The 57,671-nt window shown below is 69.7% G+C and carries 48 protein-coding genes (2 of these 48 cut by a window edge); 16 read left to right on the top strand and 32 right to left on the bottom strand.

All coding sequences use genetic code 11. The annotated features are described in order from the left end of the window. Nucleotides 1–1,225, bottom strand: the 5' portion of a protein-coding gene (locus F8O03_RS15305; protein ID WP_151424623.1) for a DEAD/DEAH box helicase. It extends 314 nt beyond the left edge of the window; 1,225 of the gene's 1,539 nt are visible here — the first part of the coding sequence; its start codon is at nucleotides 1,223–1,225; its stop codon lies off the left edge, out of view. Between the two features lie 354 nt (nucleotides 1,226–1,579). Between F8O03_RS15305 and F8O03_RS15300 the strand changes: the two genes are divergently transcribed. After that, nucleotides 1,580–2,806 carry a galactokinase gene (locus F8O03_RS15300; RefSeq protein WP_151424622.1) on the top strand — a complete coding sequence of 409 codons (1,227 nt, stop codon included), beginning with the start codon at nucleotides 1,580–1,582 and terminating at the stop codon, nucleotides 2,804–2,806. Nucleotides 2,807–2,812: 6 nt separating this feature from the next. On the opposite strand, the gene F8O03_RS15295 is transcribed toward F8O03_RS15300, so the two are convergent. Continuing rightward, complete coding sequence (locus F8O03_RS15295; protein WP_151424621.1) at nucleotides 2,813–3,844, bottom strand: LacI family DNA-binding transcriptional regulator; 1,032 nt, start codon at nucleotides 3,842–3,844, stop codon at nucleotides 2,813–2,815. Between the two features lie 129 nt (nucleotides 3,845–3,973). Between F8O03_RS15295 and F8O03_RS15290 the strand changes: the two genes are divergently transcribed. The 3 genes from F8O03_RS15290 (at nucleotide 3,974) to F8O03_RS15280 (ending at nucleotide 6,735) form a co-directional block, all read left to right on the top strand. Next, nucleotides 3,974–5,182 (top strand): Gfo/Idh/MocA family protein, encoded by a 1,209-nt coding sequence (locus F8O03_RS15290; protein ID WP_151424620.1) that lies wholly within the window; start codon nucleotides 3,974–3,976, stop codon nucleotides 5,180–5,182. 1 nt (nucleotide 5,183) lies between these two features. Then, complete coding sequence (locus F8O03_RS15285; protein ID WP_151424619.1) at nucleotides 5,184–6,188, top strand: sugar phosphate isomerase/epimerase family protein; 1,005 nt, start codon at nucleotides 5,184–5,186, stop codon at nucleotides 6,186–6,188. A 139-nt stretch (nucleotides 6,189–6,327) separates the two neighbouring features. Further along, the gene (locus F8O03_RS15280; RefSeq protein ID WP_151424618.1) at nucleotides 6,328–6,735 is read left to right on the top strand and encodes a tautomerase family protein; all 408 of its coding nucleotides are present in this window, start codon (nucleotides 6,328–6,330) and stop codon (nucleotides 6,733–6,735) included. A gap of 202 nt (nucleotides 6,736–6,937) precedes the next feature. Here F8O03_RS15280 and F8O03_RS15275 read toward each other — a convergent pair whose 3' ends face one another. Next, a complete protein-coding gene (locus tag F8O03_RS15275; protein WP_104252487.1) occupies nucleotides 6,938–7,714 on the bottom strand; it encodes a GntR family transcriptional regulator in 777 nt (258 codons plus the stop codon). Nucleotides 7,715–7,933: 219 nt separating this feature from the next. Here F8O03_RS15275 and F8O03_RS18155 point away from each other — a divergent pair, with 219 nt between their 5' ends. Beyond that, entirely contained in the window at nucleotides 7,934–9,280 is a 1,347-nt protein-coding gene (locus F8O03_RS18155) for a choice-of-anchor L domain-containing protein (RefSeq protein ID WP_167516607.1), read from the top strand. Between the two features lie 169 nt (nucleotides 9,281–9,449). Here the strand turns inward: F8O03_RS18155 and ffh are convergent, their stop codons facing one another. Continuing rightward, nucleotides 9,450–11,021, bottom strand: coding sequence for a signal recognition particle protein (gene ffh, locus F8O03_RS15265; RefSeq protein ID WP_151424617.1), 1,572 nt, complete (start codon nucleotides 11,019–11,021; stop codon nucleotides 9,450–9,452). A 79-nt stretch (nucleotides 11,022–11,100) separates the two neighbouring features. Here ffh and F8O03_RS15260 point away from each other — a divergent pair, with 79 nt between their 5' ends. The 3 genes from F8O03_RS15260 (at nucleotide 11,101) to F8O03_RS15250 (ending at nucleotide 13,205) form a co-directional block, all read left to right on the top strand. Beyond that, entirely contained in the window at nucleotides 11,101–11,667 is a 567-nt protein-coding gene (locus F8O03_RS15260; protein WP_151424616.1) for a gamma carbonic anhydrase family protein, read from the top strand. Nucleotides 11,668–11,676: 9 nt separating this feature from the next. Beyond that, complete coding sequence (locus tag F8O03_RS15255) at nucleotides 11,677–11,892, top strand: SCO4848 family membrane protein (protein WP_104311286.1); 216 nt, start codon at nucleotides 11,677–11,679, stop codon at nucleotides 11,890–11,892. 134 nt (nucleotides 11,893–12,026) lie between these two features. Then, the gene (locus tag F8O03_RS15250; protein WP_151424615.1) at nucleotides 12,027–13,205 is read left to right on the top strand and encodes a PQQ-dependent sugar dehydrogenase; all 1,179 of its coding nucleotides are present in this window, start codon (nucleotides 12,027–12,029) and stop codon (nucleotides 13,203–13,205) included. A gap of 40 nt (nucleotides 13,206–13,245) precedes the next feature. On the opposite strand, the gene F8O03_RS15245 is transcribed toward F8O03_RS15250, so the two are convergent. The 3 genes from F8O03_RS15245 to ftsY form a co-directional block, all read right to left on the bottom strand. Next, nucleotides 13,246–14,613, bottom strand: coding sequence for an MFS transporter (locus F8O03_RS15245; RefSeq protein WP_151424614.1), 1,368 nt, complete (start codon nucleotides 14,611–14,613; stop codon nucleotides 13,246–13,248). Between the two features lie 129 nt (nucleotides 14,614–14,742). Next, nucleotides 14,743–15,135, bottom strand: a complete 393-nt coding sequence (locus F8O03_RS15240; protein ID WP_151424613.1) for a hypothetical protein — start codon at nucleotides 15,133–15,135, stop codon at nucleotides 14,743–14,745. A 60-nt stretch (nucleotides 15,136–15,195) separates the two neighbouring features. Beyond that, entirely contained in the window at nucleotides 15,196–16,071 is an 876-nt protein-coding gene (ftsY, locus tag F8O03_RS15235) for a signal recognition particle-docking protein FtsY (protein ID WP_104252480.1), read from the bottom strand. 97 nt (nucleotides 16,072–16,168) lie between these two features. Between ftsY and F8O03_RS15230 the strand changes: the two genes are divergently transcribed. Together F8O03_RS15230 and F8O03_RS15225 are read left to right on the top strand one after the other, a co-directional pair. After that, nucleotides 16,169–16,735, top strand: a complete 567-nt coding sequence (locus tag F8O03_RS15230; protein WP_151424612.1) for a histidine phosphatase family protein — start codon at nucleotides 16,169–16,171, stop codon at nucleotides 16,733–16,735. Nucleotides 16,736–16,967: 232 nt separating this feature from the next. Next, the gene (locus F8O03_RS15225; RefSeq protein WP_104252478.1) at nucleotides 16,968–18,071 is read left to right on the top strand and encodes a TerC family protein; all 1,104 of its coding nucleotides are present in this window, start codon (nucleotides 16,968–16,970) and stop codon (nucleotides 18,069–18,071) included. A 275-nt stretch (nucleotides 18,072–18,346) separates the two neighbouring features. On the opposite strand, the gene F8O03_RS15220 is transcribed toward F8O03_RS15225, so the two are convergent. Further along, a complete protein-coding gene (locus F8O03_RS15220; RefSeq protein ID WP_151424611.1) occupies nucleotides 18,347–20,968 on the bottom strand; it encodes a DEAD/DEAH box helicase in 2,622 nt (873 codons plus the stop codon). A 213-nt stretch (nucleotides 20,969–21,181) separates the two neighbouring features. Next, entirely contained in the window at nucleotides 21,182–24,964 is a 3,783-nt protein-coding gene (locus F8O03_RS15215) for an AAA family ATPase (protein ID WP_151424610.1), read from the bottom strand. Between the two features lie 140 nt (nucleotides 24,965–25,104). Between F8O03_RS15215 and F8O03_RS15210 the strand changes: the two genes are divergently transcribed. The 3 genes from F8O03_RS15210 to rnhA all read left to right on the top strand — a co-directional run bounded on the left by F8O03_RS15210 (nucleotide 25,105) and on the right by rnhA (nucleotide 27,588). Next, nucleotides 25,105–26,208, top strand: coding sequence for a GNAT family N-acetyltransferase (locus tag F8O03_RS15210; RefSeq protein ID WP_151424609.1), 1,104 nt, complete (start codon nucleotides 25,105–25,107; stop codon nucleotides 26,206–26,208). A 154-nt stretch (nucleotides 26,209–26,362) separates the two neighbouring features. Then, entirely contained in the window at nucleotides 26,363–27,064 is a 702-nt protein-coding gene (locus tag F8O03_RS15205) for a class I SAM-dependent methyltransferase (protein WP_151424608.1), read from the top strand. Between the two features lie 74 nt (nucleotides 27,065–27,138). Continuing rightward, nucleotides 27,139–27,588, top strand: a complete 450-nt coding sequence (rnhA, locus tag F8O03_RS15200) for a ribonuclease HI (protein WP_151424607.1) — start codon at nucleotides 27,139–27,141, stop codon at nucleotides 27,586–27,588. Nucleotides 27,589–27,801: 213 nt separating this feature from the next. Here the strand turns inward: rnhA and F8O03_RS15195 are convergent, their stop codons facing one another. Further along, nucleotides 27,802–28,341, bottom strand: coding sequence for a TetR/AcrR family transcriptional regulator (locus F8O03_RS15195; protein ID WP_151424606.1), 540 nt, complete (start codon nucleotides 28,339–28,341; stop codon nucleotides 27,802–27,804). Between the two features lie 53 nt (nucleotides 28,342–28,394). Between F8O03_RS15195 and F8O03_RS15190 the strand changes: the two genes are divergently transcribed. Further along, entirely contained in the window at nucleotides 28,395–29,117 is a 723-nt protein-coding gene (locus F8O03_RS15190) for an MBL fold metallo-hydrolase (protein WP_151424605.1), read from the top strand. Between the two features lie 44 nt (nucleotides 29,118–29,161). On the opposite strand, the gene mutM is transcribed toward F8O03_RS15190, so the two are convergent. From mutM to F8O03_RS15140, 10 genes are all read right to left on the bottom strand, one after another. Continuing rightward, on the bottom strand, nucleotides 29,162–30,031 hold the full coding sequence (mutM, locus tag F8O03_RS15185; RefSeq protein WP_151424604.1) for a bifunctional DNA-formamidopyrimidine glycosylase/DNA-(apurinic or apyrimidinic site) lyase: 870 nt from the start codon (nucleotides 30,029–30,031) through the stop codon (nucleotides 29,162–29,164). Between the two features lie 2 nt (nucleotides 30,032–30,033). Beyond that, nucleotides 30,034–30,780: a ribonuclease III gene (rnc, locus tag F8O03_RS15180; protein WP_151424603.1), complete on the bottom strand. Its 747-nt coding sequence runs from the start codon at nucleotides 30,778–30,780 to the stop codon at nucleotides 30,034–30,036. A gap of 10 nt (nucleotides 30,781–30,790) precedes the next feature. Next, a complete protein-coding gene (gene rpmF / locus F8O03_RS15175) occupies nucleotides 30,791–30,994 on the bottom strand; it encodes a 50S ribosomal protein L32 (RefSeq protein WP_068484295.1) in 204 nt (67 codons plus the stop codon). A gap of 41 nt (nucleotides 30,995–31,035) precedes the next feature. Beyond that, the gene (locus tag F8O03_RS15170; RefSeq protein ID WP_244296316.1) at nucleotides 31,036–31,656 is read right to left on the bottom strand and encodes a YceD family protein; all 621 of its coding nucleotides are present in this window, start codon (nucleotides 31,654–31,656) and stop codon (nucleotides 31,036–31,038) included. Between the two features lie 43 nt (nucleotides 31,657–31,699). Then, nucleotides 31,700–32,200 (bottom strand): pantetheine-phosphate adenylyltransferase, encoded by a 501-nt coding sequence (coaD, locus tag F8O03_RS15165; RefSeq protein WP_104252466.1) that lies wholly within the window; start codon nucleotides 32,198–32,200, stop codon nucleotides 31,700–31,702. Nucleotides 32,201–32,308: 108 nt separating this feature from the next. Then, complete coding sequence (locus tag F8O03_RS15160; RefSeq protein ID WP_151424601.1) at nucleotides 32,309–33,055, bottom strand: copper resistance CopC family protein; 747 nt, start codon at nucleotides 33,053–33,055, stop codon at nucleotides 32,309–32,311. Between the two features lie 91 nt (nucleotides 33,056–33,146). After that, complete coding sequence (locus F8O03_RS15155; protein WP_151424600.1) at nucleotides 33,147–35,297, bottom strand: ATP-dependent DNA helicase RecG; 2,151 nt, start codon at nucleotides 35,295–35,297, stop codon at nucleotides 33,147–33,149. Beyond that, a complete protein-coding gene (locus tag F8O03_RS15150) occupies nucleotides 35,297–37,735 on the bottom strand; it encodes a transglutaminase TgpA family protein (RefSeq protein WP_151424599.1) in 2,439 nt (812 codons plus the stop codon). Before F8O03_RS15150 ends, F8O03_RS15155 begins: the two co-directional genes overlap by 1 nt. Next, nucleotides 37,732–39,045 carry a DUF58 domain-containing protein gene (locus F8O03_RS15145; RefSeq protein WP_151424598.1) on the bottom strand — a complete coding sequence of 438 codons (1,314 nt, stop codon included), beginning with the start codon at nucleotides 39,043–39,045 and terminating at the stop codon, nucleotides 37,732–37,734. The genes F8O03_RS15150 and F8O03_RS15145 overlap by 4 nt, the downstream gene beginning before the upstream one ends. Before the next feature lie 3 nt (nucleotides 39,046–39,048). After that, nucleotides 39,049–40,092 (bottom strand): AAA family ATPase, encoded by a 1,044-nt coding sequence (locus F8O03_RS15140; RefSeq protein ID WP_151424597.1) that lies wholly within the window; start codon nucleotides 40,090–40,092, stop codon nucleotides 39,049–39,051. Between the two features lie 106 nt (nucleotides 40,093–40,198). Between F8O03_RS15140 and rsmD the strand changes: the two genes are divergently transcribed. Beyond that, a complete protein-coding gene (gene rsmD, locus F8O03_RS15135) occupies nucleotides 40,199–40,810 on the top strand; it encodes a 16S rRNA (guanine(966)-N(2))-methyltransferase RsmD (protein WP_151424596.1) in 612 nt (203 codons plus the stop codon). On the opposite strand, the gene thiL is transcribed toward rsmD, so the two are convergent. Continuing rightward, on the bottom strand, nucleotides 40,759–41,892 hold the full coding sequence (gene thiL, locus F8O03_RS15130; RefSeq protein ID WP_151424595.1) for a thiamine-phosphate kinase: 1,134 nt from the start codon (nucleotides 41,890–41,892) through the stop codon (nucleotides 40,759–40,761). The genes rsmD and thiL overlap by 52 nt on opposite strands. Nucleotides 41,893–41,916: 24 nt before the next feature. On the opposite strand from thiL, the gene F8O03_RS15125 reads away from it, so the two are divergent. Continuing rightward, nucleotides 41,917–42,414 carry a DUF3515 family protein gene (locus F8O03_RS15125; protein ID WP_151424594.1) on the top strand — a complete coding sequence of 166 codons (498 nt, stop codon included), beginning with the start codon at nucleotides 41,917–41,919 and terminating at the stop codon, nucleotides 42,412–42,414. Between the two features lie 63 nt (nucleotides 42,415–42,477). Here F8O03_RS15125 and F8O03_RS15120 read toward each other — a convergent pair whose 3' ends face one another. The 11 genes from F8O03_RS15120 to F8O03_RS15070 all read right to left on the bottom strand — a co-directional run. After that, complete coding sequence (locus F8O03_RS15120; RefSeq protein WP_151424659.1) at nucleotides 42,478–43,668, bottom strand: D-alanine--D-alanine ligase family protein; 1,191 nt, start codon at nucleotides 43,666–43,668, stop codon at nucleotides 42,478–42,480. Between the two features lie 72 nt (nucleotides 43,669–43,740). Then, nucleotides 43,741–44,748, bottom strand: a complete 1,008-nt coding sequence (locus F8O03_RS15115) for an NAD(P)H-dependent glycerol-3-phosphate dehydrogenase (RefSeq protein WP_244296315.1) — start codon at nucleotides 44,746–44,748, stop codon at nucleotides 43,741–43,743. Next, nucleotides 44,745–45,554, bottom strand: coding sequence for a lysophospholipid acyltransferase family protein (locus tag F8O03_RS15110; protein ID WP_244296314.1), 810 nt, complete (start codon nucleotides 45,552–45,554; stop codon nucleotides 44,745–44,747). The genes F8O03_RS15115 and F8O03_RS15110 overlap by 4 nt, the downstream gene beginning before the upstream one ends. A gap of 2 nt (nucleotides 45,555–45,556) precedes the next feature. Continuing rightward, nucleotides 45,557–46,927, bottom strand: a complete 1,371-nt coding sequence (gene murA / locus F8O03_RS15105) for a UDP-N-acetylglucosamine 1-carboxyvinyltransferase (RefSeq protein ID WP_104252457.1) — start codon at nucleotides 46,925–46,927, stop codon at nucleotides 45,557–45,559. Beyond that, nucleotides 46,924–47,553, bottom strand: a complete 630-nt coding sequence (gene leuD / locus F8O03_RS15100; RefSeq protein ID WP_151424593.1) for a 3-isopropylmalate dehydratase small subunit — start codon at nucleotides 47,551–47,553, stop codon at nucleotides 46,924–46,926. The genes murA and leuD overlap by 4 nt, the downstream gene beginning before the upstream one ends. After that, nucleotides 47,553–49,055: a 3-isopropylmalate dehydratase large subunit gene (gene leuC, locus F8O03_RS15095; protein ID WP_151424592.1), complete on the bottom strand. Its 1,503-nt coding sequence runs from the start codon at nucleotides 49,053–49,055 to the stop codon at nucleotides 47,553–47,555. Before leuC ends, leuD begins: the two co-directional genes overlap by 1 nt. Nucleotides 49,056–49,285: 230 nt before the next feature. Then, complete coding sequence (locus F8O03_RS15090) at nucleotides 49,286–50,089, bottom strand: FHA domain-containing protein (protein ID WP_167516606.1); 804 nt, start codon at nucleotides 50,087–50,089, stop codon at nucleotides 49,286–49,288. After that, entirely contained in the window at nucleotides 50,082–52,403 is a 2,322-nt protein-coding gene (locus F8O03_RS15085; protein ID WP_151424590.1) for a transglutaminase-like domain-containing protein, read from the bottom strand. Before F8O03_RS15085 ends, F8O03_RS15090 begins: the two co-directional genes overlap by 8 nt. A gap of 104 nt (nucleotides 52,404–52,507) precedes the next feature. Further along, nucleotides 52,508–53,731 carry a DUF58 domain-containing protein gene (locus F8O03_RS15080; protein ID WP_151424589.1) on the bottom strand — a complete coding sequence of 408 codons (1,224 nt, stop codon included), beginning with the start codon at nucleotides 53,729–53,731 and terminating at the stop codon, nucleotides 52,508–52,510. Next, nucleotides 53,728–54,699, bottom strand: coding sequence for an AAA family ATPase (locus F8O03_RS15075; RefSeq protein ID WP_151424588.1), 972 nt, complete (start codon nucleotides 54,697–54,699; stop codon nucleotides 53,728–53,730). Before F8O03_RS15075 ends, F8O03_RS15080 begins: the two co-directional genes overlap by 4 nt. 73 nt (nucleotides 54,700–54,772) lie before the next feature. Further along, nucleotides 54,773–57,671: the 3' portion of an Ig-like domain-containing protein gene (locus tag F8O03_RS15070; RefSeq protein WP_151424587.1), read on the bottom strand. Its footprint extends 2,456 nt past the window's final position; only the last 2,899 of its 5,355 coding nucleotides appear in the window; the start codon falls outside the window, past its right edge; its stop codon occupies nucleotides 54,773–54,775.

Genomic DNA, 57,671 nt, shown 5'->3' with positions numbered 1-57,671 from the left:
CGACGTTGCCGGATCCCGGTCCGCCCGGAACGGGCCGCACGGTCGGGGCGACTTCGCCGACGAGCTCGGCAACGAACGGCGAGTTGACGTTCGCGCGCTGCGGGGTCACGCCGATCTTCGCGCGACGCAGCAGCATCTCCGTGTCCTTGCGCTGGCTCGGGAGCATGAGGGTGACGACGTCACCCTCGGAGCCCGCGCGTGCCGTGCGGCCGGAGCGGTGCAGGTACGCCTTGTGCTCGGCGGGCGGGTCGACGTGCACGACGAGCTCGATGGCATCGACGTGCACGCCACGCGCGGCGACGTCGGTCGCGACGAGCACGTTGACCTCGCCACCGGAGAACGCCGCGAGGTTGCGGTCGCGGGCGTTCTGCGAGAGGTTGCCGTGCAGGTCGACGGCCGGGATGCCGGACGCGGTGAGCTGCTTCGCGAGCTTCTTCGCCTGGTGCTTGGTGCGCATGAACATGATGCGGCGGCCCTTGCCGCTCGCGAGAGCGTGCACGAGCGCCGTCTTCGCCTCGGGCGTCTCCGCCTCGTAGACGTGGTGCGTCATGGCCGCGACGTGCGAGTTGGACTCGTCGACCGAGTGCAGGATCGGGTCGTTCAGGAACTTCTTGACGAGCTTGTCCACGCCGTTGTCGAGCGTGGCGGAGAAGAGGAGGCGCTGGCCGGACTGCGGCGTGGCGTTCATGATGCGCGTGACGACGGGCAGGAAGCCCAGGTCGGCCATGTGGTCGGCCTCGTCGAGCACGGTGACCTCGACGGCGTCGAGGTTCACGATGCGCTGCTTCATGAGGTCGTCGAGGCGGCCGGGGCAGGCCACGACGATGTCGACGCCGTTGCGGAACGCGGTCTCCTGCGGGCGCTGCGAGACGCCGCCGAAGACGGTCGTCACGGTGAGGCCTGCGGCCTTGGCGAGCGGCTCGATGACCGCGGCGACCTGAGTTGCGAGCTCGCGGGTCGGGAGCAGCACGAGGCCGAGCGGACGGCCCGGGCGGCGCTTGCCACCGGACACGGCGCCAGCGAGGCGGGCGACGAGTGGGATCGCGAACGCGAGCGTCTTGCCCGAGCCGGTCTTGCCACGACCGAGGACGTCGCGGCCTGCGAGGGTGCTCGGGAGGGTGGACTGCTGGATGGGGAATGCTTCGTGCTTGCCTGCTGCATCGAGCACGCTGACGAGGGACTTGGGGACGCCGAGCTCGGCGAAAGTTGAGGTTGTTTCCGTCATATGGAGGTCTTGCCTTTCAATCAGCACGCAGAGAACGCACAACACTCGAGTGCTGCGCTCTTGCGGCGATGATGCGGGCGAATGTGCCCGTTCGCCGCAACTCGTGAAATCGTGCCGAGGCAGGAAAGGTGCCCTCGAACAACAAACGGTACGACGATTGTGGGAAATAGGACCCACGAATCCCTGACTCTAGCACGCAAGACCAGTCCCGACCAGGTGGACGGCCCGATCTGTTCGCCTGAACGGCGCGCCCGCCCGAGTTTCGGCACTCGTTCAGGACGCAGTTATTAGAATCGGCCTGCGCATGCACAGGGGCGGACGCCCATTCGCCCATGCCTGAGAAACGGTGACGAGATGAGCAGAGACCTGACGACGATCGTCTGCGAGGGCTTCCTGGCCGCATTCGAGCGCGAGCCCCTCGGGGTCTGGTCCGCGCCGGGTCGCGTCAGCATCATGGGCGATCACACCGACCTGCAGGACGGCGTCGGCTACGGGTGCGCCATCCCCCTCCGCTCGAGCGCGGCGATCGCGCCGCGCGATGACGGCCGCATCCGCATCGTCACCGACCTCTCCACCGAGGAGGCCGTGACCGATCTGCGGTCGATCTCCTCGGAGATCCCCACCAAGGATTGGCGTGCGTACCCGCTCGGAGCGGTCTCGAGCATGCTGCGCTTCGCTCGCGAGAACCCGCCGGAAGGCACTCGCGGCGATGACGACGAGACGGACCCCGGCGTGCCCTTCTTCCTGGGCACCGGCCTCGACATCTTCCTCACGACGGACGTGCCCATCGGGGCCGGCCTGGCGTCCTCCGCCTCCGTGTGCGCCACCATCAGCACAGCTCTCAACGACTTCTGGGGGCTCGGCATGAACGTCGAGGAGCTCGCCGAGATCGGTCGACAGACCGAGGCCGACATCGTCGGCGCGCCTGGCGGGCTCAGCGATCACATCACCGTGCACGCGGCGCGAAGCAATGAGGACGTCTTCTTCGACGCGCGCGGGTCCGATGTCTCCATCCTGCCTGCGCCGAGACCCGCCGAGTCCGGCCTGGTCCGCGTGCTCATCGACACGCGAGAATCGCACCGCAACTGGTCGGCCGAGTTCGCATCGAGGGCGGACGACTGCGCCAGGGCTGCAGAGGCGCTCGGCTGCCAGACGCTGCGCGAGGTGCGGCCCGCTGAACTCGACGCAGCGGCGGACAGGCTCGACGAGGTCGTCTTCAGGCGAGCCCGCCACGTCGTCTCCGAGATCGCCCGCACGCTGGAGTTCACGAAGCTCATGCGCACGGGCGAGACGCCGGAGGAGCGCAACCACCTGCTCGCCGCGTCGCAGGCGTCACTGCGGGACGATTTCGAGGTCTCGACGGCGCGCATCGACTTCACCGTGGAGCTGGCCACCTACCTCGGCGCGGCAAGCGCCCGCATGACCGGCACCGGCCTCGGCGGCTCCGTGTTCGTGATGCACCCGGCAGAGAAGGTCGACGAGCTGCGCGAGAGCGTGCTGAGCGCCTACGCGGAGCAGGGCTGGGAGGCACCCCTCGTGCTCGCCTTCGAACCTGAGGCAGGGGCCCGACGCGACCGCTGAGCCGCGTCAGTCGCCCCGCACTGCCGCGGTCGAGCCGCGCACCGTCAGCACCGGCTGGATGAGTCTGCGCGTTCCCCCACCGCGCTCTCCGACCTCCGGATGCGGCCCCTCGATGCGCGCGAGCAGGAGCTCGGCCGCGACACGACCCACGTCGGCGCTTCGGTCGTCGACCGAGGTGAGCGACAGGTACTCGGCCCCTGCAAGGTGCGAGTCGTCATAGCCGACGATGGAGATGTCGCCTGGCACACGCATCCCGATCCTCTCGAGCGTTCCGAGCACACCGAGCGCCATGACGTCGTTCGCGGCGAAGACGGCCGTGGTCTCCGGCCAGTCCTCGAGCAGCTGGCGTGAGGCTCGTCGCCCTTCGTCCTGGTCGGTGGGCCCAGAGCCGCCCACGACGCGCGGCTGGAGCCCCGCCTCGACCATGGCTCGCTCGTAGGCCGTGCGTCTGAGTTCGGCTGCTCGGCCACTTCCCGTGACGTGGCCGATCCTCGTGTGGCCGAGTGAGCGCAGATGCTCGACGGCGAGGCGCGCGCCAGCTTCGTCGTCGTTGGCCACGAGGTCGGCGCCAGCCGGCACCGTCGCTCGGTTGCCCGCGACGACGGTCGGCACGGGGAAGCCCTCCCCAGGCACCGCATCCACGTCGCCGCCGATGACAAGACCCTCGACGCCGGCGGCCAGGAAACCGCTGATCGGGGACTGCTCGAGGTGCGCGTTCAGGTTCGCGTCAGCCACCGTGACGTGGAAACCGGGCCCGTTCAGCACCTCCTGCAAGCCCCCGAGGAGGTCGACGAACCAGGGGTTCCTGAAGTCGTCGATCATCACGCCGATCGCGCGCGTGCGGTTCCCCGCGAGCGCCGTGGCCGCCCGGCTCGGCAGGTAGCCGAGCTCCTGGATCGCGGTTCGCACGGCCGCGCGCTTCTCATCGCTGACTCGTGTCGAGTTCTGCAGCACGAGCGACACCAGCGACTTGGAGACTCCGGCGCGCTCAGCGACGTCGTAGATCGTCGGTCGCTTTCGGCGGGACGTTGGTGGCACTCGACACTCCGAACTTGGATCGTTTGACAGGACATTATTTCATGTCCTACCTTCCAGTGTAGCGCTCCAACGCCGTCGTCGGTCGCCTGCGCTCACCACCTCAGCCAACGCAGAACCACAGGAGAACCAATGTCCACCTCACTGGGCGTCGCCGTCATCGGCGCAGGCATGGCCGGGCGCGCACACGCCGCGGCGTACCGCGTCGCATCCACGCTCTACAGCCCCACGCTGCCCGAGATCCGCCTCGTCTCCATCGCAGACATCAACCCGGAGTTCGGCGCCCTCGCCGCCAAGCGCTTCGGCTACGAGCGCACCGACTCGTCCTGGCAGGCCATCGCCGCAGCGGACGACATCGACGTCGTGAGCGTCGTCATCGCGAACTCCCTGCACCGAGAGGCCGTCGAGGGCCTCCTCGCAGCAGGCAAGCATGTGCTCTGCGAGAAGCCGCTCAGCGACTCCATCGAAGACGCCTCCGCCATGGCGGCAGCCGCCGAGCGCGCCGACTCCATCGCACGCGTGGGCTTCACCTACCGCCGCTCCCCCGGCATCGCCTACATCCGCCAGCTCATCCAGGACGGCACCCTCGGCAGACTGCTCCACTTCAGCGGGCGCTACTGGACGGACTACGCCTGCGACCCACAGGGCCCGATGAGCTGGCGCTTCAAGGGCGCAGCCGGCAGCGGCGCATTGGCCGACGTCGGGAGCCACATGGCGTACATCGCAGAGTTCCTCGGCGGTGAGATCCAGGAGGTCAGCGGCGGAACGCTCACCACCGTCATCCACGAGCGCCCCCTCCCGCTCGGAGCCGTCCTCGGCCACGACCACGCGGCGGTGAGCGACACGTTCGAGGCCGTCGAGAACGACGACTACGCCGCGTTCTCACTGAAGTTCGCGGACGGCGCTGGCGCCATCGAGGTCTCCCGCGTCGCTCGGGGCCATGCCAACAGCCTCACCTTTGAGGTCTTCTGCGAGAACGGCGCCGCCAGGTACGACCAGCGTCGCCCCTCCGAGATCGAGCTCTTCCTGAACGATGTCCCCTCAGCCCAGAACGGGTACCGGCAGGTGATCCTCGGACCGGAACACCCCTACGTCGCCGGCGGGCTCGCGATGGACGCCCCGAGTGTCGGCTTCGGGCAGAACGACGCGTTCGCCTACCAGGCGCGCTCCTTCCTCGAGGAGGTCGCCGGCGTTCCCGAGAGTAAATCGCTCCCGCGCTGCGCCGGCTTCGAAGATGGCATCCACAACATGGAGCTGCTCAACGCCGTCGCCGCATCAGCAGCCGCACACGGCTCGGCCGTGCGCGTCAACCCCACCACCACGCACAAGATCGGAGCCTGACATGCGTCTCGGCGTCTACAACGCGATCCTCCACGACCGGCCGCTGCCGGAGGCGATCAAGGTCATCGCCGACCTCGGCCTCACGGGGATCGAGCTCAACTCGGGCGGCTTCCTCCCGGCAACGCACATCCCGAACTTCGACGAGATCCTTGAGAGCGATGATGCACGGGATGCGTTCCTGGCACAGTTCGAGGGCACCGGCGTCTCGATCGCCGGTCTCAACTGCAACGGCAACCCGCTGCACCCCGACCGCGCGATCGCCGCGAAGCACGCCGAGGACATCCGCCGGTCGATCCGCCTCGCGGCCCGCCTCGGGCAGGACCGCGTCGTCACGATGTCCGGCCTCCCCGGTGGCGAGCCGGGAGCGACGACCGTGAACTGGGTGGTCAACGCCTGGAACTCGGCGGCACTCGACGTCATCGACTACCAGCTGGACGTCGCCGCGACGTTCTGGGCGGAGATCGACGAGCTCGCCCGCGAGCACGGCGTGAAGGTTGCGCTCGAGCTGCACCCGCAGAACGTCGCCTTCAACCCGGCGAACTTCCGCGAGCTCATCGAGCGGGCCGGCACGACGAACATCGGCGTCGAGCTCGACGCCTCGCACCTCTTCTGGCAGCAGATGGACCCGGTTGCCGTCGTGCGAGACCTGGGCAAGTGGGTGTTCCACGCCGCCGCGAAGGATGTTCGCGTGAACCCGGCAGCCGCCATCTACGGCGTGCTGGACAACCGGTTCCGTCGACTGTCCGCCGACGAGCCGCGCACCAACCTCGGCGGCGACGAGTGGGCGAACGAGTGGCCGACGACCTCGGCGTGGGACTTCGTCGCTCTCGGACGCGGCCACGACACCGCGTTCTGGACCGAGTTCCTCCGCGCTCTGCAAGAGGTCGACCCGGAGATGTGGGTCAACATCGAGCACGAGGACACGTCGCTCGGCCGCATCGAGGGGCTCGAGGTCGCGGCGAAGGTGCTCCGAGACGCCGACGCGGCACTGGAGGCGTCGCTCTGATCTCCGTCGTGGGCGCGACTCTCCTGCCAGGACTCCGCGTCTGACCACTGGGGGCATTTGTTAGGACATTAGGTCTTTTGGCGCTAGACTTCGTCATCAGACAACGAACGTCACCCCTCGACCTCAAGGACACCGCACCATGCCTCTCGTACGCATCGACGTCAACGCCGGCCGCACGCCCGAGCAGATCTCGTCCATCGCCGACGCCATCCACGACGCCATCGTCGCCGAGTACGGGATCCCCGCTCGCGACCGGTTCCAGATCATCACGGAGCACCAGGGCGGCCAGATCATCGCCCAGGATGCCGGGCTGGGCTTCGACCGCTCGAACGGCGTCGTCATGATCCAGATCTTCACGCAGCGCGGCCGCACCACTGAGGCCAAGCAGTCGCTCTACGCTCGCATCGCCGAAGCGCTCGGCGAGCAGGGCGTCGACGGCAACGACGTCTTCATCGGCTACGTCGAGAACGGCCCGGAGGACTGGACGTTCGGCTTCGGCCGCGCCCAGTACCTCACGGGCGAGCTCGCGGTTCCCAACCGCGCCTAGCCTCGACCCCGAGTCGGCCAGACGCCGCCAGCCGATGCGCCCGACCGCACCCCCTGCGGAGGGCACATCGGCTGGCAGCGTCTTCTCGCGCATCCGGAGAACTCGCGCTGCCGGCGGTGGTCATCGACCCGCGGACGACGACCAAATCGCCACGTCGCGCGGGTCAGCGCTACCAGCGCCGGTCAGCACCGGTCAGCACCGGTCAGCGCTCGACGAGCGTGATCTCGAACGTGTAGAGGTCCGGCCGGTAGCAGTGTCGGCCGTATTCGACGGCGCGCCCCGTCGCGTCGAACGCGACGCGAGACATCGTGAGCACTGCGGCGCCGCCGGAGAGATCCAGGAGGCGCTCCTCCTCGCGAGACGCAGTTCTGGCACCGATACGCTGCTTGGCGATGCGCATCGTGACGCCGCGGGCGCGCAGCAGCTGGTAGAGCCCGTGCTGGATGAGCTCGTCCTCGGTGAGCTCCACGAACGGCTCCGGGAGCACGTTGTCGAGAACCGCGAGGGGGACCCCATCGGCGCTCCGGAGGCGCGAGATGTGCAGCGTGGGGCTCCCGACCTCGATGCCGAGCGTCTCGGCGAGCTCGGGCGTCGCAGCCTCCACACGGCGGGAGAGCAGCGTCGTCGTCGGCTTCTGCGCGGACCGCTCGAGGTCCTCGTAGAGGCTCGTGAGCTCGACGTTGCGGGTGACGGGCCCGTGCACGACCTGCGTGCCCACGCCGCGGCGCCGGACGAGGAGTCCCTTGTCGACCAGTTCCTGGATAGCGCGGCGCACCGTCGGGCGCGAGAGCCCGAGCCGGTGTCCGAGGGAGATCTCGTTCTCGAGCTTCGACCCCGCCGGCAGCGTGTCGTCTCGAATCGCCTTCTCGATGCGCTCCGACACCTGGTGGTACAGCGGGACGGGGCTCGAACGGTCGATGCCGACGAACAGCCCGAGCGGGAGTCGGGCCTCGCCTGTAGTCGCAGCTTCATTGCTCAATGGCGCACTCCTCGGACGACTTGATGACCGGACAAGCGTACCTGTCGCCGAGCCCTCACCATCGGCGACTCATCGGGGTGGCGCGCATTCACACGAGTCACATGCGCCCCACCATCTCGTCACGGGGCGCAACGGCGCATCCTGTTTCCCAAGATTCTCTTGATTTTCAGGCAACTGGCGGCTTAGCATCACCAAACCCTCAGATCCTCAGGAGAACACATGCGACTCCGCACCGCCCTCGCCGCAGGGGCAACGTCCGTCCTTCTTCTCGGAGTCGGAGTCGGCACCGCCGCCGCTTCGCCCGGGCAGACCGTCACCGACCTCACCAGCCAGACACCGGAAGAGCTGGTCGCCACGCTCGTGGGCGACGAGACCGCGGTCTCCAACGTCGTCTACACGGGCGCCCCCGAAGCCTCCGGCAGCTACTCGGGATTCACGGATCTCGGCGTCGAGAGCGGCCTCACCCTGACAACCGGTTCGGCCGGTGAAGGGGGCGCGCTGCTCGGTCCGAACGAATCCGGGTCGACCAGCACCTCCCACGGCCTCCCAGGCGACACCGACCTCGACGACATCGTCGAGGGCTCGACTCGCGACGCGGCCGTGCTCGAGTTCGACTTCGTCCCCACCGAGGACAGCATCGCGTTCTCCTACGTCTTCGGATCGGAGGAGTACCAGGAGTACGTCGATACCAACTACAACGACGTCTTCGCGTTCTTCGTCAACGGCACGAACTACGCGACCTTCGACGCGGACGGCACGGACACCGCCGTCGCGATCAACAACATCAACCACCTGCGCAACACGGGCCTCTACCGCGACAACCCCGTCAGCTCGGGTGCCTTCGACACCGGACTCGACGGACTCACGACGGTCCTCGGCCTATCCGCCCCCGTCCAGCAGGGAGCGACGAACCACATCAAGCTCGTCATCGCAGACAGAGGCGACTCTAGCCTCGACTCGGCGGTCCTCATCCAGGCCGGCAGCTTCCGCTCGAACACCCCGCCGACGGCGGCCTCGCAGAACCTGACGACCGACATCGACACACCCCTCGACATCACGCTCACGGGCGACGACGCTGAGGGCGACCCGCTGACCTACACGGTCCTCACGCAGCCAGAGAACGGAACGCTCAGCGGCGAAGGCGCAGACCTCACCTTCACCCCGGCCGACGGCTTCGAGGGAGAGACCAGCTTCACGTTCACGACCAACGACGGCTCCGTCGACAGCGAGGCGGCGACCGTCACCATCACGGTCAGCCCCGTCGTCGTGACGCCGACGCCGACCGAGACGACGACGCCAACGCCGACGCCCACCGAGACGACCACGCCGACGCCTACCAGCACGGCCACGCCGACCGCGACCGTCGTCCCCCCTGTCCCGACGACCACCACGCCGACCTGGACCCCGACGCCGACCTCGACCCACACGACCCCGCCAGCCGCTGGGGGTGGACTCGCGACAACCGGTGCTGACGGCTTCGCCCCCGCTCTGGCGATCGGCGCAGGGCTCCTGCTGGCAGCCGGCGCCGTGCTGCTCCTCACACGCCGCATGAGGAAGTCCGACTAACGGCAGCGCACGAACGCACGAGGGGCGCATCCGTCAGCGGATGCGCCCCTCCTGCGTTCTGCCGGGCACGGGGCGATGCGCGACGCGAACACGCTTAACGACTCAGGGGCGCATCCACCGAGATGGATGCGCCCCTCCGTCAGCTCCCGCCCCGCGAGAACGTGCCGAGCTACCCGCGGCCCAGGTACTTCTGGAGCTGCTCGAGCTCCGCCGCACTCGGCTGCCCGTCGGCAGCCGCGGGCCGTCCGAGACCCGCGCCGCCGAACGCGCCACCCGGGCGCTTGGGAGCCGAGGCCTCCTCGACGGCCTGCTGCGCGCGCTTGGCTGGATTGCCGCTTCGCTTGCCCTGCTGCTTCTTCTTGCCGCCCTTGGCCGCAGCCTTGCGACCGCCGTGCTGGCCCGGCATCGGCCCCATCCCGGGGATCTGCGGGGTACCGCCACGGGCGACGGTCTTCATCATCTTCGCCGCCTGCTCGAAGCGCTTCACGAGCTCGTTGACGTCGGTGACGGTCCGACCGGAACCGCGGGCGATGCGCGAGCGGCGCGAGCCGTTGAGCAGCTTCGGATTCTGCCGCTCAGCCTTGGTCATCGACTGGATGATCGCCTCGGTGCGGACCAGCTCGCGCTCGTCGAAGTTCTCGAGCGCCTCCTTCATCTGGCCCATGCCCGGGAGCATGCCCATCATCTTCTTGAAGTTGCCGGCCTTGCGCAGCTGCTGCATCTGCTTGAGGAAGTCGTCGAGGGTGAAGTTCTCGGTCGCGAGCTTGCCCGCGATCTCCATCGCCTCGTCCTCGTCGAAGGCCTTCTGGGCCTGCTCGATGAGGCTGAGGATGTCACCCATGTCGAGGATGCGCTTCGCCATGCGGTCGGGGTGGAAGACCTCGAAGTCGTCGAGCCCCTCACCGGTCGACGCGTACATGATGGGGCGGCCGGTGAGCTGCGCCACCGAGAGGGCGGCACCACCCCGGGCGTCTCCGTCGAGCTTCGAGAGCACGACACCGGTGAAGTCGACGCCCTCCTGGAAGGCATTGGCCGTGGCGACGGCGTCCTGGCCGATCATGGCGTCGATCACGAAGAGGACTTCGTCGGGATTCGTGGCGCGGCGGATGTCCGCCGCCTGCTTCATGAGCTCCTGGTCGACGCCGAGGCGGCCGGCCGTGTCGATGATGACGACGTCGTGCAGCTTGTCCTTCGCGAAGCGCACCGCATCCGTCGCGACGCGCACCGGGTCGCCGACACCGTTGCCCGGCTCGGGCGCGTAGACCTGCACGCCTGCCTGCTGGCCGACGACCTGCAGCTGGGTGACGGCGTTCGGACGCTGGAGGTCGGCCGCGACGAGCAGCGGCGTGTGTTTCTCCCCGGCGAGCCGCTTCGCGAGCTTGCCGGCGAGCGTCGTCTTTCCGGCACCCTGGAGGCCGGCGAGCATGATGATCGTCGGCGGCTGCTTGGCGAACTCGATCTGGCGGGTGTCGCCGCCGAGGATGCGCACGAGCTCCTCGTTGACGATCTGCACGACCTGCTGAGCCGGGTTGAGGGCGCGGTTGACCTCGTCGCCGAGGGCCCGCTCGCGCACGTGCGCGGCGAAGTCCTTGACCACGGGAAGCGCGACGTCGGCTTCGAGGAGGGCGCGACGGATCTCGCGCACGGTGCCGTCGACGTCGGCGGGCGTGAGCTTGCCCTTGGAGCGGAGGCCGGCGAGCGTCTGCGTCAGCCGGTCAGAGAGGTTCCCGAAAATGGCCATAGTCCGCCCATTTTAGCCGAGGTGGCGGACTCCGGCGTGCGGGGTCGCGAAGGAGAGGCGCAACTGCGAGTATCGGAGCATGACCAGTGCCGCTCCCCTGATTCTGCCGTTCGAGGGCAAGACGCCCCGCATCCACGAGAGCGCCTGGATCGCGCCGGGTGCCGTCATCGTCGGCGACGTCGAGATCGGCCCGGAATCGTCCGTCTGGTACGGGTGCGTGCTGCGAGCGGATGTGGGTGGCCGCATCGTCATCGGCGCCAGGTCGAACCTGCAGGACGGCACGGTGGTGCACGTCGAGCGTGAGGTCGACACGATCATCGGCGACGACGTCACCGCCGGCCACCAGGCGCTTCTGCACGGCACGACCATCGCGAACGGCACGCTCATCGGCATGAAGGCCGCGTGCCTCTCGAGGTCCATCATCGGCACGGGCTCGCTCGTCGCCGCGGGCGCCGTGGTGCTCGAGGGCGCGAGCATCCCCGACGGCGTCCTCGTCGCCGGGGTACCCGCCAAGGTCCGGCGCGAGCTGACAGCAGAGGAGAGCGCTGCGTTCATTCCGCACGCGGGCGGCTACGTCTCCCTCGCGAAGCGGCAGAGCCACGCGGGCTCCGCCATCTCGATCGAGGACGCCACCGCCCGCCCATAGGCTTGGGGCATGGTCTTCCTCGCAAGCATCGCCCTGCTCGTCGGTGCCGTCTTCAACGTGCTCGTCTGGCCCTCCTTCTACCGTCGGGTCTCCAACGACCCGCGCGCTCGGGACGAGAACGGTCGCCCCACTCGCTTCCTCACCGTGCACGCCGTGCTCGTGCTCACGGCGCTCGTCATCGGCATCGCTCAGGCGCTGCTCGGCATCCTCCTGCTGACGAACTGAGCCGCGTCGCGGCCGCCCTCGCGCTGATGGCACGGGCGGGCGGCAGCCGGGCAGGCGGCAGCCCGGCACGGAGCGTCAGCACAGACTGCTCGGCTTGACTGGTCGCATCCGTCGTCGAACGATTGGCCGCCACCATGACCAAGCGCACCGCTCCGCTCATCGCCCTCGCCGCCGTCGCAGCGCTGGCCCTCGCCGGATGCGCGCCGACCGCACCCCAGACGGGGGCGACGGCCACGGCGTCGACGACGGCGAGCCCGTCGCCCGCTTCCACGAGCCAGGCTCCCGCCACGCCGGAGGACGGGGCCGAAGAGCCGGGCCCCGTCGCCCCGAGCGGCGACCCGCGAGTGGTCACGACTGGCCTTCGGGCCCCGTGGTCCGTCGTCGAGCTGGAGACGGGTGACTTCCTCGTGAGCGAGCGCGACTCCGGCCAGATCGTCGAGGTGTCCGCCGACGGCTCGAACCCCAATCGCGTCGTGACGACCATCGATGACGTCGCCCCGGGCGGCGAGGGCGGCCTCCTCGGCCTCGCCCTCGCGGGGACGAGCGACGACGCCGAGCGGTGGCTGTACGCCTTCTACACGGCCGACGCCGACAACCGCATCGTGCGCTTCCCCGTGACCTGGGAGGGTGGCCTCGGCGTCGGGGCCCCCGAAGTGATCGTGGACGGCATCGCGAAGGCCGGCAACCACAACGGCGGGCGACTCGCGATCGGCCCGGACGGCTACCTCTACGCCTCGACCGGAGACGCATCCCAGACCGATCTCGCCCAGGATCAGAACTCGCTCAACGGCAAGATCCTCCGCATGGAGCTCGACGGATCCCCCGTCGCCGACAACCCGTTCGGCAACCGCGTCTACTCGATGGGACACCGCAACCCGCAGGGCCTCGCGTTCGACGGAACCGGTGCGCTGTGGGCGAGCGAGTTCGGACAGAACACGTGGGATGAGCTCAACAGGATCGAGCCGGGCGGCAACTACGGCTGGCCGAACGTCGAAGGCCAGGGCGGTGACCCCGCGTTCCTCGACCCCATCCTGCAGTGGTCGACCGACGAGGCCAGCCCGAGCGGGCTCGCGTACGCTCGCGACACGCTCTTCATGGCCGGCCTCGGCGGGGAGCGCCTCTGGAAGATCAACATCCCGGAGGCTTCAGAAGCCAGCGACGAGGCGCTCTACGTCGACGAGTTCGGACGCCTCCGCGACGCCGTCGTGACCTCATCCGGCACCCTGCTCGTGCTGACGAACAACACCGACGGGCGCGGCTCGCCGAGGGAGGGCGACGACACCCTGCTCGAGTTCACGCTCAGCGCGACCTGACGCTTCCCCGGCCTGCGCATCCACCCGCGTCCGGTCGATGTCAGGTCGCCGCGGCGACAGCCTCCGGCTTCGGGTTCCGCACGCCGAGCCATGAGCTGAGCGCCCCGGCGAAGAGGAGGCCAGCCGTCACGAACATGAGCGGCTGGAAGCTGTCCACGTCGATCGTGCCGCCGGCGATGACGCCGATCATCGCGATCGCCACGAGGCCGGCGACCCGCGAGATGGCGTTGTTGGTGGCCGAGCCGATGCCGGACTGCGTCGTCGGCACGGAGCCGAGGATGGCGGACGTGAGCGGAGCGACGGTCATCGAGAGGCCGAGCGAGAAGACGACGACGCCCGGAAGCACCTGGGTCCAGTAGTTCACCTCTGCCCCGAGCCCCGAGTACATCAGGGTGCCGACGCCCGCGAGGATCGGTCCCAGCGTCATGAAGAGGCGCGGCCCGAAGCGTCCGCTGAGCGAACCGAACCACGAGGACAGCGCCACGTTGGCGATCGACGTGGGCAGCGTCGCGAGCGCGGCGAACGTGGCAGTGAACCCGGCCACCTGCTGCAGGTAGATGGCCAGCACGAAGCCGCCAAGCGAGAGCGCGGCGTAGATGAAGACCGTCGCGATGTTGCCAGCCCAGAAGTTGCGGATGCGGAAGAGCCCAAGCGGCAGCATCGGCTGCGGCGCGCGAGCCTGCCAGAACAGGAATCCCGCGAAGCTGAGCAGGCCGAGCACAAGAGGCAGGAGGACGACGGGGCTTCCCCACCCGTAGTTGCCCTGCTCGATGAGCGCGAACACGGGCCCGCCGAGGCCGAGGAAGCCGAGCACCGCGCCCAGCACGTCGATGCGCCCACCGGACTTGCTGTCGACGCCCTTGTCGAGTCGGGTGAGCATCCAGAGCGTGACGAGGATCGGAATGACGTTGATGCCGAACACGAGACGCCAGGTGACGTAGTCAGCTGCGAGGCCCCCGAGGAAGGGGCCGGCGAGGAACGCGGCGCCGGTCCAGGCTGTCCAGATGCCGATCGCCTTCGCCTGCGCGGCATCGCGGAACGCGGAGATGATGAGCGCGAGCGAGCTCGGAACGAGCAGCGCGCCCGCCACCCCCTGCAGCGCCCGCGCGACGATGACGAACTCCGGGGTCGGCGACAGCGCGATCGCGACACTCGTGATGCCGAACCCGATGAGCCCGAATCGCAGCACCGAGATGCGACCGAACACGTCAGACAGGGAGCCCGCGAGCAGGATGAGCGAGCCGAGCGTGATGAGGTACGCATCCACGATCCACTGCTGAGTGCCGAGTCCACCGCCGAGCTCCGCGACCATGGCGGGGAGCGCGACGTTCGTCACCGAGCCGTCGAGGAAGGCCACGAACGAGGCGAGGATCGCGATGACGAGGATCTGGCGTTGCTGGCGGGTCACGAGGCAGACAACCGCCGCGGGCGACGTTTCCTTCCGCCGTCCCACGAATTGCCCGGTTCGTCTCGCGCCACGGGAAAACCGAGTGCCCTCTCCGGACTCAGGAGATGCGCGGCCGCGTCCGACGAACGCTCAGCCACGTCCGTGCTCGCGGCGACGCCGGTCCGCCTCCAGCTGGGCTGCGTCAGCGGCCATCCGCCGGAGGATGTCCGGACGCAGGAGCACCAGTCGCAACAGCTCAGGCAGCGGCGCCCCGGCCAGCTGCGGGAGCAGCCTCCACCGCAGCGCGCTCGTGACCGCGTTCGCGACGACGGCAACGAGCACGAAGACCACGAAGAGCCACGGCCGCGACCCGAACGCCGTCCAGATCAGGAGCGCCGCGCCGAGCAGGCTCACGATCGCGAAGGTGACCATGCGCCAGGATCGCCGCGGCACGGAGCCGAACGCCATGAGAACCCCGCCCGCACCCGCGAGCACCACCGCGAGCGCGTAGGACAGGAACACGAACAGCGCGTCAGCTTCCATCAGAGACCTCTTCCACGGATGCGAGGCACACTACTCCCCCGCACTGGGCGACGGCGGGCCTCAGCCGACGAGCTTCTCCGCGAAGACGTGCGGCGTGAAGCCTGCCAGGTCGTTGATGCCCTCGCCCTGCCCGATGAGCTTGATCGGCAGGCCAGTTCGCTCCTGCACGGCCAGCACGAAGCCGCCCTTGGCCGAGCCGTCGAGCTTCGTGACCACGAGGCCCGTGACCCCGGCGTGCTGGATGAACGCCTCGGCCTGCGCGACACCGTTCTGGCCGGTCGTCGCGTCGAGCACCAGCAGCACCTCGGAGACGGGCGCCAGCTTCTCGACGACCCGGCGGATCTTCGACAGCTCGTCCATGAGCCCGCTCTTCGTCTGCAGACGGCCGGCCGTGTCGATGACGACCATCTCGAGCCCCTCGCGCATCGCGATCTCGACCGCCTGATACGCAACCGATGCGGGGTCCTGCCCGTGCTGCTGCGGACGCACGATACCGGCGCCTGCACGCTGCGCCCACGTCGAGAGCTGCTCGACCGCGGCCGCACGGAACGTATCGGCCGCCGCGACGACCACGGTGCGTCCGTTGATGCGCAGGAAGTTCGCGAACTTGCCGATCGTGGTGGTCTTGCCGACGCCGTTCACGCCGACCACGAGCGTCACCGCGGGGCGCTCGCGCAGGTTCAGGGTCGTGTCGAACTTCGAGAGCCGCTCCTCGATGAGCTCGCGCAGCATCCGCTTCAGGTCCTTCGGATCCTCCGTGTGGAACCTGGCGACCTGCTCGCGCAGCTGCTCGACGATCTCGTCGGTGATGTCGGGCCCGAAGTCGGCCGTGATCAGCGCCTCCTCGAGGTCGTCCCACGTCGTCTCGTCGATCTTCTGCCTGCCGAACATGCCGCGCAGAGCGCCGGACAGTGACCAGGGAGTGCGTTCAGCCATGTGCCAAGCGTAGTCAGCGCTCTGACACCATGGGTGCTGACCCCTCAGCCAGCGGCGAAACTTCGCCAGCGAGGGTGGAAACCTCGAACGGAGCACTATGCGCATCGGCCTCATCCGCCACGGCGAAACCGAGTGGAACGCGACCGGCCTCCTCCAGGGCGCCACCGACATCCCATTGAACTCGCGAGGCCTCGACCAGGCGGGAGATGCAGCCGCGCTCCTCGTGGGTCAGGGCTGGAGCAACCTCTACAGCTCCCCGCTCTCCCGCGCGAGGGTCACGGCCGAGATCATCGGCGAGGGAACGGGCCTCGGTGCCCCGATCCTGCTGCCCGGCATCATCGAGCGCAGCTTCGGGGCCCTCGAAGGTGAGAAGTACTGGATGCCAGACGGCACCCGCCGCCCACTCGACCACCCCACCGTGGAACCACGAGCCGCGGTCGTCGAGCGATCGCTGGCCGCCATCGGCGAGGTCGCGGCCGCCCACCCGGACGAGGACTCGCTCATCGTGTGCCACGGCAGCGTCATCCGGCTCGTCCTCACCGCGATCCTCGGCGCCCAGGCGCCGCACATCGGCAACCTCGGACTCAGCATCCTGCGGCCGGGCGCCGAAGGCGGCTTCGTCGTCACGCTGCTCAACGGGTACCCCCTCGTCCCCACGCCGTAGCAGGCACCGGGAACGCAGGCACGCGAACCCCGGATTCGAGCGACGGATTCACCGCCGCCCCTGGCGTCGCCCCATCCACGGTGTACGATGAGCTTCGTTGAAGGGGAGTATTCCTCCTGCGACGCGCTCGTCATCACGGTGACTGTCATCAGCCACCCGGGCGCGTCGGTCGGTTTCTGCCGACGGAAGAGACCTTCGGCCGCTTCGCCGAACACACCCCTCCGGAGGACCCGTGGACGTTCCCATTTGGATCTGGGCGGTGACCATTGCCGTGGTCATCGGCTTCTTTGTTTTCGACTTCTTCACCCACGTGAAGACGCCACACGAGCCGAGCCTCAAGGAAGCCGGCTGGTGGTCGATCTTCTACATCGCGCTCGCCGTCGTCTTCATGGTGGCGCTCGGCTTCGTCTGGGACTGGCAGCACGCGGGCGAGTTCATCGCCGGCTACACCACCGAGAAGGCGCTGTCGGTCGACAACCTCTTCATCTTCCTCATCATCATGACGAGCTTCAAGGTGCCGAAGATCGCGCAGCAGAAGGCGCTGCTCATCGGCATCGCCATCGCCCTCGTCATGCGCTTCGCATTCATCATCGCGGGCGCCGCGATCCTCGAGGCCTGGGTCTCCGTCTTCTACATCTTCGCCGCCTGGCTGCTCTACATGGCCGTCAAGCAGGCCATCGACTCCTTCAAGGACGAAGAGCCGGAGATGCCCAAGTGGGTCGGCCTCGTCCGCAAGATCATCCCCGCCAGCGAGCACTACGACGGCGACAAATGGAAGATCCTCGAGAACGGCAAGAAGGTCTGGACGCCGCTCATCCTCGTCATCGTGGCCCTCGGCTTCACCGACCTGCTCTTCGCGCTCGACTCCATCCCCGCCATCTTCGGCATCACGCAGGAGCCGTACCTCGTCTTCATGGCGAACGCATTCGCGCTCATGGGCCTCCGCCAGCTGTACTTCCTCATCGGCGGGCTCCTCGAGCGCCTCGTGTTCCTCGACCTCGGCCTCGCGTTCATCCTCGGCTTCATCGGCGTGAAGCTCATGTTCCATGCGCTCCACGAGAACGAGCTGCCGTTCATCAACGGTGGCGAGCCGCTCCTCTGGATCCCCGAGATCCCGATCTGGCTGTCGCTCACATTCATCTTCGGCGTCCTCATCGTCGCGACGATCGCGAGCATCATCTACACCCGCGCCAAGGGCGACGACGCACCCAGCACCGTCGGCTCGGCCGCCGGTGGCCCTGAGGCCGCGGTTGCCGGCGTCGAGGGCACCACGCCCGAGGCCGCGGAGGACACGGACGCCGCTCCGGTCGCGAGCCACGAGCCCGACCACCGGTAGGCACCCGCCGCCAGTACGACGAAACCGGATGCACGCGCCAGTCGCGAGCATCCGGTTTCTCGTCGTTCCGGCCCGGGAGAGTCCTCTGCGAGCCACACGTCCTCCGGTGCCGGCCCGCACACACTTGGGGTCTGCGCATCCGAATGCCTCGTTGCGGATGCGCGCGGCCCAGGTCTGCAGCTGGCGCCAGCACAGACCTGTGGCAGCCGCACCCGGGCCCTGCCAGAGGCATGCACAAGCCCCAGGTCTGCTGGCGGCCCCGCGGGGCGCGGGGGCTACAGGCGCGTCACCTCGGTGACGCGGAGGACCGCTTCCCCGGCCTCGTGCGACTCGGCGAGGTCGACGTCCGCGCGGATGCGCCAGTCGTGATCGCCCGCCGGGTCGTCGATGATCTGCTCCACATGCCACATGCCGCTCCAGAGGCCGCCAGACTGGCGCCCCTCGGAGTCGTCGATCGTGAGCAGCTTCGGCGAACGAGCCGCAGCATCCACCCCCATCGTGTCGTGGTCGTCGAAGTAGTCGTCGAGGGCCTTCGACCAGTCCACGTCCGGGTCGAGCTCGGCGAGCGCCTCGTCGCGCTGGAGGGCGGCGAGCTGAACGCGGCGGAACATCTCGTTGCGCACGAGCACCGTGAACGCGCGGCGGTTGCCGACGACGCTCGGCGGGGCCGGCGGCACCACGGGCTCGTCGCTCGCGGCCTGCTGCTCCGGGTCGACCAGCGACGCCCACTCGTCGATGAGGCTCGAGTCGACCTGGCGGACCAGCTCGCCGAGCCACTCGATGATGTCGAGGAGCTCCTCCGTCTTCGCCTCATCCGGCACCGTCTGGCGGGTCGCCTTGTACGCGTCGCTCAGATAGCGCAGCACCAGCCCCTCGCTGCGCATGAGCTGGTAGAAGTTCACGTACTCGGCGAAGCTCATGGCACGCTCGAACATGTCGCGGACCACCGACTTCGGTGAGAGCTCGAAGTCGCGCACCCACGGCTCGTGCTGCGCGAACAGCTCGAACGACTGCGCGAGAAGCCCCTCGAGCGGCTTGGGATGCGTGATCTCCTCGAGCCGCTCCATGCGCTCCTCGTACTCGATGCCATCAGCCTTCATCTGCGCGACCGCCTCGCCACGAGCCTTGAACTGCTGCTGCGACAGCACCGGACGCGGGTCGTCAAGGGTGGACTCGATGATGCTGACGACGTCGAGCGCGTAGTGGCCGGAGCCGACGGCCCCCTCCCCGCTCGTGTTCTCCTCCGAGCCGCGGTCACCGGGGGCCGCCTCCGCGTCAGGGTCGAGCAGCTCGATGGCCGCGAGCGCAAACGGAGACAGCGGTTGGTTGAGCGCGAAGTTCGCCTGCAGGTCGACGGTGAGGGTGATGCGCCCCTGCCTGCCGATCTCGACGATACCCGCCGTCACGAGCGTGCGGAAGATGCCGATCGCGCGCAACGCCAGCTCGCGCTGACGGGCGGGCTTCTCGTGGTTGTCGTAGACGAGCTTCTTCGCGTTGCCGAACACGTCTCCCCCGCGCGCGATGACGTTGATGATCATCGACGCGGTGATGTGCATGTGCGAGGTGAGCGGCTCGGGCTCGGCGGAGACGAGCTTCTCGAAGGACTTCTCACCCCACGACACGAAGCCCTGCGGCGCCTTCTTCTTGACGATGCGCTTGCGCTTCTTCTCGTCGTCACCCGCCTTGCGGACGGCGGCGGCGTTCTCGATCTCGTGCTCCGGCGCCTCGACGACAACCGTGCCGGCCGTGTCGTAGCCGGCGCGGCCCGCGCGCCCCGCGATCTGGTGGAACTCACGCGCCGAGAGGTGCCGCATCCGCTGCCCGTCGAACTTGGCGAGGGCCGTGATGAGCACCGTGCGGATGGGCACGTTGATGCCGACACCGAGCGTGTCGGTGCCGCAGATGACCCGCAGGAGCCCCTTCTGCGCGAGCGTCTCGACGAGGCGGCGGTAACGGGGCAGCATGCCAGCGTGGTGCACGCCGATGCCGGCGCGGACGTACCTCGACAGCACCTTGCCGAACGCCGTCGTGAACCGGAACCCGCCGATGGCGTCGGCGATCGCATCCCGGCCTGCACGGTCGACGACCTTGAGACTCGACAGCGCCTGCGCCCGCTCGATGGCGGCGGCCTGCGAGAAGTGCACGATGTAGATGGGCGTCTTGCGCTCCTCGACGAGCTTCTCGACGGTCTCGTGCGTGGGTGCGACGACGTACGAGAAGTCGAGCGGCACGGGGCGCTCGACGCCGGTCACGAGGGAGACATCGCGCTGCGTTCGCCGCTCGAGGTCCTCGACGATCTCGGTAACGTCGCCGAGCGTCGCCGACATGAGCAGGAACTGCACGTCGGGAAGCATGAGCAGCGGCAGCTGCCACGCCCACCCGCGGTCCGGGTCGCCGTAGTAGTGGAACTCGTCCATGACCACCTGGTCGACATCGGCGTCGGACCCCTGGCGCAGGGCGAGGTTCGCGAGGATCTCGGCGGTGCAGCAGATGATGGGCGCGTCTGGGTTCACGGAGCTGTCGCCCGTGACCATGCCGACGTTCGCGGCGCCGAAGATCTCGACGAGCGCGAAGAACTTCTCGCTCACGAGCGCCTTGATGGGGGCCGTGTAGTAGCTGCGGCCGCCCTGCGCGAGGCACGCGGCGTGGGCGGCGATCGCGACGAGCGACTTGCCGGTGCCGGTCGGCGTGGACAGGATGACGTGCGCCTCGGAGACGAGCTCCATGACGGCTTCCTCCTGCGCCGGGTACATCGTGATGCCGCGGCTCGTGGTCCACAGTTCGAACGCCTCGAACATGGAGTCGGCGTCGTACGGGTCCGGGAGGAGCGTCACGAGACCCAGCTTGGGCTCGGGCGTGGCGGGGGCTGGGGCGGAGGTGCCGTCGACGGAAGTCATTGGGTCCATCGTCCCACGCCGGCGCGCCCGGGGCGGCGCGGAGCCTCCTGCGATCGCTGCCAGCCAGATGGCCGTTCTCGGTTGTTCGCCCGCGATCGCTGCCAGTCGAATGGCCTTTTCCGCGCCGCCATTCGGGCCTCTTGCCTGGCAGTGATCCCGGTTGCGCGGGCGCGACGCGGGCAGGGCGGGGCGATGCGGGCGGGGCGGGGCGGGTTACGCGGCGGGCTGGTCCTCGTCGCGCTGGATGCGCTGGCCGACGACCGCGGAGACGCCGTCCTGGCGCATCGAGACGCCGTAGAGGGCATCCGCGATCTCCATCGTGCGCTTCTGGTGCGTGATGACGATGAGCTGGCTGGAGGCGCGCAGCTCCTCGAACACCGCGAGGAGTCGGCCGAGGTTGGCGTCATCCAGGGCGGCCTCGACCTCGTCCATGATGTAGAACGGGCTCGGCCTCGCCTTGAAGATCGACACCAGGATGGCGACGGCCGCGAGCGAGCGCTCCCCACCCGAGAGCAGCGAGAGGCGCTCGATCTTCTTGCCGGCCGGTCGCACCGACACCTCGATGCCCGTCGTGAGCATGTCATCTGGCGCGGTGAGGGTGATGTCGCCCGACCCGCCGGGGAAGAGGATGGGGAAGACCGTGTGGAAGGCCTCCCTCGTGTCCTCGAACGCCGCCTCGAAGACGGTGCGCATGCGCTCGTCGATGTCGCCGACGATGCGCAGCAGGTCGGCCTTCGTCGCGGCGAGGTCGTCCAGTTGGTCGGCGAGGAACGCGTGCCGCTGCTCGAGGGCCGCGAACTCCTCGAGGGCCAGCGGGTTGATGCGGCCCAGCGTGGACATCTTGCGCTCGGCTGCCGCGAGACGCGCCTGCTGCTCGGCGCGCACGAACGGCTCGCCGACGAATTCCTCTTCGACGTCCTCTTCGAGCGTCGCGGCGAGGTCGTCGTCGAGCTGCTCGGCAAGCGCGGCGTCGGTGGCGCGCGCGCCGGTCTCGGGCTCTTCGGCCCCGGCATCGCTGCTCGCCTGCGCGGCCGCGCCCCCAGCCGCACCCTGGGATGAGCCGTCGGCGGCGACCTCGTGCCTGGCTCGCTGCTCGGCGAGCGCGGAGGCGATGCGCTCGGCCTTCGCGCGGAGGGCGTCGTCGTCGGCGGGCACGAGCTGGTCTGGCCCGTACTCGGCGACGAGCACGGCCTCGGCGAGGCGCAGCTCGCTCGCGGCGCGCTCGAGCGTGGAGCGCAGCGAGCTCTTCTTCTCGTAGATCTGCAGCTCGATCGAGTGCACGTCCTCGGTGATCTCACTGAGGCGGGCGCGCAGCTGCTGCTCGGTCTGCCGCAGCTGGCCGAGTTCCTCGTGCTGGGCGGCACGCTCGCGCTCCGCTTCGGCGAGCTGCTGCTGGGCTTCGGCGAGCGACTCCTGCACGGCGGCGGCGAGGCGGGGGATGGCGGCGAGCACACGCTCGGTCTGGGCGAGCTCCGCTCGACGCACGACGGTCTCACGGGCGGCCTTGTCTGCGGCCTGGCGGTCGGCGTCGAGCTGGCGTTCGAGGGACTCGGCGCGGAGGCGCTCGCTGCGGGAGCGTTCACGCAGCGTCTCGAGCTGCAGCCGGGCCTCGACCTCGGCCTCCCGGGCGCGCTCGACTTCGGCGTTGGCGTCGGCCCGGGCCGAGGAGTCGAGTTCGGGTCGGGGCAGCGCCTCGTGTTCCGCGAGCGCCGCCTTGGCCGCGGCGGCCGCCTGTTCTGCCGCTTCGACGCCGCCGGAGGCGAGGTCGAAGGCCTTCGCGGCGCGCGCGAGCTCGGCCGTGCCCGCATCCACTCGCGCGCTGGCGCGGTTGAGCTGCTCGCGTTCTGCGGCGAGCGCGCCGTCGAAGGCGCGGAGCGCGTCGAGGGTGCGCTTGGCCTCGGTCTTCGCGGCCTGCGCTGCGGCGCGATGCTCGGCGAGCGCAAGCGCGGCCTGGTCGAGCTCGTCGGCGACCACCGCGAGCCGGGCGGATGCCCGATCGCGGGCCGCGAGCAGCTCGAGTCGGCTCGTCCCCTCCTCCGCGAATCCGCCGCGCAGCGAGGTGCTCGTCACGACCTCGCCTGCGCGGGTGACGACGGTCACCGCTCCGGCCACGGATGCGTCGGCGGAGGACGCCTGCGCTGCCACCGCGGCGCGTGCCTCGTCGAGCGTCTCGCTGACGTGGACGCGGGCGAGGAGCGCGGCGATCGCGGGCGGTGCCTGCACGAGCTCGACCGCGGGGCGCAGGCCTTCCGGAAGCGTGCGGCCATCGGCGCGGGTCGCCGCCGCGCCGGCAGCGCCCAACTCGGCGACCACCTCGACGAGGCCGAGCTTCTCCCCCGTGGCATGCTCGAGCACTCGGAAGGCGGCGTCTGCGTCGCTCGCGAGCACCGCATCCGCCGTCGAGCCGAGGGCCGCGGCGATGGCGGCCTCGTAGCCCTCGTCGATGCGGAGGTGCTCGGCGACGGGGCCTTCGACGCCGTCGAGGCGGGCGGCGAGGAGGGCCGCGGTGCCGTCCTTGGCGGCCGTCGCGAGGGTGAGCGCTTGCACGCGGGCCTGGAGGGCGTCACGTTCACGCTCGAGCTCGTGGGCCTTGGTGCGTCCGGCGTCGAGCTGCTGCTCCGCCTCGCGCTGCGCGGCCTCGGCGCGCTTGTAGGCGGCGTCGAGCTCGCTCGAGTCAGAGGCGCTCTGGGCAGCGCTCGCGTCGAGCTGCTCTTTCGCCGTCGTGGCCTGCGCGAGGCGGTCGTTCGCTGCGTCGCGGGCGTTGCGCTGCCTGAGCACCTCGCCGCGCACGGACGCGAGCTTCGAGGCGGCGGTGTCGGCGGTGCCGCGCAGCTCGCTGCGGGTGAGGTCGTAGGCGGAGATGCGCGTCGCCTGGGCTTGGATCTCGACGTCGATGCGGTCGAGCGCGGCGCGTGCGTCCCGGGTCGCGATCTTTGTCGCCTCCCAGAGCGTCTCGGCCTCGGCGGCGCGCTCGACGAGCACCTCGGCCTCCCGGCGTGCGACGTCCACGGCCTCGAGGGTCACGGTCGGCACGAACGCGGGCGACTCGAGGCGCGACACGAGGAGCCCCTTGCGCTGGGCGGCGAGCGCGTTGAGGTTCTGGATGCGCTCACGCACGCTCTCGAGGTCGAACACGACCCGACGGGCGCCGTCGGCCGCGTCTCCCCGATTCTCGGCAGCAAGCAGCTCGGCTCGGTTGAGGGCTGCGGTGAGCTTCTCCTGCAGCACGACCCGCTCCTCGGACCGCTCCTGCTCGATGCCAGTCGCGAGGCGCAGAGCGGCGCGCAGCTGCACGACGTCGTCGGCGAGGAGGCGCGCCTTGGCGTCGCGGGCGATGGCCTGGATGCCCTGCGCGCGCCTGGCGATGTCGGCCTGCCTCGAGAGGGGCTTCAGCTGGCGGCGCACCTCGTTGGTGAGGTCGCGGAGGCGCGTGAGGTTGGCCTCCATCGCCTCGAGCTTGCGCACCGTCTTCTCCTTGCGGCGCCGATGCTTGAGGATGCCTGCTGCCTCTTCGATGAAGCCGCGTCGCTCCTCGGGTGTCGCTCGGAGCACGGCGTCGAGGCGGCCCTGCCCGACGATGACGTGCATCTCCTTGCCGAGCCCCGTGTCGCTGAGCAGCTCCTGCACGTCGAGGAGGCGCACGCCGTCGCCGTTGATCGCGTACTCGGATCCGCCGTTGCGGAACAGGGTGCGACGGATCGTCACCTCGCTGTACTCGATCGGGAGCATCCCGTCGGCATTGTCGATCGTGAGGGTCACCTCGGCGCGGCCGAGCGGGCCGCGGGTCGCGGTGCCGGCGAAGATGACGTCCTCCATCTTGCCGCCGCGCAGGCTCTTGGCTCCCTGCTCCCCCATGACCCAGGCGAGGGCGTCCACGACGTTCGACTTGCCGGAGCCGTTCGGCCCGACGACGCAGGTCACGCCGGGTTCGAGCGCGAGGGTCGTGGGTTGCGCAAACGACTTGAAGCCCTTCATCGTGAGGCTCTTCAGATGCATGCGCGCTCGCTGGCCTCTCGCTGGTGGTCGGACTTCGCTCGTGCTCGGACTGGACTGGATGCTCGGACTGGGGTGGCGGCGCCCCGATCGGCGCGCTGGCGGGGCTCACGGAGCCCTGGCCTGACAGCTACGGTACCGGAGTGGACTACTTCATTCGGGAGCTCACGCCTCCAGAGCCAGCGTCGGCCCGAGACGGGGAGGCCTGGCGCCTGCTCGAGCGCTTCCGCGACATCGTCAACTCCGGATACGCCGCCACGTACGGCGAGGGCCGTCTGCTCGAGACGAGCCAGCGCATCCTCGCCGACTGGACCATGCCGGGCCCCGTCACGAGTCGCCTGTTCCTCGCCTTCCCGAGCGGCGACGGGCAGGACGCGGGCGAGCATGCGGTCGCCGCGGCGAAGCTCATGGTCTCGCCCCGCGACTCCCCCACGCACGCGTACCCGCACGTCGTCGTGGATGCGCCTGCCAGGCGGCGAGGCATCGGCACGTTCGTCGCGGACCACCTCGAGGAGCTCGCACGGGCGGACGGGCGCACGTTCCTGCAGTCCTGGGTCGAGCATCCCACCCCTGGAGGCGAGCGGGTGGCCGCGCCAACCGGGCACGGCAGCGTCTCGACGGCGGACCCCGCCGCTCGCTTCCTGTGGAAGACCGGCTGGGAGCTCGGGCAGATCGAGCGCATCAGCGAGCTGCGCCTGCCCGTGCCGGCCGAGAGCCTGCGCACGCACATCGAGGCCGCGACGGCGCGGGCCGGCGTCGACTACCGTGTGCTCACCTGGGAGGGTGAGAGCGATGCCGCCCACCTCGACGACCTGGCGAGGCTCAACGGCGACATGTCGGTCGACGCGCCAGCCGGCGAACTCGAGGTCGACGAAGAGCACTGGGACGCCGAACGCGTCGCCCAGATGGAGCGTCGTGCGCTCGCTTCCGGCGCGACGTTCCTCAACGCCGCGGTGCTGCACGTCCCGAGCGGCCACCTCGTGGCCCAGTCGATGCTGCAGCTCGACCTCGACGACACCACGCGCCCAGCGCAGCAGGACAACACGCTCGTCACGTCGACGCACCGCGGCAGGCGGCTCGGGATGCTCGTGAAGGCCGCCAACCTCGAACAGCTCGCCGGGCGCTACCCGGAGTGCACGGGGGTCTTCACGTGGAATGCGGAGGAGAACGCGCACATGCTGCGCGTCAACGAGGCGCTCGGCTTCGTCCAGCTCGCGCCGGAGGGCGGCTGGCAGAAGCGGCTGTGACGAGCGAGCGGACCAACCTGCGTGATCCAACGCGCCCAGGCAGGCCGTGCGCGCCCCGCCCATCCACGTCGTCCCGCAAGCTGGCCACACGTCGACGCTTGCGGTTCCAGCAAACAGGGTTGCGGATGGGTGGGCGGGTGCGCATGCTGAGCGCATGACCTCGCACCACCACCCCGCATCCGCCGCCCCCGACGCTTCGAGCACGGACGCCGCCGCGACGGCCGAACAACCGCAGGCCCCCACCGAGTTCTGGGAGGAGCTGTACACGGCGAAGCCCGCGGTCTGGTCTGGCCGCGTCAACGCGAACCTGGCGAGCGTGGCAGGCACGCTCACGCCCGGCCGCGCTCTGGACCTCGGATGCGGTGAGGGCGGCGACGCGATCTGGCTCGCTCAGCAGGGCTGGCGGGTCACGGGCATCGACATCTCGACGGTCGCCATCGAGCGAGCACGCGCGGCAGCCCGCGCTGCACGCGTGGACGGCTCGCTGGTCGACTTCGTGGCAGGCGACCTCGAGACGTGGCGCCCGGTCGAACCGCTGGATCTCGTGACGGCGAGCTTCTTCCAGTCGCCCGTGCACCTGCCACGCACGCAGATCCTCCGCGAGGCCGCCCGCATGCTCGCGCCCGGCGGCCACCTCCTCACCGTCGCGCACGCCGGCCCGCCGTCGTGGGTGGAGAATTCCGAGCATCCCGCGCACCTGTTCGTGCATCCCGAACGCGAGATCGACGAGCTGGCTCTGCCCGCCAACGAGTGGGAGACGGTGATCGCCGAGCTCCGCACCCGCGAGGTCACCTCCCCCGACGGAGCGCCGGGAACGCTGGAGGACAGCGTGGTGCTGCTGCGCCGACTGCGCTAGATCTGCGCTGAATCTGCACACGGCTTCGCCCGCGACTACTCTTGCGTGGTTGGCGACGGAGACGAGGGACGCACGTGAGCGATGTTGTGATGTACACGGATGGTGCCTGCAAGGGCAACCCGGGCCCCGGCGGGTGGGGCGTGTGGCTCAGGTCGGGCGACCACGAGAAGGAGCTGTTCGGCGGCGAGCTCACCACGACGAACAACCGCATGGAGCTGAAGGCCGTCATCGAGGGGCTCAGCGCGCTGAAGAAGCCGTGCACGGTCGCGCTCTACCTGGACAGCCAGTACGTCCGCAAGGGCATCACCGAGTGGATCAAGGGCTGGAAGGCGAAGGGGTGGAAGACCGCCTCGAAGCAGCCCGTCAAGAACGCGGAGCTCTGGAAGGAGCTCGACGCGCTGGTCGAGGACAGCGGCCACACGATCGAGTGGCACTGGGTGAAGGGCCACTCAGGCGACGTCGGCAACGAGCGCGCCGACATGCTCGCGAACAAGGGCGTCGACCAGGCACTCGGCCGCCGCTAGCCTCACCAGCGTCCCGCCACCATCGAAGCGTTGAGCACTCGCCGTGACCGAGTTCTCGCGGAACAGCGTGATCGCCCACCTCGAAGCAAGGGGCTCCTCGCAGGAGCACTCGTGGGACCGGGCCCACACGCACGACGCCTTCCCGAACGGGTTCATCGACGCGCAGCAGATCGACGCCGACCGGCGGCGCTCGCTCGCTGCTCCTCGCGCGGGCTATGCAGTGCCGATGGCCCGGACGATGCTCGCGAGCCCGAAACGCCACGCCTCGTCGACGTCCCCGCCGAGATTGAACCCCTGGTTGAGCTCCATGCTCACGAAGCCGGCGGCCCAGGCCGTGAGCGTGCGGGCGGCCTCGAGCGCCCGATGCTCACCCGCGACCTCACCGGCTAACCGCAGGATTCCCTGACTGGCGGACGCCCCGAACTCTGGCCGTGCCGTGGGCGTTCCCGCGCCCGGCGTCAGGATCAGCTGGAAGGCGGCTGGCCGCTCGTGGCCGAAGGCACGGAACTCGTCGGCGAGCTCCTCGAGGCTGCTCGCGGCGTCGAGCCGCTCCCCCAGCTCGAGCAGGCTCGCTTCCGCCACGAGCTGGATGAGCTCCTCGCGGTTGGCCACCCGCTTGTACAACGACGGGGCGCGCACCCCGACGCGGCTGGCGACCGCCTGCATGCTGAGGCCTGCGAGCCCCTCGCTCTCGAGGAGGTCGCGGGCTGCGAGCACGATGGCGTCGAGGGAGGTTCTGTCCGGTGTCGGCATACCTCCACTATAGCTATTGACAGTAGCCATGATGGCTACGTAAGTTAGCCATCATGAGACTCGACACTTCGCTCCACCGCATCGGCAACGACATCGTGGCCGCCTACCTCGTCGTGACGCCAGAGGGAGTGACCGTCATCGACGCGGGCCTGTCCGGCCACTGGCGTGACCTCGTCGCAGAGCTGGCCTCGCTTGGGCTCACGGTCGCCGACGTCCGGGGCGTTGTCCTCACCCACGGCGACTCCGACCACGTCGGCTTCGCGGAACGCCTGCGCCGCGACCACGGCGTGCCCGTCTTCGTGCACGCCGCCGATGCGGACCGGGCGAAGGGAGGCCCGAAGCCGGCGACCGCGAAGCAGGCGATGAAGTTCGGCCCCCTCCTCGGGTTCGCCGCCTACTCCCTCCGGAAGGGTGGCGCACGAACCGAGTGGCTGACCGAGGTCATCGAGGTGCAGGGCGGCGAAACCCTCGACCTCCCCGGCTCCCCGCAGATCATCAGCATGCCGGGCCACTCCGCGGGCAGCATCGCGGTCTTCGTGCCGACAGTCGACGCCGTCTTCGTCGGCGACGGTCTCACGACCCGCCACGTGCTGACCGGTGCAGACGGCCCGCAACCGGCGCCGTTCACTGACGAGCCCGCCCAGGCGATCGCGTCCCTGCACGCCATCGTCAGCACCACAGCGAAGTGGGTGCTGCCCGGCCACGGAGCCCCATGGAGCAACGGCGTGGCTGCGGCGGTGGCGGCCGTGGAGTCGGCAGCAGCTGACCCTCGCTGACCGCGATGCGTCCGTGCGGAGCACGACGTCGCGGTTGGTGACGGCTAGCGCTCCCGCTGGCACTTCTCGCAGAAGTGCGAGCCCCGGTTCTGAAACTTCTCGCGCACGATCGGCCGCCCGCACCTCGGGCAGGGCTTCCCCTGACGCCCGTACACGTTGAGCGAATGCGCGAAGTACCCGGCCTGCCCGTTCACGTTGACGTACTGGGCGTCGAAGGAGGTGCCGCCCTCGGCGAGCGCCTTCGCGAACACCTCGCGCACGTGCCGCAGCAATTCCCTCGCCTTGGACGGCGACAACCCCGCCGTGTTGCGCGCGTAGTGCAGCCGCGCCCGCCACAGCGCCTCGTCGGCGTAGATGTTCCCGATCCCCGAGATGAGCGTCTGGTCCAGCAGCGCCGACTTCACGCCCGTCTTCCGTCGCAGCAGCGCGGCCGCCCAGGCGTCGTCGTCGAAGTGCGGGTCGAGCGGGTCCCGGGCGATGTGCGCGACCTGCGACGGGACGTGCTCGCCCGCGACGTCCAGCGTCGGCACGAGCCGGTCGATCGCCAGCGACCCGAAGACGCGCTGGTCGGCGAACGCCACCACGAGGTCGCCAGCTGGGCCATCGACCCGGATGCGCGCGCGCAGGTGACGGTCGTCGAGCGCATCCGGCGTGCGCAGCAGCATCTGGCCGCTCATGCCCAGATGCGCGGTCAGCGCCTCCTCGCGACCCTCAAGCGGGAGCCACAGGTACTTGCCCCGCCGCGAGACGCCCTCGAACCGTGCACCCTCGAGCGCGCCGACGAAGTGCACCGAGTCTCCGAGGTGGCGGCGCAGGGACCGCTCGTCGAGCACCTCGACCGCCGACACGGACGCCCCCGTCACGGCGGGAGCCAGGCCGAGGCGGACGACCTCGACTTCAGGCAGCTCGGGCACGGCTAGGAAACCGAGGGGGCGACGTCGTCGCCACGGCTCAGCTGATGCCACGCGGCGAGCGCCCCAGCCACTTCGGCCTGCTTCTTGCTCGTGCCGACACCCTTCGCCTGAGCGAGGACGCGCTTCTTCTTCAGCACCGTCACGGTGGCGGTGAAGCTGCGGTCATGCTCGAGCCCGGATCCCTCGACCTCGTACCTCGGCGGCTCGGCACCGCGAGTGTCGGCGAGCTCCTGCAGAGCGGTCTTCGGGTCCTGCTCGGCGCCGAGGCGCCACACGACGGCGAGCTTCGGCTCCACCAGACGCAGGATCAGCTCGGTCGCGACGTCGACACCGGCGGACAGATAGGCGGCCCCGATGACCGCCTCCATCGTGTCGGCGAGCACCGAGTCCTTGTTGTTGCCACCCGTCAGGTGCTCGCCGCGGCCCAGGTGCAGATACTTCCCGAGGTCGATGCCCCGAGCGATCTCCGCCAGCGCCACCGTCGAGACGAGGGACGCGCGCAGGCGCGACAGCTGTCCCTCCGTGTAGTCGGGGTACGTGCGGTACAGCATGACCGTCACCGCCTGCCCGAGAATCGAATCGCCGAGGAACTCGAGGCGCTGATTGTCGGGAATGCCGCCGTTCTCGACCGCGTACGACCTGTGGGTCAACGCGAGCTCGAGCAGTGCGGGAACGAAGTCGACCCCGAGGCCGCCTGCCAGCTCAGCTGACGGTGCGGCGTCGGGGTCGATGATCTTCACGTCGTGCATGACGCGAGGATCAGACGTCTGCGACCTTGCGGCCCTTGTACTCGAAGAACAGCGGAGTGCCAGCTGCGTCCTCGACAACCTTCGCGCGGTGCGGGAGGCTGTAGGTGACCTTGCCGTTCTCAACGGTCTTGACGAGGGTCGGCACAGAGGCCTTCCACTGCGAACGACGCGAACGCGTGTTCGAGCGGCTCATCTTGCGCTTGGGGAGAGCCATCGGCGTCTACCTTTCATCTTTCATCGTGCAGGGAGGCGAGCTCATCTCTGGCCCGGCTCCCCCTTGTAATCATGGTTGCGCGCATCCTCACGAGATTCTGTCTCACGAGGACCCGCGACTTCCTCAGAACCCGTTGCTGGTTCCTCGGCTGCTTCTGTTGAAGCGCCAAACCCTGCCAACGCCGCCCAACGCGGGTCAACCGCGGGCGCCTGCTCTTCGAGCGGCTCCACCAGCTTCTCGCCGGTTTCGGGATCTAGGCCGAGGCAGTCCGGCCGACAAACCGGCTGGAATGGCAGTGCGAGCACTACCGCATCGCGAACGGGCGGTTCAAGGTCGACAGTGTCGTCGTGAACCTCGTACTCGAGGGCTTCGTCGCGAGCATACGCGAAAAGCTCTGCGAAATCGACCCGGAGCGGCTCGTCCAGCGGCGTCAGGCACCGGCTGCACTCCCCGCTCATCCGGGACTCGAGGCTGGCGGTCGCCAGAATGCCGTCGTGCAGGACCTCAAGACGCACGTCGAGCTCGATCGGCGTGCCCTTCTCGATGTAGCCGAGCCCTTCGCCGATGCGCTCAGGCGCGTCGAAGTCGAGCTCGAGCGTTCGCATCGTGCCGGCCTTGCCCACGATGGTCGCGATGTTCACGAGGTACGGAGAGGAAGTCACCGGGAGATTGTACGCCCTCGGCTCGGAGTGCATCCCGAAACCCCTACTCGATGGAGGTGTCGGTATCGCCCTGCAGGTACTCGTAGACGACACGCGGCACGTACGGCGAGACGTCGCCCCCGAGGCCAGCCACCTGACGGACCAGGGAGCTGGACACGTGCGCGTGGCTCGGGTCGGGGAGCATGAACATCGTCTCGACGCGGGCGAGGTTGCGGTTCACGATCGCCATCGGCGTCTCGTAGGTGACGTCGGCCTGCGAGCGGATGCCCTTCACGATGACCTTCGCGCCGACGTCGGTGCAGTAGTCGACCAGCAGGCCGACGCTCCACGAGGCGACGCGGACGTTGCCGCGGATCCCGCTCGCCGAGACGGCCTGCTCGATGAGCTCCACCCGGCGTGCGATGGGCAGGAGCGCGTGCTTGTCCGGGTTGTGCACGACGACGACGTGCACTTCCTCGAAGACCGAGGTGGCGCGCTGGATGACATCGAGGTGGCCAAGGGTCACCGGATCGAACGAACCGGGCACAACAGCGATTCTGCTCATGCGGACAAGACTACGGGGCGCTTCCTGCGCGAACGGCACAGGAACACCGCGTCGCCGCGTGCGGGCGGAACGCGGGGCCGGAACGCCGCTCGGCGGGCCGGCTCAGCGTCAGCGCGCGTTGGGCGTGTCGTCGTCTGGGTCGGTCGTCGGCTCGTCGGCCTGCGGCTTGCGGCTCGCCTCGAGGTCGGCGGCCTTGCGACGGAACACCAGGAAGGAGACGAGGACGACGGAGACTCCGGCGAGCCCCATGAGCACCCAGGCCCACGGCGGGATCCCCGAGTCCTCGGGAGCTGGGGTGCTGGACTGCTCTGCCGCGCCTGTCGCTCCCGCGTCGCTGTTGGTGAGCGTGGACCCCTCCGTGTTCTCCGCGGCTCCGAAACCGGCAGACGCGGAGGCGGAGGCGGAGGGCTGCGTGTCCTCCGCAGAGGCGACGCCCACGGAGACGGTGAACGGGATGGTGCCGGAGATGGGATGGCCGTCGGAGGAGACGACCTGCCAGTTGAGCGCGTAGTCTCCGGCGGCGAGCTCTGGGAGCACCTGGTCGACAACCGTGCCGTCCACCGTCGCGGGCGACTCGAGATCAACAGCGGTCTCCTCCACGGCGCTCACCGCGAAGAGCTCGATCTGCGGCCCGAGCGTGCCCTCTGACTGCACTTCCGCGGAGAACGTCAGGGTCGCGCTCGCCGGGGCCACCTCCACAGCATCGTCGGCGGAGGGGCTCGACTCGACCAGTGAGTCGTGCGCGGAGGCGTACTGCGACCCGAGCCCGAGCGCGAGCGCCAGGAAGGCCAGCATCGCGGCGATCATGAGGCGGGAGGCGAAGCGGAGCGAGCGCGCGGAGGAGGAAGAGGTCACCGGACCATCGTAGGCCAGGGGTCTGACCCCGTCTCCTGGCGCGGACCTGTCTGGGCGAGCCCCGTTCCTCCGACGGCGCCGACGGCGGCCGTCAGGACTTGCCGAGGAACTCCCGCTCCTCGAAGCTGTGCCGGCCTATGGCCGCCTTGAGGTCCGGCCACCGCTTCAAGCTCCAGTCGTCGTTGATCAGCAGGGCGGTTTCGTCTCGCGCGGAACGGATGAGGTCCGTGTCCTCGATGACCCGGAGCAGCTTCAGGGATGTCCGCCCGCCGGATTGTGCGGTGCCGAGCACGTCGCCCTCGCGGCGCAGCTCGAGGTCGCGCTCGGCGAGCTCGAAGCCGTCGAGCGTCTCCGCGACCGCGTTGATGCGCTCCCGGGCGGTGGATTCCTCCTCGGAGTTCGAGACGAGCAGGCACAGCCCCGGGTGCTCCCCTCGCCCCACGCGACCGCGCAGCTGGTGCAGCTGCGAGACGCCGAAGCGGTCTGCATCCATCACGATCATGACCGACGCGTTCGGCACGTTGACGCCGACCTCGATGACGGTCGTGGCGACGAGCACATCGATCTTGCCCTCAGCGAAGGCCCGCATTGCGCCGTCCTTCTCGTCGCTCGGCATCGCCCCATGCACGGCGGCGACGCACTTGCCCGCGAACAGCGGATGCACGGCGAGCGTGGGGGCGAGCTCCATGACGGCCGCGACCGGCTGCGGTGCCTCCTCGCCCTCGGCGGGCTCCGCGGGCTCGGAGGGCTCGATGGCCGGGCACACGACAAACGCCTGCCGCCCGCGGTCGACCTCTTCCGCGACGCGCTGCCAGGCGCGTTCGAGCCAGTGCGGGTGCTCGCGAGTCGCGACGACGAACGTCTCGATCTTCTGGCGCCCCTTCGGCATCGTCACGATGCTCGAGATGTCCAGGTCGCCGAAGATGGTCATGGCCACCGTGCGCGGGATGGGGGTGGCGGTGAGCACGAGCAGGTGCGGCGGCTGGGCGCCCTTGGCGCGCAGCGACTCGCGCTGCTCGACCCCGAACCGGTGCTGCTCGTCGACGATGACGAGGCCGAGGTCGTCGAACATGACGTCGTCGCTGAGCAGTGCGTGGGTGCCCACGATGATCTTGGCCTCGCCGGCGACGACGCGGAGCGCGGCCCGCTTGCGCTCGGCTTTCGGCATGCTCCCGGTGATGAGGGTCGGCTTCAGGCGCTCGGCGAGCTCCGGCCCGAGCGAGTCGATGATCGAGCGGTAGTGCTGGGAGGCGAGCACCTCGGTGGGAGCGAGCATGGCCGATTGTCCGCCCGCATCGGCGACCTGCAGCATCGCGCGCAGGGCGACCAGCGTCTTGCCGGAGCCGACCTCGCCCTGCACGAGGCGGTGCATGGGCACGCCACGCGCGAGGTCCTTCGCGATCTGCCGGCCGACGGTCTTCTGGTCGGGGGTGAGCTCGAAGGGCACTCGTTCGTCGAAGGCCGCGAGCATGGGGCCGATGTCGTCGGTTCTCGCCCGGGCGGCGACGAGCTCGGAGATGGCGCGGCGCTGCAGCAGCGCGGCCTGCAGCACGTAGGCCTCGGTGAAGCGCAGCGATTCCCGCGCCCGTTCGAGCAGTTTGAACGTCTCGGGTTGGTGGATGGCGCGCATCGCCTCGTCGTAACTGTACATGCCGAACATGGCGCGCGTCTCGACGGGTACCGGGTCGCGCAGGAACGGGACCGCTTCGAGAACCGCCTGGACGGCGGCCGCGACCTTCCAGGTGGGGAGGCTGGCCGTGGCCGGGTAGATCGGGATCGGCTCCTTCAGCCACTGGTCTCGACGTTCCGACAGGACCTCGAGCGGCGCGTTCTCGAACAGCTCGTACTCGGGATGCGCGAGCTGGATGGCCCCCCGGTAGGCCGACGCCTTGCCGGAGAAGATGCCCGTCACGCCCGGCTGCAGCTGCTTCGCCCGCCAGCTCTGGTTGAAGAAGGTCAGCGAGACGATGCCCTTCTCGTCGGTGATCTCGACCTCCAGGATCGAACCGCGGCGCGCCCGCATCTGCCGGTCGCTGACGCGGAGCACGCGGGCGACCAGGGTGACGTGCTCTCCGAGCGGCAGCGACTCGATGGCGGTCATCTCACCCCGGCGCGCGTATCGGCGTGGGTAGTGCTCGAGCATGCCGGCGACCGTCGTCACGTCGAGCTGCTTCTTGAGCTGCTGAGCGTCGCGCTTGCCGAGCACGTCCTCGAGCGGCGTGTCGAGGTCGAAGCCGTCCATCAGCGCCTTCCGGACAGGGAGGCCGGGGCGAGCACCGCCCGGCGACGGACGGCGGGCGCGGCCGCGGCCCGGAGCGCTGCCCGGACCACGAGGACGTCGTTCCAGAGCGCCGACCGCTCGCCCGCGCTCAGCTGCTCCCCGGCTCCCGGGTCCGAGAAGGCGGCGTGCTCATGCTCGACTCGGATGCGATCGAGCGCGGAGCGGGCGTCATCCACCTCCGCGACTGCGGGGTCGGTGGCGGAGGCAGGGGCGTCTGCCGGGTCGCGTCGGGTCTCGAAGGCGCCAGCGATGGCGGCGACGACCGCCTCGGGGGTGAGGCCGGTTGCGAGCCGGACGCCGTAGTCGACGGCGCTCTCGGAGATCTCCTGCCAAGCGGCGGTTCCCGCGCTGGGATGCTGCGGGGGCCTCCCGGTGAGGACCGCAGTTCGGCGCGCTCGGCGCCTGGCAGCGCGAAGGAACGCTGGGATGAGCAGGAGCGCGATGACCGCCAGCGCCCCGGCGATGACTGCGAGCGTGACGAACACGGCGGTGAGGTCGATGCCCGCTTCCTCACCCTCCTGGTCTCCGGCGGTTTGCGTGCCATCGGTCGGAGTCGGCGTCGGCGTCTCCGGTGGCACGGTCGGCGCCGCCGTGCTCTGCGTCTCGACGGGCGTCGGTGTCGGCGTCGTCGTCTCGAACGGGTCGATCGTCGGCGCGGTCGTCTCGCCAGGGCCGGGCGCGACGAGGTTTCCGAGCGCACCAGCCGGCGTCGTCTCGAACATGACCCAGCCGTGCCCGGGCAGGTAGAGCTCTGCCCACGCGTGGAGCTGGTCGCTCGTGACGGTGTACACGGGCTGCCCCTCGGCGTTCAGCTCCCCTGCGGAGCCAGGCGTGAAGCCGACGCCGATGCGCGAGGGGATGCCGAGCATGCGTGCCATGACCGCCATCGCTGACGCGTAGTGCACGCAGTACCCCGCTCGTGCGTCCAGGAAGGCGGCGATGACGTCGAGGCTCGTGCCGTCGTAGCCCTGTTGGACGGGCGCGGTCTCCGAGTACGCGAAGCCCTTGGCGAAGAACGCCTGGAGCTGCAGCGCCTGCGTCCCTGCCGGGGCGTTCTCGTCGACGATTCCGGCGAGCACGTCCCGAATGCGGTCGGCACTCGGCTCGTCCGGCACCTGCGTGAGCGGTTCGAGTTCGGGCGGCACATCGACCTCGAGCTGCGAGATGGTCTCGAAGCTCGGGGTCGGCACCACCGTCTGGATCTCGTAGTTCTGCGCCAGGGCTTCGTCGTTCGCGCTGCGCACGTCACCGGTCTGTTCTTCGAGGAGGAACTCCCCCTGGAGGTCGACGATGCTGGCCGCGAAACCGGGTCGCGGGAGGAACGAGCTCACGCCGTCGTTGAGCACGATGCGCGTCGTGAACTCGCTGGACTGCGCCCCGGCGGAGACACCGGTCGGGAGGGGCAGCTCGCTCCCGTCGATCGCCACGTTCCCGTCGAACGCGCCGGGGGTCCAGTCGTCGCTGCCGTTCAGGTCGCTGAGCGTCTGCAGCGTCAGGTACGGCAGCGAGCCCTGGTCCGTGGTCGTCGCGTAGCGGAGCACCTCGACCGCGTTGTTGCGCCGAAGGTCTTCGCCGAGGTCGATGATGGGATTCGCCCGGTTCGTGGACAGCCCGGCGGTGGACGTCTGCCGAATCGCGTCGATGCCGGTCGGCGCGGGGACGACGGTCGAGGCGACGAGGACGGCAACCAGCGACACCGCGGTGACGCCGAGCGCGCCGCCGAGACCGGCCAGGCCCCTGCTGTCCACGAGGAAGCCCTGATACGAGAGCTCCTCGTCGTGCACACGCTGGTGCCAGCTCGACACCGCATAGAGGAACACCGCGAGCGCCAACGCGGCGAAGACGTACGCCCACCCGTCGAACGCGTCGATGCCGAGGGCCATCGGGATGAGCGGGAACGCGAGCAGCGGCAGCATCGCGAGGGAGCGACCCCGGATGCCGAACACGAAGAAGTCGCAGAGCACCACGATGATCGCGACGCCGATGAGCACGAGCGTCGTCATGGCGTCGGTCTCACGCAATGGGGCCGCGTCGGAGCGCAGCTGCTCGACGAGCTGCTCGGCCAGCACACCCCAGCCCTCGACCGTCGCCCGCGGAGAGCCTCGCCCCGTGAAGCCCACGAGAACGATCGCGCCGCCCACGATCGAGGCGATGAGCGCCCACAGCTGCGACCCCGTGAAGGTGCGAACGAGCGCGGCGGCCCCGAGCATGATCGTGACCAGGACGATGGCCTTCGCCGACCACGTGTTGGTGTCGAAGATCGGCCACAGCAGGTTCGTCGCGCTGAAGATCAGGACGGCGAGCGAGACGGTGACCACCCAGGAGCCGTTGGCGCCAGGGGTGCCCTTCCAGCCTTGGCGGCGGCGCATCTGCGCCGTGGTCGTGGCTTGCGCGCTCATGCGGTGGCCTCCAGCTCCAGCACGGGCGAGAACGGCCGGGCGCGGGTGGGTGAGTAGACGGCGACGTTCCAGCCGGCTTCCGTGAACGACGTCAGGGTTGCCGGGGGCACGGGCTCGTCGGAGACGATGAGGGCAAGGGCGGGCGAGGCGACCGACGAGAGCGAGCGGATGGCGGCCAGGCCGTCGCCGCTCAGGTGACGGTGCACGTAGACGACGGGCGTGCGCGCCACCCTGGAGATGTCGTCGACCACCTCGGCGCAGGCTTCCCGGCGCTCAGCGTCGGGCTGCGTCAGCATGAGTCGACGCATGACCCCTTCGAGGGCCTCCTCCGACGGGGTGCGCGTGCTCTCGGCGTCACCGTCGAGAGCGGCGTGCGTCTCGAAGAGCTCGGTCTCGTACCCGAATCGGTGGAAGCGTGCGAGCACCGAGGCGGCGAGGGAGACCGCGAGCTCGAACTCCGCATCCACGGCAGTCATCGGACCGGCTTGCTCGTTCATGAGGTCGATGATCGTCATCGGCGCCTTCGGCTCCTCGACCTCGGGTGCCCCGCTCGTGTCGAGGATCACCACGGAGGTGTCCTCGGCGTGGTGCTCCTCCTGCCGGACGCGAAGCTCCCCCGCGTGCGCCGTCGCACGCCAGTGGATGCGTCGCAGCGGGTCCCCTCGTCGGTAGTCGCGGGTGAGCACGTCGTCGGAGTCGCCCGACTGCGCGACACCGGCCTCGACCTCACCGCCGCTCTTGCCGCTCGGCACCGACATCGCGGGCAGGTCGACGACGCGAGGCCACACCTCGACCTCGGTCGCCTCACCGATCTTCAGGACTCGACGGGTCAGGCCGAGGCCGTCCATGTTGTCGAAGAACAGGGGCCCGACCTCGTGGACTCCGCGCCGCATCGAATCCACCCCGTAGGCGACCCGGCGGCGCCGCTTGTCTTCGTTGCGGTTGATGCGTGAGCCGATCGCCGGCAGCACGCCGCCGACGCTGGACGGCTCCGCGCCAGGCAGCAGGTCCAGGTAGGAACTCGGCTCGAGCGCGATCCAGGACCGGTTGCGGACCTCCGTGACCACACGCATCCGATCACCCACCGCGAGCGTCGTCGGGTAGATCGTGCGCTCGGCTTCGAGGCGCGGACGCCAGATGAGGCGAAGCACGTAGGCGACGAGGGGCAGCACGACGAGGAACCCACCGAGGGCGAGCAGCTCGCCACGGCCGAAGACCACGGCGGCGGCTCCGAGCAGCACGCCGACCACCACCAGGCCGATGGCTCGGCTGGTGGGTCTCAGCCGCCTCTCGATGCGCTTCGTCGCCACGCGCTACGCGGTCGCCGCGCTCGTTGGGACGGCGATCTGCTGCGAGATCTGATCGATGATGCGGGCGGCGGATGCAGACGCGGCGGTGCCCCTCGACCCGCGGGCGCTCAGCACGAGCCGGTGCGCGAAGACGGGACCGACGAGCTTCGCCACGTCGTCCGGCACGACGAAGTCGCGCCCGGCCACCGCAGCGGCCGCGCGCGAGGCGCGGACAAGATGCAGGGTGGCGCGGGGGCTCACGCCGACGCGCACATCGGGATGCTCGCGAGTGGCCCTCGCGAGGTCGACGATGTACTGCTTGATGGCGGGGGCCACGTAGATTCGCGCGGCCTGCTCGATCATGGTCGACACGTCGGTCGCGCTCAGCGAGGCGCGCACGCTGGCGAGCGGGTCGCTCGAGTCGCGGCGGTCGACCATCGCGAGCTCGTCATCGCGCTCGGGGTAGCCCATCGACATCCGCGCCATGAAGCGGTCTCGCTGCGCCTCCGGGAGGGCGTACGTGCCTTCCATCTCCGAAGGGTTCTGCGTGGCGAACACCGTGAAGGGCGCTGGGAGCTTGTGCGTGACGCCGTCGACCGTGACCTGGCCCTCTTCCATGCACTCGAGGAGCGCCGACTGGGTCTTCGGGGAGGCGCGGTTGATCTCGTCGCCGATGACGACGTTCGCGAACACCGGGCCCTGCTGGAACTCGAAGCGGCGTTCGACCTGGTCGTAGATCGCGACACCCGTGACGTCCGACGGCAGGAGGTCAGGGGTGAACTGGATGCGGCTCACGCTCGAGTCCATCGCCGCCGCGAGCGTCTTCGCGAGCACCGTCTTGCCGACGCCTGGCACATCCTCCACCAGCAGGTGACCGCCAGCGAGGAGCACGACGACGGCGAGGTGCACCTGCTCGTCCTTGCCCGAGATGACCGACGACACGCTCTCGCGGATCTGACGAGCGCCATCCTGCAACGCGACAGCCGCGTTGGATGCGCGATCGCGCCCAGTCGACGTCGTGGGCGAGGCTGTCGCCCCCCGGGTTTCCCCGCTGTTGCCGTATTCCATGGCCACCTCCGAATTCAAGTGCCCATCATTCCACGCACCCCCGACAAGTTCGGCCAGAAGCTCGCGGCTGTGCGCGCCGATGCGACCCCGCGGCTACGATCGCTGCGTGACACGCATCATCGCAGGAGCCGCCAGGGGCCATTCGCTCAACGTCCCCAAGAGCGGCACGCGCCCCACGAGCGATCGAGTCCGCGAGGCCATGTTCTCGTCGCTCGAGTCGCTGCTCGACCTCGGCGGTGTCGCCGTGCTCGACCTGTACGCGGGTTCCGGGGCGCTCGCATTCGAGGCGCTCAGCCGGGGCGCATCCAGCGCCGTGCTCGTCGAGCAGTCCAAGGCGGCCACGAGCGTGCTGCGCGCCAACGCCGAGCTGCTCGCTCGCGTGACGCGCGAGCAGGGCCGCCGCACGGTGACGACGCGCGTCGCGCAGAACTCCGTGGCCAGCTTCCTCCGCACTCCCCCAGCCCAGCTCTTCGAGCTCGTGTTCATCGACCCGCCATATGACCTCGGCGAGGCAGAGCTCGCAGAGGCGCTCGAGGCACTGGTGCCGCACCTGGCTCCCGAGGCGGTCGTCGTGCTCGAACGCGGTTCGCGCTCCCCCGCGCCGACCGTTCCGCGCAGCTTCGAGCCGCTGCGCCGTAAAGCGTACGGCGAGACGATCGTCTACAGCTACGAGGCCGCGCCCGTCGAGGAATCAGGCGCCGAGAAGTCCCAGGCGTAGGGGTCCCAGCCCCGCGGATCCCTCGCCTCGCCGTCGACGAGCACCGCCGACGCGGCCCCGTCCGCCGGCGGATGCACCTGCCCGATCACGCGGAACCCGTCCGGCAGCGTCGCCCAGGCGGGGAAGGTCGCCAGCAGCCCGTGGTCCTCGCCGCCGACGACGACGAGATCCACGGCGCGCGCCCGCCGCTGGGTCTCGTCCAGCTCCGGCATCGCGGCGCTCAGCGCAGCCTCGACCGCCTCGACGTCGGATGCGAGAGCAGCCGTCTCGACGTCGAGCCGCACGCCGCTGGCTCGGGCCAGCCGAGCGGAATCGAGAAGGAGGCCATCGGAGACGTCCATCATCGCCGACGCCCCGGCGTCCCTGGCCGCGAGTCCCAGGCTGGCGTCGATCGTGGGCGCGAGATGCCAGTCGACCACCGACGCCACGGCTTCGCCACGATCGCGCAGGGCCGCGATGCCCTCCGCCAGCGCCTCCCCGCTGGGATCCCGGGCGAGCGCGTACAGCAGCGAGAGCCCGGTGCCGCTGCGTCCGGCGGGACCGCTGAGAGCCAAGACGTCGCCGGGCTGGGCCCCGGACCGTCGCACCGAGTCTCCCCCGCGCAGGTCTCCGAACGCCGTGATCGCGATCACCAGCTGCTCGCTCGTCGAGAGGTCACCGCCGATGACACCGCACCCGGGGGCCATCTCGCCGAGCGCCTCGGCGAATCCCTCGGCCAGCTCCTCGACCCAGGAGACCGCCGTCTGCCCGGGCAGCGCAAGCGCCACGGTGATGGCGGTCGGGGCGGCCCCCATCGCCGCGACGTCGGCGAGGTTCGAGGCACACGCCTTGCGGGCGAGGTCGCGAGCCGACGACCAGGCGAGGCGGAAGTCCGGCCCCTCGATCATGAGGTCGGTCGTGATGACGACCTTCCCGTCGCCGGCCGCCAGGACGGCGGCGTCGTCGCCCGCCCCCAGCACCCCGGCCCTGGCCGCAGGAACTCTGGCGAGGATGCGTCGCAGCAGCTCGGCTTCGCCGCACTCGCCGACCGTGAACGCGGCAGCGGCGGGACGGCGTGAGGCTTCGTCGGGGAGGGCAGGCACCCGTTCACGATAGCCTGGGAGCAAATGCCTCGAACCTCCCGCTCCGCCTCGCGAATCGGCTCCGCCGTCGCCGCGACCGCCGCATCCATCGTGCTGCTGACCGCCTGCAACAGCGCGAGCGTGCCCATGGAACCGGCGCCCGACGCCGCAGCGCCAGAGTGCGCAGAGGTCTCGGTCCGTCTCCCCTCCACCGTCGACGGACTCGAGCTGCGCCTCACGAACGCCCAGGCCACCGGCGCCTGGGGCACTCCGGCCAGCGTGCTGCTGCGCTGCGGGGTGCCGACTCCCGGACCGACCACTGACTACTGCCAGAACCTCAACGGCATCGACTGGGTGCTCGACGACAGCCAGGCTCCCACGTACCGCTTCACGAGCTACGGTCGCACGCCCGCCGTCGAGGTCATCCTCGACTCGGACGTCGTGTCCGGCACGGCCGTGCTCATCGACCTCGAGGACGCCGTCGAGAAGCTGCCGAAGACGGGCGCCTGCGTGGGCGCCGACGACGTCCTCGGCTCGCAATAGCGGCCTAGATCCCGTCCGGGTCCTGGCTGCAGGGACGCCCCGCCCCCGCCGCCAGCCGTGCCGCTAGCGCGTGAGGCGCGCCTCGCGGGCCGCGGCGTGCGCGCTCGCCACCTCGATGAGCTCGGTGATGAGCTCCGGGTAGCTCATGCCGCTCGCCTGCCAGCACTTCGGGAACATGGAGATTGGCGTGAAGCCTGGCATCGTGTTGATCTCGTTGACGACGAAGCCGTCGTCGGTGAGGAAGAAGTCGACGCGCGCGAGTCCGGACGCGCCGAGCGCTTCGAAGGCGCGGACGCCGAGCTCCGCCATCTCCTCGAGCAGCTCGTCGCTCAGGTCGGCGGGGCAGCGCAGCTCGACCCCCGAGTCGTCCAGGTACTTCGCCTCGAAGTCGTAGAACTCCGCCTTCGTCATGACGATCTCACCGGCGACGGAGGCGCGCGCACGCTCCCCCGGGCGCGACTCGAGCACGGCGATCTCGACCTCTCGGCCGACGACTGCGGCCTCGACGAGCACGTGGTCGTCTTCGGCGAGGGCCGTGGCCATGGCGTCGGCGAACTCCTCGAGCGCAGCGACCTTGCTCACTCCGACGCTCGAGCCGGCGCGGGCCGGCTTGATGAACACGGGAAGCCCGAGCTGGTCGATGACCTCGGCCGCCAGCGACTCACCCTGCGTGTCCCACTGATGCTGCGTGACGGTGACGCCGGCAGCGACCTGCAGGCCGGCATCCCGCAGCACGATCTTCGTGTAGTGCTTGTCCATGCCGACGCTCGCGGCGAGCACCGACGACCCCACGAAGGGCAGGCCGACGAGCTCGAGCATGCCCTGCACGGTGCCGTCCTCACCGAACGGGCCGTGCAGGATCGGGAAGACGAGGTCGACCTCGCCGAGCGACGTGCGCTCCGTGCGCTCGGCTCCGGCCTCGGCACCCAGGGCGTCACCCTCGACTCGGGAGACGGTCACCTCGCGGTGCTTCGCGGAGTCAGGCAGGTGAATGCGCGTGCCGTTGTCCACGACCTCCGGCAGGTTCTCGGGGTCGAGCGCGAACTTGTCCGCGTCGTCGTCCTCCAGCACCCAGGCGCCATCCCGCGTGATGCCGATCGGCAGGACACGGTACTTGTCCCGGTCGATCGCTCCGAGGACCCCGCTCGCCGTGGCGCACGAGATCGCGTGCTCGCTCGATCGGCCGCCGAAGACGATGGCGATGAGGGGCCGCGAGTCTGCGGCTGCGGTGGCGTTCGTCTGGGCGGTCGACATGAGGGTTCCTTCCACGAGCGACTCTTCGCTCACCGCATCAAGGGTACGGGGTCGCCAGGCTGGGACGGGGCGCTACTCGCCGCTCGGTCCGTCGTCGGTCGCGAGGTGCGGTGCCAGGTCGGCGGGGCTCATGCGGCCGTGGAGGACGTCGTCGATCTGCGTCGCGATGGGCATGTCGACACCGTGGCGTTCGGCGAGCTCGAGGATCGCCCCGACCGATCGAAGCCCTTCGGCCGTCTGCTGCATCTGCGCGACGACGTCGTCGTAGACGTACCCCTGCCCCAGGAGCCTGCCGGCCGTGAAGTTGCGCGAGAGCGGGGATTCGCACGTCGCGATGAGGTCGCCGAGCCCGGCCAGCCCGATCATGGTCGACGCCTGGGCGCCCATGGCGACGGCGAAGTCGGAGATCTCGGCGAGGCCGCGCGTCATGACGGACGCCTTGGTGTTCTCGCCGTAGCCGACGCCGTCGACGATGCCGACGGCGATGGCGATGAGGTTCTTGAGGACCCCGCCGAACTCGGTGCCGACCACGTCGACGTTCACGAACGACTTCAGGTAGCCGTTGCGAGCGAGCTTCGCGACGCTCACGGCCGTCGCCTCGCTGTCCGACGCGACGACGATGGCGGTCGGCTGCTCCTTCGCGATCTCGAGCGCGATGTTGGGCCCGCTGGCGACCGCGATGCGCTCGGGCGGGAGGTCCAGGACGCCTGTGAGCACCTCGCTCATGCGGAGGCCGCTCGAGCGCTCGACGCCCTTCATGAGGCTCACGACGACCGCGTCGTCGTCGATGAGGGTGGCGAGCTGCCCGGCGAGCTCGCGTGCCGTCTGCGCGGGCACCGACACGAACACGAAGTGCTGCCCTCGAACCGCCTCGACGAGGTCCGGCGTCGCGCGCAGGTTCCTCGGCAGGTCGATGCCGGGCAGGTAGCCGGTGTTGCGGTGCGACTCGTTGATCTCGTTCGCGACCTCAGGACGGCGAGCCCAGATGGTCACCTCGTGCCCCGCATCCGCGAGCACCTTCGCGAACGTGGTGCCCCAGCTGCCGCTGCCGAGCACGACGGCGCGCTGCACGGAGCTCACGCGCCGCTGCCCGAATCTCGTGAAGTTGTGCCCCGGTCCTGCGGGAACCGGCCGTGCTCCGTCTGCCCGTGCTTGGCCGGGTCGTAGAGCTCGGCCGGAGCCTTCTCGCCGCGGATGCCCTCGAGCAGTCCCGTGATGTCGTGCATGATGAGCTCGGTCGCGGCCTTCATGGCGCTCGCGCTGTGCATCCGCCCGTTGAACTCGGCCAGGCTGACCGGCTCGCCGACGTGCACCGTGATGGTCTTGCGCCAGCCAATCGTGAGCTTCTTCGAGTAGCGAGGCAGGATGTGCTGCGCGCCCCAGATCGCCGTCGGGTAGACGGGGATGTCGGCGCTCAGGGCGACGCGGGCCGCACCGTTCTTGCCGCGCATGGGCCACAGCTCGGGCTCGCGGGTGAGCGTGCCCTCCGGGTAGATGATGACGCCCTGGCCGAGGCGTGCGAGCTGCTGCGCGGATGCGATGGCAGCCTGGTTGGCGCCGCGGACGTCACGCGAGACGGGGATCTGCCCGCTCTTGCGGAGGATCCAGCCGAGCCCCTTCACCCGGAAGAGCCGGTCGGCCGCCATGAAGCGCGGCGCGCGGCCGAGCTTCCAGACGGCCATCCCCATGATGAGCGGGTCGATCTCGCTGGTGTGGTTCGGGGCGACGATGAACGCGCCGTCGACCGGCAGCTCGCCCTTGATCTCCCACCGCATGATCGGCCAGCTCAACGGGAAGGCGATCGCCGCCAGGAACCAGAAGATCGACGGCGTGCTCTTCTCCGGCGAGACGCGCTTCCCCGCAGATCCCCGCTTCGCAGCGGTCACTCCTACGCCTCTACCGTGAAGTCAGCTCCGAGGGTCTCGAGCTTCGCGATGAAGTTCTCGTAGCCGCGCGCGATGATGCCGACGTTGGAGACACGCGAGGTGCCCTCCGCCGCGAGCGCCGCGATGAGGTGGCTGAAGCCGCCGCGCAGGTCGGGGACCTCGATGTCGGCCGCTTTGAGCTTCGTCGGGCCGGAGATGACGGCGGAGTGCTGGAAGTTGCGCTGGCCGAAGCGGCACTCCTGGCTGCCGAGGCACTCGCGGTGCAGCTGGATGTCGCTGCCCATCTCGACGAGGGCGTCGACGAAGCCGAAGCGCTGCTCGTACACGGTCTCGTGCACGATCGAGACGCCGTGCGCCTGCGTCAATGCGACGACGAGCGGCTGCTGCCAGTCGGTCATGAAGCCGGGGTGCACGTCCGTCTCGATGACGACGGGGCGCAGCTCGCCGCCTGGGTGGTAGAAGCGGATGCCGTCGTCGTGGATCTCGAACGCTCCACCCGCCTTGCGGAAGACGTTGAGGAACGTGAGCATCTCGGGCTGCTTGGCGCCGCCGACGTAGATGTCGCCCTTCGTGACGAGGGCCGCGGAGGCCCAGCTGGCTGCCTCGTTGCGGTCGAAGAGCGCCTTGTGGCTGTAGCCGCCGAGGCGCTCGACGCCCTCGATGCGGATGACGCGGTCGGCGTCGACCGAGATGATGGCGCCCATCTTCTGCAGGATGTTGATGAGGTCCATGATCTCGGGCTCGATGGCCGCGTTGCGCAGCTCCGTGCGCCCGTTCGCGCGGACGGCCGTGAGCAGGACCTGCTCGGTGGCGCCGACGGACGGGTACGGGAGGGTGACCTTCGCGCCGTGCAGGCCCTCTGGCGCGCTCATCCGGATGCCGCTCGGCAGCTTCTCGATGACGGCGCCGAAGTTGCGGAGCACCTCGAGGTGGAAGTCGATCGGGCGGTCGCCGATGCGGCAGCCGCCGAGGTCGGGGATGAACGCCTCGCCGAGGCGGTGCAGGAGCGGGCCGCAGAAGAGGATCGGGATGCGGCTGGAGCCGGCGTGCGCGTTGATCTCGGCCATGTGGGCCGTCTCGACGTTCGTCGGGTCGAGGCGCAGGTCGCCGGACACCTCGTTGCGGTCGATCTTCACGCCGTGGAGGGTGAGGAGGCCGGCGACGACGCGGACGTCGGAGATGTCCGGCACGTCGCGGAGAACGCTGACGTCCTCGCCGAGGAGGGCCGCGACCATGGCCTTGGTCACGAGGTTCTTCGCGCCACGGACCTCGATGCGACCGGCGAGCGGGCGTCCGCCGTTGAAGACGATGGTGTCGCCGGTCAGGCCGACTGATGCGCCGGCGCGAGCCGAGTCGTTGGTGATCGTGTTCACTGAGTTGCACTCCCTGCGGTGGTGGACCTGCGGATCGGAAGAGTCCGCGGACGCCACGCCTCTCGGCGTGACTCAAAGGTGGAGATCGCGTGTTCGTCACGCAACGTCAACGAGATGTCGTCGAGGCCCTCGAGCAGACGCCATCTCGTGTAGTCGTCGATCTCGAACGTCGCCGTCATGTCTCCGACAGTAACGGTGTTCGTGGTGAGGTCAACGACCGCAGCCGCACCCGGGTCCGCTTCCGCGGCATCCCAGAGCTGTTCTACGAGGTGCTCCTCCAGCGTGGCGACAAGCAGCCCTTGCTTGCCGGCGTTGCCGAGGAAGATGTCTCCGAAGCGGGAGCCGATGACGGCTCGGAAGCCGTAGTCCTTGAGCGCCCAGACGGCGTGCTCTCGGGATGACCCCGTGCCGAAGTCGGGTCCAACGAGCAGGATGCGGGGGTTCTCCTGGTATTCGGGTCGGTTGAGGACGAAGTCGGGGTCTTGCCGCCACCCGTTGAAGAGCGCGTCTTCGTAGCCCGTCTTGGTGACGCGCTTGAGGTAGACCGCCGGGAGGATCTGGTCGGTGTCGACGTTGGAGCGGCGAAGCGGGACGGCGGCGCCTTCGATGCGGGTGATCTTCTCCATCAGACGGTCACCTCCTGTGGCTGCTGTGCGGTGCCCTGGGTCGTGGATGCTGCGGGCGGGTCGAGATCGGACGGACTGGAGAGCGTACCGCGAACCGCGGTCGCGGCGGCCACGAGGGGAGACACGAGATGGGTCCGCCCGCCCTTGCCCTGGCGGCCTTCGAAGTTGCGGTTCGAGGTGGAAGCGCAGCGCTGGCCGGGTTCGAGCTGGTCTGGGTTCATGCCGAGGCACATCGAGCAGCCCGCGAAGCGCCACTCCGCTCCGAAGTCGGTGATGATCCGATCGAGGCCCTCGGCTTCCGCCTCGAGGCGCACTCGCGCGGAACCGGGGACGACCATGACGCGCACGCCCTCTGCCTTCTGGCGTCCCGCGATCACCGAGGTGAAAGCGCGGAGGTCTTCGATCCGGCTGTTCGTGCACGACCCCATGAAGACGACGTCCACGGGGATGCTCTTGAGCGGGCGGCCCGCTTCGAGCGCCATGTACTCGAGGGCGCGCTCGGCGGCCTGCCGGTCGTTGGGGTCGGCGAACTCGGACGGCTCTGGGACGACACCGCTGAGGGAGACGCCCTGGCCGGGGTTGGTGCCCCAGGTGACGAACGGCTCGAGGGTGTCGGCGTCGATGGAGACCTCGGCGTCGAAGACGGCGTCGTCGTCGGTGCGCAGCGTTCGCCAGTGGTCGAGTGCCGCGTCCCAGTCTTCGCCGATGGGGGCGTGATCGCGGCCTTCGAGATACGCGAAGGTCTTCTCGTCCGGTGCGACCATTCCCGCGCGCGCTCCGGCCTCGATCGACATGTTGCAGATCGTCATGCGCCCCTCCATGGAGAGGGCTTCGATGGCGGAGCCACGGTACTCGAGCACGTAGCCGGCGCCGCCGCCCGTGCCGATCTTGGCGATGACGGCGAGGATGATGTCCTTCGCGGTGACGCCCTCCCTGAGGGTTCCGTCGACGTTGATGGCCATCGTCTTGAACGGCTTGATGGCGAGCGTCTGCGTGGCGAGCACATGCTCGACCTCGCTGGTGCCGATGCCGAACGCGATGGCACCGAAGGCCCCGTGGGTGGAGGTGTGCGAGTCGCCGCAGACCACGGTGATGCCGGGCTGCGTGAGGCCGAGCTGCGGCCCGACGACGTGCACGATGCCTTGCTCGGCGTCGCCGAGCGGGTGGAGGCGGATACCGAACTCCTTGGCGTTGCGGCGCAGCGTCTCGATCTGCGTGCGGCTCGTGGTGTCGGCGATGCGGTTCAGGATGTCGACCGTCGGCGTGTTGTGGTCTTCCGTCGCGATCGTGAGGTCGGGGCGGCGCACGGGGCGGCCGGCGACGCGCAGGCCGTCGAACGCCTGCGGGCTGGTGACCTCGTGCATGATGTGCAGGTCGATGTAGATGAGGTCTGGTGAGCCGTCTTCACCCTTGGCGACGAGGTGGTCTTCCCACACCTTCTGCGCCAGGGTTCTCGGCCGCGCCGTGGGGACTGCGCCGTGTGTGCTGCGTTCGGTCTTCATGCTGCTTGTGTCTCCTCGCATCTGGTCAGGCGCCTTGAACACCGCGACGGGATGCACCTGCGAAGTCAGGCCCCGTCGCGGCAGCAAAGGAGGAGCAGACCGGCAGACATGCGGACCATGCTAACACTGCGTCGTCTGCCGCTTTTCGGGCTTCTGGCGTCGGCGTCGGGGGTGTGAGTCGCAGCGATGAGACCATGCGGCTCCTGACGGGACGAGGCTGAACGCGGTGCTCAGCTTCGGCGGATCGACAGCCGGTATTCGCCCAGCTGCACGACGTCGCCGGAGCGGAGTTCCGCTGGGACTCCAGGCTCAACCGCGAGGGCGCCGTGCGCATTCCCGCCGGGGAAGAGGGCGACGCCGTTGGTGGAGTTGAGGTCGTCGACGTACAGGCGGTCGCCGTCTGCCCAGAACCTGGCGTGGGTCTTCGACATGGTCTGGGTGATGTCGGGGACCGCGGAGACGGAGGCGTCTGGAAAGCGTTCCTGCGAGGGGTTGCGCCCGATCACCACCGGACCGTAGATGGGGAGGCTGACGCCGTCGGAGAGCACGATCACCCACTCTGGGAGCGGCTGCTCGGCATGCGCGCCCGGCTCCTGCAGGCTCGACTGTCGGGCGTCGAGCTCCGGGGTGGTCGAAGGCCCCTGGAACGGCGCTGCGGGCTGCGCACGATCGACCGGGGCGAACGGCGGCGCGAGCGGCGGCTCGAGCGGCGGCTCGAGCGGTGCGCTGGTGACCTTCGCTGCTGCGCCGAACTGCGGGGCGGCGGGAGGGAGCCCCTGCGCGGCCGGCTGCAGGCTCTGCGCGGCCGGCTGCAGGCTCTGCGCGGCTGGCTGGAGGCCCTGCGCGGCTGGCTGGAGGCTCTGCGCGGCTGGCTGTGGCGTGAGCCTGGGCCGTGGGGCGGGCAGCGGCGGCAGCGGATAGTCGTCGTCGAGCTCGGCGCGGAGCCAGTCGTCGGGCGATCCTTCCGGCGAGCTTCCGCGCGCTGATTGCTCCGACCGAGCTGCCCGGTCGCGCTCGTCTGCCGTTTCAGACATGCTCGCCCCCTGGCCGATCATTCCCGGCGGTACCTCGATGAACCCCGAACGTTCCACGTCGCCATGATACGGCTCGCTGGCGGCGGCGGAACGCAAATCGTCCTCGGAGGCGGCGCCAGAAGCCGACGGACCTGCGCGCCTCGGCGACGGACGCATCCGCATCCGCCCAGAGCAGCGCGAGCTGCTCTTCCGTCGGCAGCTCGTCGCCGAAGACGGCCAGGTCGCTCCGGTCGGCGATGGAGGCGAGCGATGGATGCACTGCCGCGGCCGTCTGCGCGCGGGTGCGTCGTGGCGGCACTGCGTAGCCGAGCTCCGCGTATCGGTCGATGCTGTCGCTCCATGCCCCGGCTGCCCGGAGGTCCGGGGTCCCTTCGTGCTGTCGTCTTCGGCGTCGCCGCCGTTTGAGGAGCCCGATCACGAGCAGCGGCACGAAGAACAGCGCGAGCGGAACCGCGAGCGATACGCCGAGCGTGAGGATCCAGCCGGGGAGGGTCTCCTCGTCGTCCGGCTCTTCCTCCTGACGGCGCTCGTCGGCACTCGTCAGCAGCTCGTCTGGCTTCTCCTGGGTCTGCGGTGGCTGACGCACCTGGGCCTTGGGCTTCGACTGGGGGTCGGTCGTCGTGTTGACGGGCACGTCGGTCCGCTCCGGTGTGGGGTCGAAGGCGACCCATCCGAAGCGCTCAAATGGCACCTCGACCCAGGCGGTGACGTCGGAGCCGCGCACCTCGGTCGTGCCGTCGCTCGTGACCTCTGGCGCGTAGCCCATGACGACGCGGGCCGGGAAGCCGAGCTGGCGGGCCATGATTGCCATGGCGGACGCGTACTGCTCCTCGTCGCCGACGAGGTAGCGGAGTTCGAAGAGCTCCTGCATGCGGTCGAGTCCGTGCCCGGCACGGGAGGGCACGGTGTCGCTGGCGGTGCCGTGGCTGAAGTACCCCTCGGCCATGAGCGCGTTCTCGATGGCCTTCAGCTGCAGGTAGGGCGACGTCTCGCCCGCGACGTAGCTCTGCAGGCGCTCGACGAGCGCGGCTGGGGCGGCGGGCATGTCCGGGTAGGCGAGGTCGACGACGTCCGCGTTGTCGAGCTGCCCTTCGATCGGAAGGTCCTGCACGAGCGCGGCGATCTCGTAGGTGTCGCCTTCCCGGAGTCCCGAGGTGAGGAGGCCTCCGCTGGCGCGGGCGTTGAAGCGGAAGTCCCCGCGGCGCTCTGGCAGGCTGCCGCCGGTGAGGTTCACGTCGGTCGGGACCCCGACGCTTGGCAGCCAGATGTCGGAGTAGTCGCGGATGGTGACGTCGAGGTGGCGTTGGGAGGATGCGGTCACGAAGGGGTTGCTCGGCACGACTCGTCCCGAGAGGGTGTAGCTGCCGGCTGCTTCGAGGGACTGCTGGGGGTCGGCGATCTGCCAGGACTTGCCCGAGTAGCTCTCGAGGGTCGCGAGGCGGATGCGGTCGCCGCCCTGGAGGCCGGTCGCGTCGAAGAGCACGGCGTCTGGGTTCAGCTTGGAGTACTCGCGGAAGCCGGCGAGCGGGCTCGTGTGCGAGAGGGGGTCGAACGGCGGTGTGATCTGCTCGCGTGCGACGACCCGCTGGTCGGCGACGGTCGCGGAGGCGACGAAGCCACCGGCGGTCGTGAGCAGGGCGGCGACGAGGACGAGCACGCCGGTGCCGAGCGCGCGGGCACGGAAGAGCGCTCGCCTGGCGTCCTTCGAGGCGACGTTGCCGAAGCCGCGGCGCCAGCTGAGCCAGACGAGGGCGACGGCGGCGAAGATCCCGCCGCGCAGCACACCGGCGACGCTGTCGTCTGTCCCGATGAAGATCGCGCTGGCGAGGACGGCGAGGGGGCCGAGGAGCGCGACGGTCGGCGGCCAGACCGCGTGAGGGCGTGCGGGTGCGACCCAGAGGAGCAGCATCATCGACACGAGGGAGCAGGCGGCGGCGACGAAGTAGGGAAGCGCCGCGAGATGGCCGGGTTCGAGGAGCGGGGTCGAGAGGGTCACGGCGTCGCGCCACGCGAACACGGGGGCGCGGGCGAGGTCGGCGAGCGCCGCGAGGGTGGGCAGCACGCCGCCGAGGTCGGACTGGGGCAGCGCGAACGCGGTTCCGAAGAGGAAGTAGCTGGCGATCGCCACGAGGACCGTGTTGACGCGGGTGAGGCCCAGGCGGGCCCCGATGAGGGCGGGGCCGATGCCGACGAGCAGTCCGCCGGCGACGGCGAGCAGGAACCAGCCGCTGCCGTAGGCGGGCGCGAACCCGAGGGATGCGAGCGTCGTGAGCGCCGCGATGACACCCGCGTCGACGAGGGAACGCGCCCCCATCAGGGACGTGGCCTCCGTTTCCCGGGGCGCCCGGGTGGCTCGGTCGCGCCGGGGCGAGGGCAGCTCCCGCTGTCCGCCGCCTGTCTGGCCCTGGGTCGCCGCGGTCACGTGCGCACCCGCGTCTCGCGCACGAGCCGCGGCAGGTCGTCGAGGTCAGGCACCGTGCACACGACGGTCTCGCGGAGGCGCGTGCGGCTGGCTGGGTGTCCGATCGCGCAGCGGAAGACGACGAGCGTCACGTCGGCGGCGAAGACGGACTGCAGCTGCCCGAGCTGCGCGTCGGTCGTGGCGCTGCCGCAGACGAGGAAGACGATGCTGGCCTGGGGAAGCCGTCGGACGCTGAGGGCGACGAAGTCGCGCAGCGATGGGGCTGCGGTCGCGTGGGGCTGCAGCCTGCTGGTGCCGTCGAGCATCGATGAGACGGCGCGCGTCGGCAGCCGCCCGCTCTGGGTCATGGCGCTGAGGGCGACCCCTGAGCGGATGAGTTCCTGCGCGAGGGAGGCGAGCACCTCGACGCCGAGCTCGAACTCCTCCTCGGACGCGTAGGCGGACGTCTCGAGTGTCTGGAGCACGTTGGCCTGCGAGCGACGGGTCTCCTGGAACTGCCGGACCATGAGCAGGCCGGTCCGCGCGCTCGTGCGCCAGTGGATGTTCCTCCGGTCGTCGCCGGGCTCGTAGGGGCGGAGGGCGTGGAAGGCGAGGTCGTCGTCGGTGATGCGCTCGCCGGTGACACCTTCGAGGTCGCGGAGGAGGCCCGCCACCTGGGCGGTGATGCGCACGGTCCTGGGGTGCACGAACAGCTCGAGCACGCCCGTCCATCTCGTGGCCCGCTCGAGCAGGCCGATGGGGTCGCCCCGCAGCGAGCGGGCTGGCCCGGCTTCGATGACGGCGCGGCGCGTCGTGGGCACGGCGAAGAGGTCCTCGTGCGTCTCGTCCGGGGCCAGCTGGGGCACGCTGAACTCGGCGGTCGCGTGACCGACGGGGAGGGCGAGGCGGGTCGGGAGGACGCGGCGCTCGCCGAGGTTGGTGACCTGCAGCCGGCCGAGCGCGCGGTCGCCGACGCGAACGCGCCGCGGCTCGAGGTCGACCTGCACGCCGAAGCTCTCGCGTCCGATGGTGAAGGGCACCGCGGCGGCGAACACGCCGACGAGCACTCCCCCGATTCCGATGAGCTCGAGCCAGCCGAACACCGTCCCGGCGGCGAGCAGCAGGACTCCGGAGACGAGCACGATCCAGCCGAGCGGCGTGACGCACCTGATGGCGTCGCCGATCGTGAGCCGGTCGCGGTCCGCGATGTCGGCGTCGGTGGATTCGTGCGCGTCGGTCACTGCGCGGCTCGGTGCTGGGGTGGGTCGACCTCGAGGAGGCACCGGTCGATGACCTGGTCTGGCGTGGTGCCCGAGAACTCGGCTTCCGGGTCGAGGATGAGCCGGTGTGCGAGCACGGGGTGCGCGAGGGTGCGCACATCGTCGGGGATGACGTAGCGGCGGCCGTGCGCGAGGGCCCAGGCCTTCACTGCGCGGGCGAGCGCGAGGGCGCCGCGGACGGAGACGCCGACGAGCACGTCTCGGTCGGCGCGCGTGGCGGTGACGATCTCCGAGATGTAGGCCATGATCGACTCGTCGACGTGCACGTCGGCGGCGAGCTGCTGCATGACGACGACGTTCTCGGCGTGGAGGATGGCGGGCACGCTGTCGGCGCGCTGCCGGTTTCCCGCATCCATGAGGAGTCGCACGGTGCTCTCGTGGTCGGGGTAGCCGAGGGAGGTCTTCATGAGGAAGCGGTCGAGCTGCGCTTCCGGCAGCTTGTAGGTTCCCGCCTGCTCGACGGGGTTCTGGGTCGCGATGACGAGGAACGGCGACGGCACGGGATGCGGCGTTCCGTCGACGGTGACCCGCCCCTCCTCCATGACCTCCAGCAGCGCGGACTGCGTCTTCGGCGAGGCGCGGTTGATCTCGTCGGCGAGCACGATGGAGGCGAAGATGGGGCCGGGGTGGAACTCGAAGTCGCGCTTCACCTGATCGAAGATCGTGACGCCGGTGACGTCGGAGGGCAGCAGGTCCGGCGTGAACTGCACGCGGCTGTTGGTGCCGTCGATCGTCTTGGCGAGGGCCTTCGCGAGCACCGTCTTGCCGGTGCCTGGCACGTCCTCGAGGAGGAGGTGCCCCTGGCTGAAGAGGGTGGTGAGGGTGAGCTCGACGACGTGCCGCTTGCCGACGACCGCCTGCTCGATGTTGGCGGTCAGTCGCTCGAACGCGTCCTGGAACCAGGCGGCCTGCTCTTCGGTCACGGTCATAGGGGCTCCTCCTGCTGGCGACGCCGCTGCGCGCCGGTTCTGGTCATTGTCTGCTCGGCCACCGACATTCGGGCTACCACTTCTCGAGGGGAGAGCTCTTGCTGTCCGCTACGACCGCGCCGTTCAGAATGATCTCCACCCAGTAGCCACCGAGGCTGCCCTTGCAATCGGGGATGCCGATGCCCCCTGCGGCGTTCAGGCCTGTTCCGCTCACATTCGTCTGCTGACCGACCAACTTGTCGTTGCCCACCTTGCCGTTGCTGTAGCACTTGACCGTGTACGAATTGGCCGTCGAGAAGTCCTCGCCCTTGACGACGAAGCTCTTGACGTCGTCGGGTTGCCCCGCGACAGCATCACCGCCCGTGACACTGATCTTGTAGAGCGGCGTGTAGTGGAGCGCCCCGTCAACGTACTCCGCCGACGACGCGGCCCCGGCTGCGTTCTTGGCGGTGACGATCACGCGAACGGGCGTGGACCCGTACTTCGGCACGGTGATGCCGGTGATGTCCAGACTCAGCTGCGTCGGCGGGACGCTGACGATGTAGGGAGCCGCCGCACCGACCTGGACGCTCACGTCGTAGCCGGTGAGCCCGCCCCCGTCACTGCTCGGCTCGGACCACTCGGCCTTCAGCTTGCCGGTCGTCTCACCGGGTGCGGTCTGACCGTCAGGGACGCTCACCGACTGGGGCGCCGTCGGCAGGTTGATCGGCTTGTCGGTTCCAGAGGGCTCTGAGGGGTTTCCGACGCCGAGCGCGTTCGTCGCACGCACCGTGGCCGAGTACTGGACGCCGACTTTGAGGCCGTCCTCACCCGTGAACGTGACGCTGAACACCGACCCATCGACGTTGCGCACGATGGGGCTGTTTCCCCCGGTGAGCGTCACCTCGTATCCGGTGATCTCGGAACCGTTGGAGATGGCGCTCGACCAGCCCACGACGAGCGTGCCGAGCGCGCTGCCCTTCTCGAGCGTCACCGAGGTGGGGATGCCTGGCACGTCCTGCACCTCGACGGTGGCCAGGCCGGTCGTCTCGCGGAGGGGGTCGCCGGTCTGGTCGCCGATGCGGTAGCTGACCGTGACGGTGCCGATGAAGTTCGTGGCCGGGACGATCCGCAGCTGCCCGTCCACGATTGACACGGCAGCCTTCTCGGCGCCGCCAGACACGTCGCTCGCGGAGATGAGCTTGAGTGGCGATTCGGGGAACGGGTTGAAGTCGTTGGCGGTGACGTTCATGGTGACGGGCTCGTTGCGTCGGGCCAGCTGCTCGTCCGGCACCGCCCGCGGCAGCGGCTTCGAGGTCGAGACGACCGTGACGGTGACGGTGCCCGTCTGCACGAACTCGCGGAACGTGTACGTGACCGTGTACTTCGCGACCGTCCCGACCTTCGCGGCGACGCCGGCCCCGACCTTGACGGTGCTTCCGTCGAGGGACGCCGTGAGGTCTCCCGATCCGCCCGTGAGCTTCGAGAACTGCACCTGCGGCACGACGTCCTTGTTGGGGTGCCCCGTCGCGGTGCTCAGGTCGAAGCTCTGCTCTGCGCCCTGCTCGATGGTGAGCTGCGGGGCGACGAACGTCGGTGCGACGTCGAAGAAGTCGGGGTCGCCGACGGCGATCGGCACCCGGATGGTCGCGATGCCTGCGTTCGGGTCGTTGTCGCCGTCCGCATCCGACACCTGGAACGTGATGGATGCGGGCCCGCGGAAGCCCGGCTTCGGCGTGAACCTGAGCTCGGTCTCGCTCTGCACGATGGCGCTGCCGTCTGCCTGCTCGGCCCAGGCCTCTTCCGGGTTGATGATCGCGACGCGGTTGCCGGAGGGCGCCCGGACGAGGTCGTTGACGTTCCACGAGATCGACTCGCCGACTTTCACCTTCTGCGCGGGGAGGTCGGGGATGAGGAACGGCGACTGCCGCTTCGACTCCTCGGTGATGAGCGCTGGGACCATGAGGAAGCCCGCCGCGGTGAGGCCCGTGTCCTCCGCAGTCAGCCGGTAGACGATGATCTGCCTGACGTCGCTGAGCGTCACCGTCACGCGTCCGTCCTCTTCGACCTGCGCCGCCCCGGCCCCGGCACCCACGAGGTCGACGGCGAGCTCGCTCACCCGCCCGCCTGGGTTCGCGGCGCCGTCGCGCACGTTGACGCTCAGCGTCTCCGCACCAGCGAAGTCGTCGAGGCGGACGACGTGGTCGGTCGCGGTCGGCGGGAGCGTCGGCGCATCCGCGCTGATCGTGACGTGGATGAACGCGGCGTCCTGACCTCCCTGGCCGTTGGTGATCGTGTAGGGCACGGAGACGAACTCGCCGTCGCTCGGGACCGTGACGATGACGGAGTCGCCGTCGACCTCGGCGTCGAGGCTCGCGTCGACCCCGACGAGGTCGGGCACGAGCTCGAGCGGGTAGCCGTTCGGGTCCGAGTCGTTCTGCAGCGCGGGGACCGCGATGCGCGAGCCGGGCTTGGCGCGCACGTTGTCATCGACGGCGACGGGAGGCGCGGTCGCGGCGGCGCGGGCGACGACGCCCACCTTGATGGTGCCTTCCGCGCGCTGACCGTAGCCGTCGACGACCTCGTAGCGCAGCACGTCCGTTCCGGAGGCGCCCGCGAAGGCCTCGTAGACGAAGGAGGTCTGCGTGATCTCCCGCACCGAGCCGAGCTTGGGGACGTCGACGAGCTGCGTGAGCTCGACGGAGTCTCCGTCCGGGTCGATGCCGTTCAAGGGCACCTCGATGCGCACGCTGGCGCCCTCGAAGACCCTGGCGGTGTCGGTGCCCGGCTCCGGCGGCCGGTTGTTCGACTCGTCGGGAGCCGTCACCTGGAAGGTGAGGTTCGCCCCGGCCTGCTCGCCGTGCTCGTCGACGACGGTGTACCCGAGCGAGTAGGTGCCCGGCTCGCTCGGCGCCTGGAGGCGGACGTCGTCGCCGGAGACGAAGGTGTAGCCGTCGCCGACCTGCACGTTGTTGAGCTCCGGCGCGAGCGAC

It is taken from the genome of Pseudoclavibacter terrae, from assembly GCF_008831075.1.
Lineage (GTDB): Bacteria > Actinomycetota > Actinomycetes > Actinomycetales > Microbacteriaceae > Pseudoclavibacter > Pseudoclavibacter terrae.
Note: the sequence above shows the minus strand (reverse complement) of the source record. Positions and strands in the feature narration are given on the sequence as shown.

Excerpts from the sequence above, each read along its gene's own strand:
- F8O03_RS15300 (WP_151424622.1), top strand. The coding sequence starts at position 1,580 with ATGAGCAGAGACCTGACGACGATCGTCTGCGAGGGCTTCCTGGCCGCA.
- F8O03_RS15290 (WP_151424620.1), top strand. The coding sequence starts at position 3,974 with ATGTCCACCTCACTGGGCGTCGCCGTCATCGGCGCAGGCATGGCCGGG.
- F8O03_RS15285 (WP_151424619.1), top strand. The coding sequence starts at position 5,184 with ATGCGTCTCGGCGTCTACAACGCGATCCTCCACGACCGGCCGCTGCCG.
- F8O03_RS15280 (WP_151424618.1), top strand. The coding sequence starts at position 6,328 with ATGCCTCTCGTACGCATCGACGTCAACGCCGGCCGCACGCCCGAGCAG.
- F8O03_RS18155 (WP_167516607.1), top strand. The coding sequence starts at position 7,934 with ATGCGACTCCGCACCGCCCTCGCCGCAGGGGCAACGTCCGTCCTTCTT.
- ffh (WP_151424617.1), bottom strand. The coding sequence starts at position 11,021 with ATGGCCATTTTCGGGAACCTCTCTGACCGGCTGACGCAGACGCTCGCC.
- F8O03_RS15260 (WP_151424616.1), top strand. The coding sequence starts at position 11,101 with ATGACCAGTGCCGCTCCCCTGATTCTGCCGTTCGAGGGCAAGACGCCC.
- F8O03_RS15255 (WP_104311286.1), top strand. The coding sequence starts at position 11,677 with ATGGTCTTCCTCGCAAGCATCGCCCTGCTCGTCGGTGCCGTCTTCAAC.
- F8O03_RS15250 (WP_151424615.1), top strand. The coding sequence starts at position 12,027 with ATGACCAAGCGCACCGCTCCGCTCATCGCCCTCGCCGCCGTCGCAGCG.
- F8O03_RS15240 (WP_151424613.1), bottom strand. The coding sequence starts at position 15,135 with ATGGAAGCTGACGCGCTGTTCGTGTTCCTGTCCTACGCGCTCGCGGTG.
- ftsY (WP_104252480.1), bottom strand. The coding sequence starts at position 16,071 with ATGGCTGAACGCACTCCCTGGTCACTGTCCGGCGCTCTGCGCGGCATG.
- F8O03_RS15230 (WP_151424612.1), top strand. The coding sequence starts at position 16,169 with ATGCGCATCGGCCTCATCCGCCACGGCGAAACCGAGTGGAACGCGACC.
- F8O03_RS15220 (WP_151424611.1), bottom strand. The coding sequence starts at position 20,968 with ATGACTTCCGTCGACGGCACCTCCGCCCCAGCCCCCGCCACGCCCGAG.
- F8O03_RS15215 (WP_151424610.1), bottom strand. The coding sequence starts at position 24,964 with ATGCATCTGAAGAGCCTCACGATGAAGGGCTTCAAGTCGTTTGCGCAA.
- F8O03_RS15205 (WP_151424608.1), top strand. The coding sequence starts at position 26,363 with ATGACCTCGCACCACCACCCCGCATCCGCCGCCCCCGACGCTTCGAGC.
- F8O03_RS15195 (WP_151424606.1), bottom strand. The coding sequence starts at position 28,341 with ATGCCGACACCGGACAGAACCTCCCTCGACGCCATCGTGCTCGCAGCC.
- F8O03_RS15190 (WP_151424605.1), top strand. The coding sequence starts at position 28,395 with ATGAGACTCGACACTTCGCTCCACCGCATCGGCAACGACATCGTGGCC.
- rnc (WP_151424603.1), bottom strand. The coding sequence starts at position 30,780 with ATGCACGACGTGAAGATCATCGACCCCGACGCCGCACCGTCAGCTGAG.
- rpmF (WP_068484295.1), bottom strand. The coding sequence starts at position 30,994 with ATGGCTCTCCCCAAGCGCAAGATGAGCCGCTCGAACACGCGTTCGCGT.
- coaD (WP_104252466.1), bottom strand. The coding sequence starts at position 32,200 with ATGAGCAGAATCGCTGTTGTGCCCGGTTCGTTCGATCCGGTGACCCTT.
- F8O03_RS15155 (WP_151424600.1), bottom strand. The coding sequence starts at position 35,297 with ATGGACGGCTTCGACCTCGACACGCCGCTCGAGGACGTGCTCGGCAAG.
- F8O03_RS15150 (WP_151424599.1), bottom strand. The coding sequence starts at position 37,735 with ATGAGCGCGCAAGCCACGACCACGGCGCAGATGCGCCGCCGCCAAGGC.
- F8O03_RS15140 (WP_151424597.1), bottom strand. The coding sequence starts at position 40,092 with ATGGAATACGGCAACAGCGGGGAAACCCGGGGGGCGACAGCCTCGCCC.
- F8O03_RS15125 (WP_151424594.1), top strand. The coding sequence starts at position 41,917 with ATGCCTCGAACCTCCCGCTCCGCCTCGCGAATCGGCTCCGCCGTCGCC.
- F8O03_RS15120 (WP_151424659.1), bottom strand. The coding sequence starts at position 43,668 with ATGTCGACCGCCCAGACGAACGCCACCGCAGCCGCAGACTCGCGGCCC.
- leuD (WP_151424593.1), bottom strand. The coding sequence starts at position 47,553 with ATGGAGAAGATCACCCGCATCGAAGGCGCCGCCGTCCCGCTTCGCCGC.
- leuC (WP_151424592.1), bottom strand. The coding sequence starts at position 49,055 with ATGAAGACCGAACGCAGCACACACGGCGCAGTCCCCACGGCGCGGCCG.
- F8O03_RS15090 (WP_167516606.1), bottom strand. The coding sequence starts at position 50,089 with ATGTCTGAAACGGCAGACGAGCGCGACCGGGCAGCTCGGTCGGAGCAA.
- F8O03_RS15085 (WP_151424590.1), bottom strand. The coding sequence starts at position 52,403 with ATGGGGGCGCGTTCCCTCGTCGACGCGGGTGTCATCGCGGCGCTCACG.
- F8O03_RS15075 (WP_151424588.1), bottom strand. The coding sequence starts at position 54,699 with ATGACCGTGACCGAAGAGCAGGCCGCCTGGTTCCAGGACGCGTTCGAG.